45 protein-coding genes and 1 tRNA gene (1 of these 46 only partly in view) are annotated in these 57,671 nt (G+C 60.7%); 16 read left to right on the top strand and 30 right to left on the bottom strand.

The window, feature by feature from the left end:
* The 20 genes from E1K68_RS15695 to E1K68_RS15600 all read right to left on the bottom strand — a co-directional run.
* Positions 1 to 2,112: the 5' portion of a TonB-dependent siderophore receptor gene (locus tag E1K68_RS15695; protein ID WP_212614364.1), read on the bottom strand. Its footprint begins 42 nt before the window's first position; only the first 2,112 of its 2,154 coding nucleotides appear in the window; the start codon lies at positions 2,110 to 2,112; its stop codon lies beyond the left edge, outside the window.
* Positions 2,113 to 2,323: 211 nt separating this feature from the next.
* A complete protein-coding gene (locus tag E1K68_RS15690; protein ID WP_034135723.1) occupies positions 2,324 to 3,085 on the bottom strand; it encodes a PIG-L family deacetylase in 762 nt (253 codons plus the stop codon).
* Between the two features lie 393 nt (positions 3,086 to 3,478).
* On the bottom strand, positions 3,479 to 4,138 hold the full coding sequence (locus E1K68_RS15685) for a glycosyltransferase (protein ID WP_003191602.1): 660 nt from the start codon (positions 4,136 to 4,138) through the stop codon (positions 3,479 to 3,481).
* Positions 4,135 to 4,734, bottom strand: coding sequence for an SAM-dependent methyltransferase (locus tag E1K68_RS15680; RefSeq protein WP_003191601.1), 600 nt, complete (start codon positions 4,732 to 4,734; stop codon positions 4,135 to 4,137). Before E1K68_RS15680 ends, E1K68_RS15685 begins: the two co-directional genes overlap by 4 nt.
* Positions 4,731 to 5,489 (bottom strand): PIG-L family deacetylase, encoded by a 759-nt coding sequence (locus tag E1K68_RS15675; protein ID WP_094774678.1) that lies wholly within the window; start codon positions 5,487 to 5,489, stop codon positions 4,731 to 4,733. Before E1K68_RS15675 ends, E1K68_RS15680 begins: the two co-directional genes overlap by 4 nt.
* On the bottom strand, positions 5,486 to 6,484 hold the full coding sequence (locus E1K68_RS15670; RefSeq protein ID WP_212614363.1) for an acyl-CoA dehydrogenase family protein: 999 nt from the start codon (positions 6,482 to 6,484) through the stop codon (positions 5,486 to 5,488). Before E1K68_RS15670 ends, E1K68_RS15675 begins: the two co-directional genes overlap by 4 nt.
* Position 6,485: 1 nt before the next feature.
* Positions 6,486 to 8,645: a glycogen debranching protein GlgX gene (gene glgX / locus E1K68_RS15665; RefSeq protein ID WP_212614362.1), complete on the bottom strand. Its 2,160-nt coding sequence runs from the start codon at positions 8,643 to 8,645 to the stop codon at positions 6,486 to 6,488.
* 121 nt (positions 8,646 to 8,766) lie between these two features.
* Positions 8,767 to 9,036 carry a DUF2934 domain-containing protein gene (locus tag E1K68_RS15660; RefSeq protein WP_003191595.1) on the bottom strand — a complete coding sequence of 90 codons (270 nt, stop codon included), beginning with the start codon at positions 9,034 to 9,036 and terminating at the stop codon, positions 8,767 to 8,769.
* Between the two features lie 23 nt (positions 9,037 to 9,059).
* Entirely contained in the window at positions 9,060 to 11,810 is a 2,751-nt protein-coding gene (locus tag E1K68_RS15655; protein ID WP_212614361.1) for a malto-oligosyltrehalose synthase, read from the bottom strand.
* Positions 11,807 to 13,891: a 4-alpha-glucanotransferase gene (malQ, locus tag E1K68_RS15650; protein ID WP_212614360.1), complete on the bottom strand. Its 2,085-nt coding sequence runs from the start codon at positions 13,889 to 13,891 to the stop codon at positions 11,807 to 11,809. Before malQ ends, E1K68_RS15655 begins: the two co-directional genes overlap by 4 nt.
* Positions 13,888 to 15,633: a malto-oligosyltrehalose trehalohydrolase gene (treZ, locus tag E1K68_RS15645; protein WP_212614359.1), complete on the bottom strand. Its 1,746-nt coding sequence runs from the start codon at positions 15,631 to 15,633 to the stop codon at positions 13,888 to 13,890. Before treZ ends, malQ begins: the two co-directional genes overlap by 4 nt.
* Before the next feature lie 30 nt (positions 15,634 to 15,663).
* Positions 15,664 to 17,220 carry a glycogen synthase GlgA gene (gene glgA / locus E1K68_RS15640; protein ID WP_003191588.1) on the bottom strand — a complete coding sequence of 519 codons (1,557 nt, stop codon included), beginning with the start codon at positions 17,218 to 17,220 and terminating at the stop codon, positions 15,664 to 15,666.
* A 480-nt stretch (positions 17,221 to 17,700) separates the two neighbouring features.
* The gene (locus E1K68_RS15635) at positions 17,701 to 18,654 is read right to left on the bottom strand and encodes a D-2-hydroxyacid dehydrogenase family protein (protein ID WP_034135731.1); all 954 of its coding nucleotides are present in this window, start codon (positions 18,652 to 18,654) and stop codon (positions 17,701 to 17,703) included.
* 25 nt (positions 18,655 to 18,679) lie between these two features.
* Positions 18,680 to 19,693, bottom strand: coding sequence for an alpha/beta hydrolase (locus E1K68_RS15630; RefSeq protein WP_212614358.1), 1,014 nt, complete (start codon positions 19,691 to 19,693; stop codon positions 18,680 to 18,682).
* A 193-nt stretch (positions 19,694 to 19,886) separates the two neighbouring features.
* Positions 19,887 to 23,756: a hypothetical protein gene (locus E1K68_RS15625; protein WP_244858818.1), complete on the bottom strand. Its 3,870-nt coding sequence runs from the start codon at positions 23,754 to 23,756 to the stop codon at positions 19,887 to 19,889.
* 123 nt (positions 23,757 to 23,879) lie between these two features.
* Positions 23,880 to 24,305, bottom strand: a complete 426-nt coding sequence (locus tag E1K68_RS15620; RefSeq protein WP_057711810.1) for a YqaA family protein — start codon at positions 24,303 to 24,305, stop codon at positions 23,880 to 23,882.
* A gap of 3 nt (positions 24,306 to 24,308) precedes the next feature.
* The gene (locus tag E1K68_RS15615) at positions 24,309 to 24,755 is read right to left on the bottom strand and encodes a DUF411 domain-containing protein (protein WP_212614357.1); all 447 of its coding nucleotides are present in this window, start codon (positions 24,753 to 24,755) and stop codon (positions 24,309 to 24,311) included.
* A 93-nt stretch (positions 24,756 to 24,848) separates the two neighbouring features.
* The gene (locus E1K68_RS15610; RefSeq protein WP_192002381.1) at positions 24,849 to 25,307 is read right to left on the bottom strand and encodes an SRPBCC family protein; all 459 of its coding nucleotides are present in this window, start codon (positions 25,305 to 25,307) and stop codon (positions 24,849 to 24,851) included.
* Positions 25,308 to 25,396: 89 nt separating this feature from the next.
* The gene (locus E1K68_RS15605) at positions 25,397 to 26,299 is read right to left on the bottom strand and encodes a calcium-binding protein (protein ID WP_169855882.1); all 903 of its coding nucleotides are present in this window, start codon (positions 26,297 to 26,299) and stop codon (positions 25,397 to 25,399) included.
* Positions 26,300 to 26,444: 145 nt separating this feature from the next.
* Positions 26,445 to 27,440, bottom strand: coding sequence for an aldo/keto reductase (locus E1K68_RS15600; RefSeq protein WP_192002382.1), 996 nt, complete (start codon positions 27,438 to 27,440; stop codon positions 26,445 to 26,447).
* A 116-nt stretch (positions 27,441 to 27,556) separates the two neighbouring features.
* Between E1K68_RS15600 and E1K68_RS15595 the strand changes: the two genes are divergently transcribed.
* On the top strand, positions 27,557 to 28,468 hold the full coding sequence (locus E1K68_RS15595; RefSeq protein WP_003191581.1) for a LysR family transcriptional regulator: 912 nt from the start codon (positions 27,557 to 27,559) through the stop codon (positions 28,466 to 28,468).
* Here E1K68_RS15595 and E1K68_RS15590 read toward each other — a convergent pair.
* Positions 28,465 to 29,370, bottom strand: a complete 906-nt coding sequence (locus E1K68_RS15590) for an AraC family transcriptional regulator (RefSeq protein WP_003191579.1) — start codon at positions 29,368 to 29,370, stop codon at positions 28,465 to 28,467. The genes E1K68_RS15595 and E1K68_RS15590 overlap by 4 nt on opposite strands.
* Before the next feature lie 103 nt (positions 29,371 to 29,473).
* Here E1K68_RS15590 and E1K68_RS15585 point away from each other — a divergent pair, with 103 nt between their 5' ends.
* From E1K68_RS15585 to E1K68_RS15565, 5 genes are read left to right on the top strand one after another with little or no spacing between them, the layout of a single operon-like run.
* Positions 29,474 to 30,034: a carboxymuconolactone decarboxylase family protein gene (locus E1K68_RS15585; RefSeq protein ID WP_057711816.1), complete on the top strand. Its 561-nt coding sequence runs from the start codon at positions 29,474 to 29,476 to the stop codon at positions 30,032 to 30,034.
* A gap of 39 nt (positions 30,035 to 30,073) precedes the next feature.
* A complete protein-coding gene (locus E1K68_RS15580; protein WP_003191576.1) occupies positions 30,074 to 31,135 on the top strand; it encodes an acyl-CoA dehydrogenase family protein in 1,062 nt (353 codons plus the stop codon).
* Positions 31,132 to 31,935 carry an ABC transporter ATP-binding protein gene (locus E1K68_RS15575; RefSeq protein ID WP_212614356.1) on the top strand — a complete coding sequence of 268 codons (804 nt, stop codon included), beginning with the start codon at positions 31,132 to 31,134 and terminating at the stop codon, positions 31,933 to 31,935. The genes E1K68_RS15580 and E1K68_RS15575 overlap by 4 nt, the downstream gene beginning before the upstream one ends.
* Entirely contained in the window at positions 31,922 to 33,121 is a 1,200-nt protein-coding gene (locus E1K68_RS15570) for an ABC transporter substrate-binding protein (RefSeq protein WP_192002384.1), read from the top strand. Before E1K68_RS15575 ends, E1K68_RS15570 begins: the two co-directional genes overlap by 14 nt.
* Complete coding sequence (locus E1K68_RS15565; RefSeq protein ID WP_003191571.1) at positions 33,118 to 33,879, top strand: ABC transporter permease; 762 nt, start codon at positions 33,118 to 33,120, stop codon at positions 33,877 to 33,879. Before E1K68_RS15570 ends, E1K68_RS15565 begins: the two co-directional genes overlap by 4 nt.
* Positions 33,880 to 33,929: 50 nt before the next feature.
* Here E1K68_RS15565 and E1K68_RS27870 read toward each other — a convergent pair whose 3' ends face one another.
* Both E1K68_RS27870 and E1K68_RS27865 read right to left on the bottom strand, forming a co-directional pair.
* Positions 33,930 to 35,915 carry a membrane-targeted effector domain-containing toxin gene (locus tag E1K68_RS27870; protein ID WP_244858817.1) on the bottom strand — a complete coding sequence of 662 codons (1,986 nt, stop codon included), beginning with the start codon at positions 35,913 to 35,915 and terminating at the stop codon, positions 33,930 to 33,932.
* A 108-nt stretch (positions 35,916 to 36,023) separates the two neighbouring features.
* Complete coding sequence (locus E1K68_RS27865; RefSeq protein WP_244858816.1) at positions 36,024 to 38,837, bottom strand: hypothetical protein; 2,814 nt, start codon at positions 38,835 to 38,837, stop codon at positions 36,024 to 36,026.
* A gap of 288 nt (positions 38,838 to 39,125) precedes the next feature.
* On the opposite strand from E1K68_RS27865, the gene E1K68_RS15555 reads away from it, so the two are divergent.
* A complete protein-coding gene (locus E1K68_RS15555; protein ID WP_003191569.1) occupies positions 39,126 to 39,320 on the top strand; it encodes a hypothetical protein in 195 nt (64 codons plus the stop codon).
* A 10-nt stretch (positions 39,321 to 39,330) separates the two neighbouring features.
* On the opposite strand, the gene E1K68_RS15550 is transcribed toward E1K68_RS15555, so the two are convergent.
* Positions 39,331 to 39,711, bottom strand: coding sequence for a hypothetical protein (locus E1K68_RS15550; protein WP_003191568.1), 381 nt, complete (start codon positions 39,709 to 39,711; stop codon positions 39,331 to 39,333).
* Between the two features lie 238 nt (positions 39,712 to 39,949).
* Here E1K68_RS15550 and E1K68_RS15545 point away from each other — a divergent pair, with 238 nt between their 5' ends.
* From E1K68_RS15545 to E1K68_RS15530, 4 genes are all read left to right on the top strand, one after another.
* A complete protein-coding gene (locus E1K68_RS15545) occupies positions 39,950 to 42,229 on the top strand; it encodes an acylase (protein ID WP_212614355.1) in 2,280 nt (759 codons plus the stop codon).
* A gap of 214 nt (positions 42,230 to 42,443) precedes the next feature.
* A tRNA-Cys gene (locus E1K68_RS15540) sits at positions 42,444 to 42,517 on the top strand.
* A gap of 350 nt (positions 42,518 to 42,867) precedes the next feature.
* Positions 42,868 to 43,587 carry an META and DUF4377 domain-containing protein gene (locus E1K68_RS15535; RefSeq protein WP_244641738.1) on the top strand — a complete coding sequence of 240 codons (720 nt, stop codon included), beginning with the start codon at positions 42,868 to 42,870 and terminating at the stop codon, positions 43,585 to 43,587.
* Between the two features lie 216 nt (positions 43,588 to 43,803).
* On the top strand, positions 43,804 to 43,971 hold the full coding sequence (locus E1K68_RS15530) for a hypothetical protein (RefSeq protein ID WP_003191564.1): 168 nt from the start codon (positions 43,804 to 43,806) through the stop codon (positions 43,969 to 43,971).
* Between the two features lie 50 nt (positions 43,972 to 44,021).
* On the opposite strand, the gene E1K68_RS15525 is transcribed toward E1K68_RS15530, so the two are convergent.
* Positions 44,022 to 44,963: an aromatic alcohol reductase gene (locus E1K68_RS15525; protein ID WP_034135740.1), complete on the bottom strand. Its 942-nt coding sequence runs from the start codon at positions 44,961 to 44,963 to the stop codon at positions 44,022 to 44,024.
* A 96-nt stretch (positions 44,964 to 45,059) separates the two neighbouring features.
* On the opposite strand from E1K68_RS15525, the gene E1K68_RS15520 reads away from it, so the two are divergent.
* The 3 genes from E1K68_RS15520 to E1K68_RS15510 all read left to right on the top strand — a co-directional run bounded on the left by E1K68_RS15520 (position 45,060) and on the right by E1K68_RS15510 (position 48,091).
* Positions 45,060 to 45,509, top strand: coding sequence for a helix-turn-helix domain-containing protein (locus tag E1K68_RS15520; RefSeq protein ID WP_003191562.1), 450 nt, complete (start codon positions 45,060 to 45,062; stop codon positions 45,507 to 45,509).
* Between the two features lie 122 nt (positions 45,510 to 45,631).
* Positions 45,632 to 46,240 (top strand): LysE family translocator, encoded by a 609-nt coding sequence (locus tag E1K68_RS15515; RefSeq protein WP_169855868.1) that lies wholly within the window; start codon positions 45,632 to 45,634, stop codon positions 46,238 to 46,240.
* A gap of 867 nt (positions 46,241 to 47,107) precedes the next feature.
* Complete coding sequence (locus E1K68_RS15510; RefSeq protein WP_212614899.1) at positions 47,108 to 48,091, top strand: GlxA family transcriptional regulator; 984 nt, start codon at positions 47,108 to 47,110, stop codon at positions 48,089 to 48,091.
* 23 nt (positions 48,092 to 48,114) lie between these two features.
* Here E1K68_RS15510 and E1K68_RS15505 read toward each other — a convergent pair whose 3' ends face one another.
* The 5 genes from E1K68_RS15505 to E1K68_RS15485 all read right to left on the bottom strand — a co-directional run bounded on the left by E1K68_RS15505 (position 48,115) and on the right by E1K68_RS15485 (position 54,619).
* Entirely contained in the window at positions 48,115 to 49,362 is a 1,248-nt protein-coding gene (locus E1K68_RS15505; RefSeq protein ID WP_212614353.1) for an FAD-dependent oxidoreductase, read from the bottom strand.
* A 2-nt stretch (positions 49,363 to 49,364) separates the two neighbouring features.
* The gene (locus tag E1K68_RS15500; RefSeq protein WP_212614352.1) at positions 49,365 to 50,936 is read right to left on the bottom strand and encodes an aldehyde dehydrogenase (NADP(+)); all 1,572 of its coding nucleotides are present in this window, start codon (positions 50,934 to 50,936) and stop codon (positions 49,365 to 49,367) included.
* Between the two features lie 134 nt (positions 50,937 to 51,070).
* Complete coding sequence (locus E1K68_RS15495) at positions 51,071 to 52,018, bottom strand: dihydrodipicolinate synthase family protein (protein ID WP_212614351.1); 948 nt, start codon at positions 52,016 to 52,018, stop codon at positions 51,071 to 51,073.
* Positions 52,019 to 52,055: 37 nt separating this feature from the next.
* On the bottom strand, positions 52,056 to 52,982 hold the full coding sequence (locus E1K68_RS15490; RefSeq protein WP_120248097.1) for a 4-hydroxyproline epimerase: 927 nt from the start codon (positions 52,980 to 52,982) through the stop codon (positions 52,056 to 52,058).
* Positions 52,983 to 52,993: 11 nt separating this feature from the next.
* Positions 52,994 to 54,619 (bottom strand): APC family permease, encoded by a 1,626-nt coding sequence (locus E1K68_RS15485; protein ID WP_003191553.1) that lies wholly within the window; start codon positions 54,617 to 54,619, stop codon positions 52,994 to 52,996.
* Positions 54,620 to 54,805: 186 nt separating this feature from the next.
* On the opposite strand from E1K68_RS15485, the gene E1K68_RS15480 reads away from it, so the two are divergent.
* Positions 54,806 to 55,594 carry an AraC family transcriptional regulator gene (locus E1K68_RS15480; RefSeq protein WP_212614350.1) on the top strand — a complete coding sequence of 263 codons (789 nt, stop codon included), beginning with the start codon at positions 54,806 to 54,808 and terminating at the stop codon, positions 55,592 to 55,594.
* Between the two features lie 185 nt (positions 55,595 to 55,779).
* The coding region (gene treS / locus E1K68_RS15475; RefSeq protein WP_212614898.1) for a maltose alpha-D-glucosyltransferase at positions 55,780 to 57,671 on the top strand (1,892 nt) is incomplete at its 3' end.

Raw genomic sequence — 57,671 nt, 5'->3', positions numbered from 1 at the left:
GCCATAGGAGTCGCCGCCATAAGTCACTGAGTCGGAGATGGACTGGTAGTAGTGGCGATCGAAAATGTTGTTGGCGTTGAGCTGCAGGTCCAGGTGTTGATTGACCCGATAGCCTGCCATCAAGTCGGTGACGGCGTAGCCGCCTTGCTTGAGCCGATAGTAGCTGCCATCGGCCAGCTTGATGTCGTTGTACATGCGGCTCTGCCAGGAAATATTGCCGCCGACCCGGAGTTTTTCCAATGGGCCCTGAAAGTTATAGCGGGTGGTCACTTTGAACAGGTGTTCCGGCGTGTCGGTGTCAAATTGCTTGTTGACCTTCTGCGGATTGGCGTCGTCCTTGATGGTGTGGGTGCGCGCATAGGTATAGCCGCCGCCGACCTGCCAGTTTTCGGTCAAGGCGCCTTGCAGTTCGAAGTCGATACCCTGGCTGCGGATTTCACCCGAGGCCACAGAGCAAGACGCCTGCGGGCAGTTGGGCACCACCACCGGCACGGCGCGGTTTTCCTGGTCGACGCGGAACAGCGCCACGCTGGCATTCAGCGCGCCACCAAAATATTCGCCTTTGACGCCAACCTCATAATTTTTACCGACGATGGGCTTGAGTGGGGTGCCGGCTGTGCTCTTTTCTTTTTGCGGCGTGAAGATGTCGCTGTAGCTCACGTATACCGAATGCTGGTCGTCCAGGTCGTAGATCAAGCCGGCGTAGCGGGTGAGGTTGCGGGTGACCTTGTAGTCGCCGGCGGCATCACGGTTGTCGTAGTCGTACCAGTCCAGGCGAGCGCCGAGGATCAGCTTCAGCGGGTCGGCCAGGCTCAGGCGACTGGTGAGGTAGAAACCATCCTGGGTGGTGACTTCGCGCACATTGTTGGTGTGGGTGAAGTTCGGTTTGCCGGCATTGATCGGCCAGTTGAGGTCGTACGGGCTGTAGTTATGGGTGGTCATGTCGTAGATGCGCTTGCTGGCGCCCACCACCAGTTCATGGCTACGGCCGAACGCCTCGAACGGGCCGCTGGCAAAGGCGTCGAGCCCGGCCTGGTTTTCATCATAGCTGGCCTGGTACACCGTGCGGGCCAGGGTGTTGTTGGTCCAGCGCGATTGGTAGGAGCCGGAGAACAAGGCGTTCTGTTCGGCATAGTTGGCGTTGACCTGCAGGCTCCAGTCGTTGGCCAGGCGCTGGCGCAGCTCAGCGAACACGGTGTTGATTTCCTGGTCCTTGTTCTCCCAATCGGTGCCTGGGTTATAGGAGCGCGACAGGCCCAGGTGGCGCCCATCCAGGCCGACCATCGAAGCGCCCCAGAAGTAGTTGGTCTTGTCCTTCTGGTTCGAGTAACCGAGGGTCAGGGTGGTGTCTTCGCTCAGGTCGGCTTCGGTGACGGCATAGAAAAGGCCATGATCCTGCTCGGCCTTGTCGATAAAACTGTTGGCATCGCGGTAAGAGGTGACGACGCGGCCGCGCCAGGTGCCACTGTCATTGAGTGGGCTGGAGGCGTCGAGCTCGCCACGGTAGTCGTCCCAGCTGCCGACGGCGCCGGTGAGCGTGACTTTCTGCTCGTCCAGTGGCCGCTTGCGGATCAGGTTGATCGCGGCCGAAGGGTTGCCCGCGCCGGTCACCAGGCCGGTAGCGCCGCGCACCACTTCGACGCGGTCGAACATTGCCAGGTTCGGCTGCGCGCCTACCGATGCACCGTTGTAGCCGCTGGGTATACCGTCATACATGAGGTTGTCGATGTCGAAACCGCGTGCGGTAAAGCCTTGTCGCCCAGGGCCGTTGGAGTAATTGAGGAACAGCCCCGGCGTGGCGTTGACCACGTCGTTGATGCTGGTCATGGCCTGGTCATCCATGCGCTGGCGCGTGATCACGGTGACGGCCTGCGGGGTTTCGCGCAGGGTCAGCGGCAGTTTGGTTGCGGTCTTCATCGAGCCGGTGGTGTACGACTCGCTGCCTTCGGTGGTTGCGCCAAGCTGTTGGCCCGAGACCTGGGTAGCACCCAGCTCGATGGTGGCCGGGGCTTCGGCGTCGGCGGCAATGGCCGCATTGGAGGTTGCTAGAGCGATAGTGATTGCCATCAGACTGGGTGTAAAAACGTTGCCGCCGCGTTGTTGCACAGACATGAAAGTAGGGCTCCCCAAGTGCCGTCCGTGGCGAATAGTAAATCTGTTGATAATTATTCGCATCAGTTTGGCAGATTGAGTCTGTAGGTAAAAGCCCCAACGCTGTAGGAGCGACCTCGCTCGCGAAAGACTCACAGGCGCCGCGTTTATTCAGGAAGCCCACGTATCGTTGAGGTTTTTCGCGAGCAAGCTCGCTCCTACAGGGTTGCTTTCAGGTGAACAGGATTTCGTAGGGCTCGCGCATGCGTTCCAGCAATATTTGCGCGAGCATCGGTGGTAAGCCGATCTGCGGGTCGCCCACCAATTGGCTGGCGTAGGCATGGGCGGCGTGCAGTTTGCGCGCGACGGTCCAGGTGTCCAGGCGGACCTTGCGCGCACGTTGCCAGGGCATTACCGCGCTTTCCCGTGCGGGCCAGTGCCAGGCCCAGACCGGCAGTTCATACAGTTGCGCACCCACCAAACTACATGCCTTGGCACTCGCGCGGCCGACGGCATCGTGGTCGTCATTGCCGTCGTTGCGCCAGGTGGTAAACACCACGTCGCCGGGTTGCAGGTAGCGCGCGATGAACTGGCTCATCGGCTGTTCACGGGCGGCCAGGGCGTCATCACAAAACCCGCCACGAATCCATTTCAGGCTGTGCAAGGGCATGCCCAATCGGCGCAGGGCTTCGGCGCTTTCCTGGGGGCGCACCACGCTCAAGCGGCTGGCCGGCCATACCTGAGAGCCGGGATGGCTGGCGCTGCCGTCGGTGATGGAGATCAGTTGCAGGGGATGCTCCTGGGTGCTGAGCAGTTGCAGCAAACCGCCGCACGCCAGCACTTCATCGCCCGGGTGCGGGGCGATCACCACCACGCGAGCGCCGCGCGGTACCAGGGTGTTCAGGGAGATGATGGGGATTTGCGCCAACTGCGGCGCACTGTTCCAGATTTGCGCGGGGCCGCGGCGGCCTTCGCTTAAGGAGGCAGGCTTCATGGGTGTCACATCCTTGTCGGTTGATACCGGGTCGTACCCCGTTGACGGGACGACGCTCTTGTCTTCACCCCAGGCTCCGCTGGGGTGAGTGCTGTGCGAGGCGTTAGGAGCATAGACAGGCATGGGTGTCCGCACAACTTTGGATGCGATGCCGCATAACCGTCGACGATTAGCCTGCCGCCCCACGATCCAACTATGGGAGCGGGCTTGCTCGCGAAAGCGGTCGGTCAGTCACCATCAATGTTGGCTGGGCCGACATCTTCGCAGGCAAGCCAGCTCCCACATAGGTCATGGGTTGCCCAAAAAATTAGCGCCTGGCACACAACCCTGTGGGAGCTGGCTTGCCTGCGATGACCGCGCTCCAGCCCCCTGCTGTTAAACGCTTTTTCGTTTTCACCCAGCCTGCATCAAGCTCTTCAAATAGTCCCCAAACCCACCCTCAGCCCGGCAATCCAGGCGCGCACTGGTCACCACTTGCGGTGCATGGCTCCAGGCGATGGAGGCGCCGCAACGCTCCAGATCACGCACCAGCTGTACATCTTCGTGGCATTCCAGCGGTTCAAACCCTCCGGCCTCTACATAGGCGCGGGCACTCACGCCCAGGTTGGCACCGTGGATATGCCGATGCCCGTCGCGGGCCTGGTAGGCCTGCTGATAGCGGATCTGCGCAGCCGGGTCGAAGCCTTCGCTCCAGGCGTCTACGGTGACTGTGCCGCACACCGCGTCACAGTCTTGGGCCAGTTGGGCCACCAGCCAGTCAGGGGCGACGCGGCTGTCGGCGTCGGTACAGGAAATCCACCGCGCGCCTTGCTCCAGCAAGTACGTTGCACCCACGCCACGGGCATGCCCCACATTGCGGGCCTGCACGTGCAGGCAGTGCACTTGGTGGGCCTGAGCTATCGCCGCGCTGGCATCGCTGCAACTGTCGAGCACCACCAGGATGTGTACCGCTTCACCCAGCAAGCCCGGGTGGTCGGCGGCGATCCGCGCAGCCCTCAGGCAATCATCCAACCAGGCTTCTTCGTTATGTGCCGGGATCAGAATACCGATCATCGTAAGCCCTCGTGACGAGCGACTGAGGTGCCGTCGAGGCTCCACAGGTCGAGTAGGAAATCCGCGTCCTGATATTGCACCAACGGTGCTACACCCAGACGCTGTTGGAGCACGGCGTGCGCCTGTTCGGCGGTTTGCGGGCAACCGTCAATGGGTGGTCGCCAATGGCAGGCCAGCAGTTGACCGTCAGCGGTCAAGGCGGCGAGGGCGCAATCGATCAGACGTTTCAAATCATCTGCATCCAGGTAGTAACAAAGCTCACTCAATACGATCAGTTCGAACTGCCCGCTGGGCCATTGCTCCGGCAGGCGGCGCTGCTCCACGCGGGCATGAGCAAAACGCTCCAGCCGCGCCTGTGCCAGTCGCACCGCAGCGCTGGCGGTGTCGCAGCACAGCAGGCGGTCGCAACGTGGCGCCAGCTCGGCACTCAGTTCGCCATTGGCACAGCCCGGCTCGAATATCGACGCATAGCGCGGCCGCGTCAGCATGGCCAAGGTCAGGGCGCGCTTGCGTTGTTCATACCAGCGCTGGCGAAAAGCCCAAGGGTCGTCATTGCCGGCAAACAATTGGTCGAAGTAGGGGGTTGCCACACTCATACGAATACCATTTCAAAAGGTTGCAGCAAGCGTTCCACCACATAGGGCGCCAGCACCGGAGGCAGGCCGATTTGCGGGTCGCCCTCCAACTGGCTGGCAAAGGCATGGATCGCATGGCGTTTGCGTGCCACTTGCTCGGCGGTCAGCGGGATCTTGCGCGCCCGATGCCAGGGCACCTTGTGGTCTTCGGCAGTGGCCCAGTGCCAGGTCCATACCGGCAGTTCACACAACGCTGCGCCGACGGCCTTGGCTGCGTTGGCGCTGGCGCGGCCCACGGCTTCATGGTCGCAATGCCCATCCTCGCACCACGTGGCAAACACCACGTCGTTGGGCTTGAGGTGGCGCTGGATAAACTCGCACAGCTGGGTTTCGCGCTCGGCCACATGGCTGTCGGCGAACCCGCCGCGCAGCCATTTCAAACTGTGCAGCGGCAAGCCAAGGCGGTGCAGGGCCTGGGCTGATTCCTGCGGGCGCACCACGCTCAGGCGCTCCACCGGCCAGCGCCTGGAGCCAGGGTGGCTGGCGCTGCCATCGGTGACGGAGATCAACTGGATGGGGCGATCCAGCGCCGCCAACCCTTGCAGCAAGCCGCCGCTGCCCAGCACTTCATCATCCGGGTGCGGGGCGACGATCACCGCTCGATGCCCTGGCGGCACCAACTGCGCCACACTGATGTGCGGCAACTCGGCCAATCGTGCGCTGTTTTGCCAGTGGCTCAGCGGTGTGCCCTGGCCAACAATCGGATTGGGCTTCATAGCGCCCATCTCCCTGTGGGCTCGCCGGCGACCTGTTCGCCGAGGGCGGCCAAGTCGCGTTCGGCATGGCTTTGCCGCACATACACCGGCAAATCCGCCATCAACTGGGCAAAGTGCGGGTCCTTGCAATACGGCCCGGCGCCGACCCCACGGCCCACATGCTGGATCACTTGCTCGACGGTGTCCTCGATACACGCACGCGTCTGTTGCGCCAGTTGCCGCGCATCGGCGCGTGGCTCGCGGTCGATCTGCGCGGCGCTGGCGCGCAACACGCAGGCGGCGCTGTTCAGGGCGCTGTCGACCGCGCCGAGGTGGGCCAGTGCATGGGGCTCCGCACGCGTGGCACATTGGGCGCGCAGCACTTCACCCAGGCGTTGCGCCGCGCCGTACCAGCACGCGGCGATGCCGATGCCGCCGTGCCAGAAGCCCGGGCGGGACAGATAGTCGCCCGGGCCACCCACGGCAATCCCCCTGGCGGCACTGAACAGGATGTCGACACTACCGGTCGCCGCCATGCCCACTGCCTTCCAGCCCTCATCCGTCACCGTGATGCCCGGTTGATCCATCGCCACGGCCACCAGTTGCTGGCGGTCCTCTTCGTCCCAGGCCGTCAGCAAGCCATGGCTGACCACCGCCGCACCGGAACACCAGGCTTTGCGCCCCTCGACCAGCAATCGCTGGCCGTCGTGGCGCACGCGCACCTTGGCGGCCGGCGGCTCGGCCGCCCACATGCCCCAGGTGCTGCCCAGCGGCGGCAAGGGGCTGTCGAGTTCGGCAATGATCGCCAGCGCATCGGTATGGCCTTCGAACAACTTGCACAGGCGCAGGTCATGCCCGGCCACCTGAGCCAATTGGCTCAAGCGGGCCAGGGTATCGCCGCTGCCCGGCAACGGCAGTTGGTCAAGGCCTTCCTCTTGAAGGGCCCTCAGCGCATTACCCAGGGCTTGCGTGTCGGCATAGCCCCGGTAGCCCTGAAGGAAACCGTGCAACGCCATTTCACACCTCGCCTTCGTGCTGCAGTTCAAACAGCAGCAGCGAGCGGCCGGTGACCGCGTACTCATGCTCGAAATCAAAGCGTTCCTGGCCACGCACAGCCGGGTCGTTGGTGTCGAGCAGGCAGGTCCAGAACTCACCCTCCGGCACCGGCGGCAGGCGGAAATTGACCATGTCGTGATGGGCGTTGACCACCAGCAGCAGCGTGGCATCGGCCCCGGCGCGGCGAATCCCGGTTTCCTGGGCGCGGCCATCCATCAGCATGCCCAGGCAACGGCCCTGGCTGTCTTCCCATTGCTCGGTGGTCATCTCGTTGCCATCCGGCGCCAGCCAAGTGACGTCCTTCACGCCGATGTCTTCGTTGTAGTCGCCCACCAGGAAACGCCCGCGCCGCAGGATCGGGTACGCCAGGCGCAGCTTGATCAGGCGCTTGACGAACTTGAGCAGGGCCTTGCCGTCATCGTCCAGGTCCCAGTTGACCCAGCCGATCTCGCTGTCCTGGCAATAGGCGTTGTTGTTGCCGTGCTGAGTGCGAGCGAACTCGTCCCCGGCGACGATCATTGGCGTGCCCTGGGCCAGCAGCAAAGTGGCGAAGAAGTTGCGCATCTGGCGCAGGCGCAGCGCGTTGATCTCCGGGTCGTCGGTAGGGCCTTCGACACCGTGGTTCCAGGACAGATTGTTATTGCTGCCGTCCTGGTTGTTCTCGTCGTTGGCCTCGTTGTGTTTGTCGTTGTACGACACCAGGTCGTGCAAGGTGAAACCGTCGTGGGCGGTGATGAAGTTCACCGAGCTGTACGGCCTGCGCCCACGGTGGTTGAACATCTCGCCCGAGGCAGTCATGCGCCCGGCGAAGTCGGCGAGTTGGCCGTCGTCGCCCTTCCAGAACGCACGCACGGTGTCGCGGAAACGGTCGTTCCATTCCACCCAGCCTGGCGGGAAGTTGCCGACTTGGTAGCCGCCGGGGCCGCAGTCCCAGGGTTCGGCGATGAGCTTCAACTGGCGCAGGATCGGGTCCTGGCGGCACGCCACGAGGAAACTGTGGCGCTCATCGAAGCCGTCGCGGTAGCGCCCGAGGATGGTCGCCAGGTCGAAGCGGAAGCCGTCCACGTGCATCTCGGTGGCCCAGTAACGCAGGGAGTCGGTGACCATCTGCAGCACGCACGGGTGGCTCAAATCCAGGGTGTTGCCGGTGCCGGAATCGTTGATGTAGAAACGTTTGTCGTCGGGCATCAGCCGGTAGTAAGAGGCATTGTCGATGCCACGCATGGACAGGGTCGGGCCGCGCTCGTTGCCTTCGGCGGTGTGGTTGTAGACCACGTCCAGAATCACTTCCAGCTTTTGCTCATGCAGGTGCGCGACCATCTCCTTGAACTCGGCGATCTTGCCGCTGGCCAGGTAGCGCGGGTCGGGGGCGAAGAACGCGATGCTGTTATAGCCCCAGTAGTTGGTCATGCCTTTTTCCAGCAGATGCTGGTCGTTGATGAAGGCGTGCACCGGTAGCAACTCGACCGAGGAGATACCCAACTGACGGATATGCTTGAGCACGTCATCTTCCATCAAGCCGGCGCAGGTGCCCCGCACCGACTCGCCCACCGAAGGGTGACGCATGCTGATGCCACGCAGGTGGGTTTCATAGATGATCGTGCGGTCCCATGGCACCCGTACCGGTTGGTCGTTGCCCCAGGTGTGCGCCGGGTCGATGACCTTGCACTTAGGCACAAAGGGCGCACTGTCGCGTTCATCGAAACTGAGGTCGTCGTCCGGGTGGCCGATGGTGTAGCCAAACAGCGCTTCGGACCATTTGAGTTCGCCCACCAGTTGCTTGGCGTAGGGGTCGATCAACAGCTTGTTGTGGTTGAAGCGATGACCATTGGCCGGGTCATAGGGGCCGTATACGCGATAACCGTAAATCAGCCCGGGGTGAGCATCGGGCAGGTAGCCATGAAAGATTTCGTCGGTGTATTCGGGCAGTTCGATGCGTTCCAGCTCAACCTCGCCGGTATCGTCGAACAGGCACAGCTCTACTTTGGTGGCGTTGGCGGAAAACAGCGCAAAGTTCACACCCAGGCCATCCCAGGTGGCGCCAAGGGGGAAGGGCAAACCTTCACGGATCCGCGACGGCTCATGAACCGGCGTCGCTGTGGTGTTGTCGGGTTTGCTCATCGAGTTGCTCCTGCAAGGGGTCTTTTTTCGGGCCGAACGCCGCCGTACTGACGGTGCTTCAGCGCATGGCATGGACGGAAAAGAGCCTGCAGCGCGCATTGCGTGCTGCAGGCCCGAGAAATCATGGGGCGGGCGGTTTGGGCTTCTTCGGGGCGGCGGGTTTCTTCGCCGCAGGTTTGGCGGCGGCAGGCGCAGCCGGCTTGGGCTTGGCCGCAGCCTTGGGCGCGGTTTTTGGCTTGGCGGCCGGTTTAGGCTTGCTCGGCGTCAGCGCCTCGGCTTCGGCCAGCTTGCGCGCCATCTCCCAGTGGCGATCATGGGCGCCATCGGGCTTGCCTTCAGACTCCCAGATCTGATGCGCCAGTTCGCGAATGCGTTTGTCTTCTTTACTCATCACAAACTCCTCACAGAAAATTTTCAGCTTTCTTGATTATCAGGATTGATAAAGACATTGACCGGGAGATCCCCCAGGGCAGCGCTGATCAACAGCTCCTTGTTGGGTGTGACTACGCCCGTTTGAAAAAGTCCCTTCCAGTTTTGTGCAGGGGCGGCGAACGGTAATTTCACCCGCGTATCGCCCCAAACCTGCGCATTGATCTGGGGAAACATCCCGTTTTCAAGCAGAGGATAAGACCAGCGCGGCACCACCACCAGCAACTGCCTGCCCTGATGTTCACGGTAGAACGCAACGACGCGTTCCGCGTGCTGGCCCAGCACTTCCAGCGGTGTGTAGCTGCCATGGCGCAGCAGTTCGGGGCAGGCTTTACGCAGGCCCAGCACCTGGGCGATCACTGCCTGTTTGATACGCCCGTCGCGCCAGTTGAACAACAGTTCGCCGATGTCCGGTGGTGCCTGCAATGCACGTTGCCGCGCAGCGAAGTCCACCGGGCGCCGGTTGTCCGGGTCGACCAGGCTGAAGTCCCAGAACTCATCGCCCTGGTAAATATCCGGCACACCCGGCACGGTCAGATGAAGCAAGGTTTGCGCCAGCCCATTCAGGGCGCCGGCGGGGGCGATGGCCTGCGCAGCGATGTCCAACGCACTGCGCAGCGGCGCACCGGCCTCACTGAGCAGCAGGCGCTTGAGGAACGCTTCCACCGCCTTTTCGTAAGCCTCGTTGGGCGCGCTCCAACTGCTCTGCAACTTGGCCTCGCGCAGGGCTTTTTGCTGCCACTGCCACAGGCGTTGCTGGTACGCCTCCAGATCGGGGTTGGGCTCCAGCGGCCAACTGCCCAGCAGCACCTGATAAAGAATCAGTTCATCACCCGCCGAGGGGCTCTCGGCGCTCTCGCGCAAAGGCTCGGCCAGGCGGCGCCAGTGCTCGACCTGTTCGGCATACCAGGGGGCGCACTCGCTGAGTACCGCCAGGCGCGCACGGGTGTCTTCGCCGCGTTTGTGGTCGTGGGTGGCGGTGGCCAGCAGGTTGCCGGGGAAGGTCTGCAGGCGCTGTTGATTGGCCGCATGGAAATCGGCCAACGGCGCACTGAATTGCTCGGTACTGAAACCCACATCGTTGCGCGACAACAACACCGCCGAGCGGTAGAACGCGGTGTCTTCCACGGCCTTGGCGGCAGCTGGCGAGGTCAGTTGCTGGAAGCGCACGCAGGCATGCTTGAGCATCTTGCGCGCGCGGCCCACCGGGCGATTGCGCCATGGCTGGCCACCGAGCCATTGCTCCAGGTGGTCGAGCACCGGCCAGTCGCCCTCGTTGAGGGTGCTGCGCGCACCCTCCATGGCCTGCTGGAACACCTTGTCATCGTCCGCACTGCGGCCCTTGGCGCTGATATAGGTGCGGTACACCGGGAAATGCACAATCAGTTCCTGCAAGGCACGGCGAATGGCGCCCAGGGTCAGATCGCGGGTCATTACGTCATCGCGGGCCACTTGCAGCAGGGCCTGGGCCACGCTTTCGAAGTCGCCGCCCAACGAACCATTGAGGATCTGCTGGCGCGCCAGCCGCGCCTCTTCGCCGAAGGCTGAAGGCCGTTCGCTGTAACGCGTCCACATCTGGGCCAGCGGCGCAAACCCCTCGGGTTGGTGTTGCAGCAATGACAACTGGTTCATGAACTCGTAGCCAGTGGTGCCATCCACCTGCCAGTCTTCGCGCAGGGTTTCGCCTTCGCCAAGGATCTTTTCGACAAAGATCGGCAAGTGGCGCTGGGGTGACAGCGCATCCACCCGCCGACGCAATTTGCGGCAATAGCCACGCGGGTCGGCGAGGCCGTCGATATGGTCGATGCGCAGGCCGTCGACCAGCCCCGCGCTGATCAGCTCGAAAATCTTGCCATGGGTGGCTTCGAACACCGCTGCACGCTCGACCCGCAGGCCGCCCAGCTCATTGACGTCGAAGAAGCGCCGCCAGTTGATGTCGTCTGCGGCGGTGCGCCAACTGGCCAGGCGATAGGTCTGTTGTTCAAGCAGGTGATGCAGGCGCTCGAAGCCCTCGGGCTGGCGACTGTCGAATGCAGCCAGGCGTTGTTCGATGGCTGGCAGCAGCTCGCTGGCGCGTTCGGCCAGGGCTTGTTTGAGCGTGGCGGCTTCGGCGTAGGCGTCGTGCTGATAGGCGAGGGCGGCGAAACGTTCGGCCAGCGGTTTGAGTAACTCATCGTTGCCCAGGATCAGGCCGTAGTCCCTGGGGCAAATCGGAAAACGGTGTTCGTAATGCTCGACGTAGAAACTCCCCTGTTCGGCATCGAACTTGAGCGGCAAGGTGCCATTCTGCAAGGCTTCGCCGTAATCGCTGCCGAGAAAGGGCATCAGCAACTGGCCCTTGAGCAACGGGTCGGGGGAATGCCACTGGATGTCGAAGAACTCGCTGTAGGGGCTCAGGCGGCCCCACTCCAGCAGGTCCAGCCACCAAGGGTTGTCCGCGCCGCCCACGGCCATATGGTTGGAGACGATATCGAGGATCAAGCCCATGTCGTGCTCACGCAGCGCGGCGACCAGGCGACGCAACGCCGCTTCGTCCCCCAGCTCCGGGTTGACGCGGGTCGGGTCGACCACATCGTAGCCGTGCATGGAGCCGGCGCGGGCGCTTAACAGCGGTGAGGCATACAGATGGCTGATGCCCAGTTGGGCGAAATACGGCACCAGCGGCACCGCGTCATCGAGGGTAAAGCCTTTATGAAATTGCAGGCGCTGGGTGGCGCGCAGGGGCAGTGCGTTCATCGGTCACGCTCATAGGCTTGGTTGCGCGCTACGGCCAGCAGTTCGAGGCGACGCGCGGCGCTGTCATTGTCGAGCAGGCTGGCGGCTTCGCCGGGCAAGCGGCGGCGCCAATTGGGGTGGGTGTCGAGGGTGCCCGGCAGGTTGGCTTGCTCCTCGATGCCCAAAGCATCTTCCAGGGGCAACAACACGAGGGGCGCGCGGGTATGGCCCAGGTAGCGCACGCTGGCGTCGATCATATGGTCGGTGTCGTTGCGGATTTCATCGATGAAGTTCTGCGGGTCCTGGCTCAAGGCTTGGCGCAGTGCCTGGCGTTCGCGCAGGCGGTGTTCGCTCCATTGGTCCACAGTAGGCGCGTCGATCAGGCCCAGCTGGATGTTCCATTCGATATCGCGGCTGTGCCACCAGCCATTAAGGGTGGGCAAGTCGTGGGTACTGGTGGTGGCCAAGGCGTTGTCGGGCCAATCGAGTATGGGCTTGAACTGGCCGTCATGGTGCTGTTCGAACAGCAGCACACGCATGCCCAGGATCGAGCGGGCACTGAGCTTTTCGCGCAGGCCGTCGGGCACGGTGCCCAGGTCTTCACCGAGGACGATGGCCTGGTGGCGGTGCGATTCCAGGGCGAGCAAACGCAGCAGGTCGTCCACCGGGTAATACAAGTAGGCCCCTTCGCGGGGTGATGCGCCCAGGGGGATCACCCACAGGCGTTGCAAGCCCATCACGTGGTCGATGCGCAAGCCGCCGGCATGGGCGAAGTTGGCCCGCAGCATTTCGATAAAGGCGCGATAGCCATTGCGCTTGAGGCCCTCAGGCGAAAAGGCAGAGATGCCCCAGCCTTGGCCTGCGCGGTTGAGAATGTCCGGCGGCGCGCCCACAGTGAGGTCGGCCAGCAGTTCATCCTGGCGGCTCCAGGCCTGGCTGCCGCCACCGTCGGCACCCACCGCCAGGTCGGCGATCAGGCCGATGCCCATGCCGCTGCCACGGGCGGCTTGTTGGGCGCGCTCAAGGCTGCGGGCGATCAGCCATTGGGTGAAGGCGTAATAACCGATTTCATCGCGGTTGTCTTCGGCGAACTGCGCCAGGGCCGGGCTTTGTGGCGTACGCCAGGCTTCGGGCCATTGGCGCCAGTCCAGGTCCTCACCGGCGGCAGCACGCTGGGCCTGGATGGCTTCGAAGCGGCAGTGGTTTTCCAGGGCTTCGCCACCGGCCTGGCGGAAGCTTTGAAAGTCGGCATGCTGGGGATGCGCGCCGTGGCGGAAGTCTTCATACAGCGTGCGCAGCAGGCGTTGCTTGGCCTTGGCGGCGGCAGGCCAGTCGATCAGCGTGAGCTGTTCCAGGGCATGCAGCTCATCGGCCAAGCCGGCAGCCTCGATGGCGTTACGCACCTCACGTTCACCGAGGATGCACGCCGGCGAAGCATACAGGCTGTTGAGAAACAGGCGGCTGGAGGGTGAATAAGGGCTGAAGCGCTCCGTGTCGGCACTGAACATCGCGTGCATCGGGCTGATTGCCACGGCGTCGGCGCCGCGCTCGGCGGCTGAACGCACCAGGTGTTCCAGAGCCAGGGTGTCGCCAAAACCGCCATCGCCGAGGCGGCGCAAGGCATACAGCTGGGCGCTCAGGCCCCAGGCGCGAGCGGGTTGGCTGTCGACCGCGTCGGCCACGCTATAGCAATGGCTGGGCGCGACGGCCAGGGTGAAGGTTTGCCCGTCGATATGCACCTGGTGGTAGCCGAGGGCAATGACGCCGGGCAGCACGGCCTCGCCGTCCAGGCGCAGCTCCAGGGTTTCGCCGCCTTCCAGGCTGACGCGACACGGGGTGTCCGGGGCGAAATAGCGCGCCAGGTCCAGGCCCGCGCCGCTGTCGGTGGTCATCAAGGGCGGCAGGTGGGTGTCTTGCTGTGCCTGCTCAAGTTGCTGCAGGCTGGCGTCGATCTCGTCGTCGTTGTCGGCCGGATGCCCAAGGCCTTTGAGCACGGCGCGCAGGGCGTCAGGCTTTACATGCTGCGGGCGACCGTTGGCATCGATCCAATCGACGGCCAGGCCTGCGCGGCTGGCGAGAATTTCCAGGTTCGCTTCGCTCAAAGAATGTCTCCAACAGGGGATAAGCAAACGCGTGCGCTCAAGGGCGGTAAGTGCGCACCTTGCTGGGCAGGCGTTTGGAAAATAATCGGGTGGGGTGCCGGATGATCCAGGGGCTGTTCACTCAGGTTCAGGTCGATCTGCAGCACACGGCCGTTGCCCAGACGCCAGCGCGCGGTGACGGCATGGTCAGCCAGCACCTGCGCGCCCAGGGCCACCGTACCGGGCAAGTGCGGCACCACGTGTGTGTGACGCAGGCTCAGCAGGTGACGGTAGAGCTGGGTGTGGTCGTTCTCGACGAAGGAGGGCACCGACTGTAAAAAGGTTTGCAGCGCGTTGGGGTCGGGGATGCGCTGGCGTTGCTCGGGGTCGTGAAACGCCGCGAAGTCGGCAAATTCATTGCGCCGCCCCTCACGCACCGCCTCGGCCAATTGGCCATGATGGTCGGTAAAAAACAGGAAGGGCTCGGCGGCACTTACCTCGTCGCCCATGAACAGCATCGGGATCATGGGGCACAGCAACAGCAGGGCAGTCGCCGCTTTCAGCGCCTCGGGCGAACACAGCTGGTGCAGGCGTTCTCCCAAGGCGCGGTTGCCGACCTGGTCGTGGTTTTGCAGGAACGCCACGAAGGCGCTGGGGGGCAAATCCGCACTGGGCTCGCCGCGGGCATGCCCATGGCGTGTGGTCTCGCCCTGGTAGATGAACCCCTCGGCCAGGCAGCGCGCCAGCTTGGCGGTGGGCTGTTCGGCAAAGTCGCTGTAGTAGGCGTCGGTTTCACCGGTGAGCAGCACGTGCAGCACATTATGAAAGTCGTCATTCCATTGCGCGTCGAAATCGTGCTGCAACAGGCTGGCCTGGTTCAGTTCGTTTTCCAGCATCAGCCACACGTGGCGCCCGCCGTCCACCTGCTGGCGTACCCGTTGTGCCAGTTCCTGCAGAAACCCAGGGTTGTCGATGGCGTGCACGGCATCCAGGCGAAGGCCGTCGAAGCGGTATTCGAGCAGCCACATCAAGGCGTTATCGAGGAAGAAATCCCGCACCTCGCGGCGCTCGAAATCAATGCCGGCGCCCCAGGGCGTGTGCACGTCTTCCTGGAAGAAACCCTGGGCGTACTGGCCCAGGTAATTGCCGTCGGGGCCGAAGTGGTTGTAGACCACATCGAGGATCACGGCCAAGCCATGGCCGTGGGCACTGTCGATCAGTTGCTTGAGTTGCTCGGGCGTGCCGTAGGTGGCGTGGGGCGCGTAGGGCAGTACGCCGTCATAGCCCCAATTGCGCTCGCCGGGGAATTGCGCCAGAGGCATTAACTCAATGGCGGTGACGCCCAGCTCAGCCAGGCGCGGCAAGTGTTTCTCGACGCCAGCGTAGCCGCCCATGGCGCCAACGTGAAGCTCGTAGATCACCGCCGTGTGCCAGGGGCGGCCTTGCCACTGGCTGTGGCGCCATTCATAGGCGAGGGGGTCGACTACTCGGCTCCAGCCATGCACATCCAGCGCCTGGGCCCTGGAGGCGGGGTCAGGCACCGTGTTTTCGCCATCGATATTAAAGCGGTAAAGCGTGCCGGCAGGGCACGCGACTTCGACTTCGAACCAACCACCGGCCTGGGGCAGCATGACGATGGTTTTACCCTGTTCCAATTCAACGCTGACATAAAATGCGTCTGGCGCCCATAACGCAAAGCGCGTGCGGTGCGCGTCCAGCATGATTGCGCCGTGGGGCCAGGTTTCAAGAGTCCGTAACGGCATCTATGAAGACCTCCCTTGTTGTTCCAATCGCTATTTGTTCGATTTCCCCAGGGCCTTGGCCACCAGTTGTTCGTAGAGTTCGGCGTAGGGTTCCACCGCCTGGCACCAGTTGAACGGCTGGGTCATGGCACGGCTGCGCATGGCATTGAGCAGACCGGGGAAGGCGAACACCTTGAAGGCGCGGCGCAGCGCCTCTTCGTAGCTTTGCACCGTTGACTCATTGAACAGGAACCCGGTGACGCCATCCTCAATGGTGTCCGCCAGCCCGCCGGTGTTACGCGCCACCGGCAACGAGCCGAAGCGTTGCGCATACATCTGGCTCAGGCCGCAGGGCTCATAGCGTGACGGCATCAGCAGAAAATCGCTGCCGGCGAACATGCGGCGTGCATCGGTCTCGTTGAAGCCGATGCGCACGCCTACCTGGCCAGGGAAGCGCAGTGCCAATTCGCGCATGGCCTGTTCTTCTTCAGGCTCGCCACGGCCGATGATCGCAATCTGGCCGCCGTTCTCAACGATGAAACTGGCGACGGCTTCGGTGAGGTCCAGGCCTTTCTGGTAGACCAGGCGCGAGACCACCGCGAACAGCGGGCCACTGGATGGCTGCAGCTCAAACAGCTCGCGCACATGGGCGGCGTTGATGGCCTTGCCTTCCCAGTCGCCGATATTGAAGTTGTGGATCAGGTGCGTGTCGGTGGAGGTTTCCCAGCTTTCGTCGATACCGTTGGGAATGCCGCTGAGCAGCCCCTGTTGAGTCTTGCTGGCAAGGAAACCGTCCAGGCCACACCCGAATTCCGGGGTGGTGATCTCCTGGGCGTAAGTGGCGCTCACGGTGGTGATATGGCTGGAATACGCCATCCCCGCCTTGAGAAACGACATCTTGCCGTAGAACTCCATGCCTTCCTGTTGCAGGGCGTGGGGCGGAATGCCCAGCTCTGGCGTCGAGGCCAGGCTGACCACGCCCTGGTAGGCCAGGTTATGAATGGTGAACAGGGTGGGCGTACGTGACCCACGCCAGTGCATATACGCCGGAGCCAGGCCCGCAGGCCAGTCATGGGCGTGCACCAGGTCTGGGCACCAGTGGATTTGCGCGAGGTTGGCGGCCATGTCGGCGGCAGCAAGGCCCAGGCGGGCGAAGCGGATATGGTTGTCTGGCCAGTCGCGACCATTGTTGGCGCCGTAGGGCGTGCCTTCACGCTCATACAGTTCGGGGCAGATCAGTACGTAGATGACCAGGCCATCCTTGAGGTCCATGCGCCCGATCTTGCACGGTGGCAACGCAGCGTGGCCGCCCAGTTCACCGACGATATGAATCGGGTTGTCGCTTTCCATCACTTGCGGGTAACCCGGGATCAGCACCCGCACATCATGTAGGTGCGCCATGGCGCGGGGCAGGGCCGCGGAGACGTCGCCCAGGCCGCCGGTTTTCACCAGGTCCGCGAACTCGGAAGTGACAAACAAGACTTTCTTTCGATTCGGATTCTGACTCACGACCGGCCGCACAGTGTTGGGCAGGTCGGCCAAAGACTTTGGCCCTCCTGCCGGCTGACTAAAACGCTCTCCCTGAGTATCTACTGCGGCACTGATCATAATGCACTCCCATCTGTTGGTTGGCTAATGGCCCGCTGCCATCGGCTCCGAGTGACCGCATCCTGCGGCCAGACACACAAGCGCTATACAAGCTGGCAAGGCGTATGCCAGTTGTAACGTCGGCTTAAAAAGATTGGATGAGCGGGCATTCGGCCTGAAGCGCGCGTGCTCGCCCTTACCTAAAACTTGACCAGCGGCAGGTTTCGAAAGTTTAGATTTTTTGCGGGGTTTTTGTTTTGGAACGGACCCATCGGTCATGAGTCTAGGACAGATCCCAGCGCCTGCTGGGTTTTCATGCGGATTTTGTAGGACAAAAAACTTTTAACGATATACCGCCCTGCCTCTGTAGGAGCGAGCTTGCTCGCGAAAAACCAAAGGCCGCCGAGTAAAACCAGAATGACCGCGTTATCGTTGGCGTTTTTCGCGAGCAAGCTCGCTCCTACCTGAATACAGGGTGAAATAACGCACTAAAGTGGTGCGTCAGGCGAGCCCGCGAATGGGCACACCCTCGGCCCAGGCTTGGATATCTTCGATCATCTGCTGATAGAACTGCCGGTAATTCTGCTCGCTCACATACCCCACGTGTGGCGTAGCCAGCACATTGGGCAGGCTGCGAAACGGATGGTCAGCCGGCAGGGGTTCCTCGGCATACACGTCCAGCGCCGCCCCGGCCAGGCGACCGCGGCTCAAGGCTTGCACCAGTGCCTGCTCATCCACAATCGGCCCGCGTGCGGTGTTCACCAGCCGCGCGCTGGGTTTCATCCAACCCAAGGCTTGCGCATCCACCAGGCCACGGCTGCGCTCGCTGAGCACCAGATGGATGGTCAGGATATCCGCCTGCTCAAACAGCTCGCGCTTGCTGACCCAGGTCACCCCCGACTCCGCCGCACGCTCGGGTGTGAGGTTTTCACTCCAGGCAATCACCCGCATGCCAAACACCTGGGCGAACCTTGCGACTTTCTGGCCAATGCTGCCCAGCCCCAGGATGCCCAAGGTCTTGCCATGCAGATCGCCGCCCAGGCCAACCTGCCATCCACCTGCGCGCAGCGAGTTGGCTTCGGCGAGCAGGTTGCGCGTAGAGGCCATGATCAAGGCCCAGGTGAGTTCCGGTGCGGCGTGTTTATAGCTGTCGGTGCCGCACACCTGGATGCCCAGGGCCTTGGCGGCGGGAATGTCGATGGCGGCATTGCGCATGCCGCCGGTCACCAGCAATTTGAGCTGGGGCAGCCCTTGCAGCAGGGCTTTGTCAAAGGTTGAGCGTTCGCGCATCAGGCAAATCACCTCGAACCCTTTCAAGCGCTCGACCATGGTGGCGGTATCGGCGGGGTAGTCGTGGAGAAAATGCACCTTGCCTACGCTGTCCAGCGTCGACCAATCCACCACCTCGCTGGCCACGTTTTGCCAATCATCCAACACTGCGATCTGTATCGACATGCACGCGGGCCTCGAAAAGTTGGAATTAAAGGGCCTTCAACCCCTGCAACAGGGCTTTATGAAACTGTTCAGGTTCTTCCATTTGGGGCGCATGCCCCAGGCCTGGAAACTCCACTAGCGTAGCGCGGGGAATCAGCTTGGCCACCTGCTTGCCCAGTACCTCGTAATGACCGATTTTGGCCTTCACCGCCGGCGGCGCCACATCTTTGCCGATAGCGGTGGTGTCGCTGGTGCCGATCAGCAGCAGGGTAGGTACCTGCAAGTCCTTGAACTCGTAGTACACCGGCTGGGTGAAGATCATGTCGTAAATCAACGCCGAGTTCCAGGCAACCTGCAGATGCCCCGGGCCTTTGTTCAGGCCGGCGAGCATGTCTACCCAGCGCTCGTACTCGGGTTTCCAGCGCCCAACGTAATAGGTGTTTCGCTCATAGTTGCGTACACCGTCGGCGCTCAGCTTCAGCTCGCGCTGGTACCACTGGTCGACGCTCTGGTAAGGCACGCCGAGGGCTTTCCAGTCTTCCAGGCCGATGGGGTTCACGAGGCCAAGCTGTTCGGTTTGCTGGGGGTACATCAGCGCATAGCGCGTGGCGAGCATGCCGCCGGTGGAATGGCCGATCACCGTGGCCTTTTGAATGCCGAGCTTTTCCAGCAGTTGATGGGTGTTGGTCGCCAGTTGCTGGAAGCTGTATTGGTAATGGTCGGGCTTGCTGGAGGTGCAAAAACCAATCTGGTCCGGGGCGATGACGCGGTAACCGGCGTCACTCAGCGCCTTGATCGAACCCTCCCAGGTGGCGCCGCAGAAGTTCTTGCCGTGCATCAGCACCACGCTGCGACCATTTGGAGTACCAGTGGCGGGGACGTCCATGTAGCCCATTTGCAGGTTTTTGCCTTGGGATTGGAAGCTGAAATGTTGGAGGGGGTGGGGGTATTGGAAGCCTTGGAGTTCAGGGCCATACGTGGCGCCTTCGGTGGCAGCGATCACGTGGGCGGCGGGGGCGCTAAGCAGGATGGCGGCGCAGAAAACGCGGAATAAGGGCATAGGTCGGGCTCCGAGTGGGATGTTCGGATGCTGTGGGGAGGGGATTAAGTGAAAATTAATAGTTGCCGTGAGGCGAGGGTGCCTTCAGGTCAAGGTATTCCTTGAATAAGTGAAATCGAGGGCCGCCCCGGTTTTTTCAACGGGGCGGCCTCGACGTACCTTCGTATCTTTTATATTGCAGCCAGATATATCCTCAGGACGCCTGCGAAGGAACCACGCACAAAGCGTGCCTGATGTTTTCGTTGACGCTTACAGATTGGGTCGCGCCTGTATTGCCGTTATAGCTTTTCGATCTGCCACCCTCGACCACCGATGTTATCCAAGCAAGCTGAGTGACCCCGCTCCATCGGATAGGTACTCTGCCGTACGCAGTGTAGATAGACGACCAGCGGGATTCCGGAATTTGCTCATACGGCGGCTGAACGCTCTCAAGAAAGTTATGGTGGCCGAAGGGATACACGTCACCGGCCAAGATATACAGATCCCAGCAGTTTGAGACGGTCACTGGGTAGCTGACTTGGGCGCCTGCACTGTCGCTTACGGTGACTCGCGTCGAACCGTTTCTACGACTTCTGACATTTCCACTGTTATCTATGACTGCGGCCGGGTAACTTTGAGGTTGAATTGAATAATAATAAGGCGCAACGCCTCCCTTAGGCTGTCGGGCAAATGCGGCCCCAGGAAAATCAGCAATCTGATTTGCACCGGTGGAGTTAAAGTGCCATCCATTTAGTACCAAGGTTGAGGTGTCGATGCTCAAGGGTTCATAAGCGATACTGTACGTTGTCGTTGGAAACTCAACCGCTCGGCTCTTATCGTTAATACGGTTATAGGCCACCCAAAAACTAACCGTGATCTGGCTGTTATTCAGTACCCTGGCCAACCAACTACGCAGCACCGCTTGATCTTTCAACCCATTCGCGGCCTCCGTGGCACTAATCGCCTTGGCCTCGAACACCGGTAGATCTTCAATTCCCTCAGCGCTCAACACCATCCACGTGAGTTGATCTTTATCGCTCAAAGGCCATTTACTTACTGACCCCTTGGCGTCGCCGGTAAAACTTCCCAGGTCCAGCGTGCCCCCGTCGATGACATTGTTGATGAGTGGCTGCGGTAAGTCCGCGGCCGGAATCGCATTGACCCACACCGTCTGCACCTGTGACGGGATCGGGTCAGGCACGCCTGTGCGCGCCACGGAATATTTCAGGCATACCGTGCTGTACACGCTGCGATGCAAGACTTTATCGGCGGTGAGATTGAACACCACGGTGCCGCCATCCAGCCCAGGCAGGCCGACCGAATGACTGCTGCCGTCGGCAAAAGTCCATACAAGCGTGATGAAATCTCGGCCACTCATACCGGTATAGCGAACGGTCACCGTCGTATTGTGTTCAATCGGCAGTGGATCGACCGCCACATTTGGCCCGGTATCGGTGGTGCCGTTGATAAACGGGTGTGGTAATACGCCGGGCAATGCCTGAATTATGTACGTCCGTTGACGAAACAGCACAGCATTGGCCTTGTTGGAACTACGATCAAAGCTGACCCAGAAACTGATGGTCAGCGTCGATCCGTCCTTGAGCTTACGCAACTCGTCTACGGGGGGCGGCGGCAGGATTCCGTTGTTCACGCCATCTGGGGTTACCAGGTTGTTAGTGTAAGTGGCCTCGAAGAACTCGCTTTCAGGATCGGTTGCATAGGTGCCTCGGTATTCCATCCATATACGCTCGTCCTTATGGATGAAGTGCCAGGTGTTAATGGCGGTGCGCTCGGTACCATTGAGCCTGGAAAGATCGAGTAGCGGCGCATCCCCGATACCTTCGATGGTTGGGATCGGCAAGGTGGTGAGGTTGAGCAGCAACAGGTCCAGAATGGGGGAGGCTTTTTCTCGCCCGCTGCGTATCAGGAAGTATTGCACCGTAACCTGCTGGCCAAATGGCGCAATATTGGCGCCCACGACTTCAGGCGGGACGGTGAAGTCCACCGTCTTACGGATGTCGCCGTCTTTGGTTTCACAGTGGCTGCCGATGTCGGGAATACCTGTCCAGCACGCCCGAATACGGTCGCTGGGCAGCATTTGCGGGAAGGTGACTCGAATGTTGGCACCGGCTGTCGCCGCTTCCGGGGCTAATTGGTCGGGAGCTTTCGATGCTTCAAGCACTTCCGGGCGAGGCAGATCACCCACCGCCTTGCCGACGGTCACTTCGAGTATTTCAGAGCGCAGGGTGCGCCCGCCATTCGCGGGGATCAGCGAGTAACTCAGGCGAATGATGCCGCCCTGATTGGTGTCGGCGTAGTGTCGGTCCAGCGAGAATGAAACCGGGCTACCCGCAGTGGCCCTATTCAGAACGATTCGATCGCTGGTGCTGCCATCTGCGGCGGTGCCGATCAGGCGCCATTCAAAGATGTCGTCCGGGTTTGTCCTGTCGTAAGGCAGCGTAATATCGAGTTGGCCAAACAAATCGTTCGGGTCAAGGTTATCGTCCTCATCGACTCGGTCGATTTCCGGCCGTGGCATTTCGGCTAAACGGGGACCAAATTGCACAAAGGTCGAATCGGATTCGCGGATCGCTTCTGTGCCAGCGCCCAGTATCCTCATCAATCCATCGTTGACCTTGTAGAAAATCCGCACATCGCCCAGCCCGACAAACCGTGCGAAGTTAGCTTGGGTCACAGTCCGAAAACGTGTAGGCGGCGGCGGTGCGCCGGCTAAGTGCGGTTGTTCATACTCAACGATGCCGCCCCCCGGCAGTAAGGCTTCCATGCGCAACGTGACAAGGTTGTTCGGATCGTAGGGGCTATAGGCCGGGTTCGGATAGTCAATGGTGATGAAAGGTTCATTGGGGTCGACCAGACCTGCATCGGCCTGCCTCACCGTGACTGCCGGCATACTCGCAATCGTGCCGGAGATCAGGATTGTCAGTGATTGGGACGAGGCCAGTACAGTGCCCAGTGGGAACTCCAGCCGCCAGGTGATTACCATTGTGCCTTTGATCAATTGTTTGATGATGTCGTCATCGACATTAAAAAAAGATGAGAGTCCTGGATTGGCGGCAGCGTCGGGCAGATCTTGGGTCAGCACCGGTACACCATCGACAGTACCGCTCAATGTCACCAAAACACGAGCGTTTGTCGGCGTTGAGCTTCCGTTTGGAAGCCGGCGTGGTGCAACCACCTCGATACGGAAATTACTCCCCGCGTCCTCGTCGTAATTGACCGAGGTTGCATCGACAAAATTGATTTGGAAGTACGCCCGTTCAAGCAAGTTGGGATCAAGCTCGGCTTGCACATGTACGGCCTGGGAAAAGTGCTCGACATGCCCGGAGCGGTTTTGAACTTCATCGAACACTTGGTAGCGTATAGGAATCAGGCCGCTACCCGTGCCAATGGTATTTGGCGGGACAGTCACTTCAATTGGCTTTGCCCCGGAGGCATGGTCCTCATCGAGTTCAAAAACTACCACCTGCGCGATCGTGTCCCAATACAGAGAAACCTTATCGCGCACACGCTTACCGGGGTAATCGAGCGTAATTAAAACACCCAGGGCAGCGCGCTCCGGCGTCAACACTGCTCCGGGCATTGCCAAGTCAGCGGGCAAGCTCAGCAGTAATCTGTTGTGATAGCCCAACCCAGGCTGCTCGTCCAGGCCAGGCCGTGTTTCCTTGACGAAGACCGTCAAGTCATCTGATGTTCTGGATGTGCCAGGGCCATTTCGCACAACCCGCACGAACACCGGAAAGGAGGAGTCTTGCGGGACGCGCTCTTGTTCGATAGCCAGCCGAAAAAAGCTGTTGCCTGTTTCACCGGGTCTGACGAAGTCTGAAGCCAGAGCCACTGTTCGACTGCCGTGGTAGTACTCGTACGTATCGCCTTCTTGCAAACCGGTCCAGCGAGAAAGCGTGACCAGCAGGTAAGGGTCGACATGCCGCAGGCCCAGGCCTCTGTCAGCTCCCACTACGTCGAGTATCGGGTTGGAATAGATCGGCGGGTCGAGATCGTTGATAAACGCTGATGGTTTGCAAGCAACGGGAAAGTGGTCATCGGGCGATGGTAGCTTGGACATGGATGAACTCCTCGAATAGGGCCTCGACAGCCGCGGTTCAAGGAAATCAGACGCTTGAAGGGGGGGGGTCTAGCTGTCAGAATTGACAGTGGCGACAAACGGTGCGGCCTGATGCTTCGAGTCTCACATCAGAGTCAACAGGACCAGCGCAAAATAACGCGCGCCTTTGGCCATACTCACGACCAATAAGAACCGCCACAACGGCTCGCGCATCACCCCAGCCACTAACGTCAGCGGGTCACCAATAATCGGCACCCAACTGAGCAACAATGTCCAATGCCCCCAGCGCGCATAATGGCTGCGAGCCTTGTCCAGTTGCCTGGCGCTGACAGGGAACCAGCGCCGTTCCTTGAAGCGCTCCACCGAGCGCCCCAGCAGCCAATTGACCAGCGAGCCCAGCACGTTACCCAGGGTGGCGATACCCAGCAGCAGCCAAAGGTTGTAATGCCCGCTGAGCAGCAGGCCCACCAACACGGCTTCCGATTGCAGGGGCAATAACGTAGCGGCGCCAAATGCCGCGACGAACAGCCCGAGGTACCCCATCAACACCGATCAGTGAGCCGGGTAGTCCGCTACCACCACGTCTTCGCCGTCGCGGGTCAGGCCAATGATTTGATACGCCTCGCTGCGTCCGTCTACTTCCATGCCTGGCGAGCCCAATGGCATGCCCGGTGCGGCAAGTCCCAGCAGGTCGTTGCGCTTGCGCAGAGCCAGGACCTGCTCGGCGGGTATGTGGCCTTCGACGAACTTGCCGTCGATCACCGCGGTGTGGCAGGAGCCAAGGCGTGGCGCCACGCCCAGGCGTTGTTTCACCGCGCTCATGTCGGCTTCAATGTGGTCGTTGACCTTGAAACCGTTGCTCTCCAAGTGGCTGATCCACTTCTTGCAGCAGCCGCAGTTGGCGTCGCGGTGTACATCGATGGGGATCAGTTCGGCGGCCTGGGCCAGGGTGGTGGTAAACAGGGCACTGAGCAGGGCCAATCGCAATGGGGTTTTCATCGTGGGTCTCACTGAAGGCGCGGCAATAAGCCGGGCATTCTCCCTGCTTTTGCAGGCATGTTTGCAATCTGACGTCGTGGTAATGTTTCTAAATTATACGAAACCCTGATTTTCCAGCCGCTGCTTGAGCCGGTCCAGCGCGATCGCGGACAGTTCGACCATGCGCTCGTGCAAAGACGCCAGTTGCAGTTCGGTCTCGTAAGTCAGCACCCGCTTGAACAGGGTGCCGTCCTGATGAGCGCGCAAGTAGTAATGAATGGAACCATCAACCGCCAGGGAGGTGAACACGGCTTTGAACTCGCTGGGGCGGCGGGCGATTTGTACGCGGTAACTCATGGGGACGCGTATGCCCAGCAGGTCGATGATTTCGGTAAAGCGCGTGCCGACCGGCAATGAGCCGGTGGTGCCGGTGTCGGCGCTAAGGGAGGTGGGGTGCCACTCGTGCCAGCGGTCGGGTTGGGTGACATAGTCGTAAACCGCCTCGATCGGCGCCTGGATGAAGCGCTCCTGACTGATCTGCTCCAAGCGGACCGAATGCTCAGTCGCGTGCATGACACACCTCCTGTGTGGCGGTTTTTACACTAGGAGCTGTGAGAATAGTCTGACTCCCGCGCTTTGCACGGGAGCATTGCGACCGTTGGTTAACTTGGCTGCTCGCCGGCTTTGCCCGGTTTCGCCTCATTCAAGACCGTGCCTTGGGCGAGCGTCCAATGATCATTGACGCGTGTGTGAATGCTGTCTGTGGGCTGATGATTGGCGATGCGGTCGTTATCTTCGCCGGTGTAGAAGGACGTACGGTCATGCCCTGTCAGCAGGTCATCGCCCTTGCCGCCTTTCAGATAGTTGTTCCCGCTTCCGGCATACAGTTTGTCGTCGCCGTCGCCACCGTCGAGCAGGTTCTGTTTATGTGCGTTGCCAAACCCTGCATAGAGTCGGTCGTTGCCCGCGTTACCAAACATAAGGGTGTTGCCGCTTGCGCCGATGATCAGGTCGTCTCCGTCGTTGCCTTCGGCATAGCCAGAGTTGCTACCCAAGAGCAGGGTATCGTGGCCACCGCCGCCAAAGAGTCCGGACATGCCACCGCCGGCCTGGATGAAGTCGTTTCCGGCGCCACCCTCTACTTCCAGGAGGTGCTTGACGTCATCATCGACTATGACTCTGTCATCGCCGCCATTGGTTTTGATCAAAAGGCTCTGATCCGGGCCTTGTAGTGCTTTGGCGTCAAGCACATACGGTCTGCCGTTGATGATGAACTGCAGCTTGTCGCCCGGCCAACCGCGCACGTGGATTTCGTCGGCGCCATTACCGGTTTCTACTATGAGCCGATTAGTTGCGATCTTCGGTTTTTCGGGGTTCCAGGTGCTCCAGGTGATTTCCCGACTGAAGGTCACATCACTTTTTTCAAGCAGCAGATGCGTCCTGATATTCGGCACGCCCAGCTGCAAGTCTGAGGGTGGGTCATAGGGTGTCGGCTTGGACTGCTGCGGTTCGGTAGAAACCGTGGAGTGATGGGGGACTGCTGCATGAGTGAGGGGTAATAGCATCAGGTGTCCTTCGGGTTGATCATAAAAGTCTGACAGTGCGTCATGACTACTCTTGCGTGGAGGATCGGCCCAAAGGGTTCCTGCGGGCGGGGGCGCATTTGCGTCAAGGTATTTGTGCCAACCTTTAATGCGCCCCTCGGGGCAATCAGATATCCAGCATGGTCATCACTTCCTTGGGGTAGCGCAAACCGGCGGTTGCATCGGCCGGGAAGATCGCATCCAGCCCAGCTAGTTCGTCCTTGCTGAGAGTGATCGATACCGCCGCGACATTCTCTTGCAGATACGCACGCCGCTTGGTCCCGGGGATAGGAATGATGTAGTCACCCTGGGCCAATACCCAGGCCAGTGCCAGTTGCCCGGCCGTCACACCTTTTTCTGCCGCCAGGGCCTGCACCTGTTCTACCAGCCGCAGGTTTTTTGCAAAGTTTTCACCCTGAAAGCGCGGGCTGTGGCGCCTGTAGTCGTCTGCGCCGAAATCATCCGGGCTTTTCAAGGCACCGGTGAGAAAACCTCGGCCCAACGGGCTGTACGGCACAAACGCGATGCCCAGGCGCTGGCAGGCAGCGAGGCAGCCGTTGTCTTGCTGGTCACGGCTCCACAGCGAATATTCACTTTGCAGGGCGCTGATGGGATGGACCTTATGCGCACGCTCCAGGGTAGCGGCGGATGCCTCGCTCAGGCCCAGATAGCGCACCTTGCCCTGTTTCACCAGGTCGGCCATGGCGCCGACGGTTTCTTCGATGGCCACGTCGGGGTCGATGCGGTGCTGGTAGTACAGGTCCAGCGTATCCACCCCCAGGCGTTGCAAGGTGCCGTCGATGGCATTGCGGATATAGTCGGGCCGGCCATTCACCCCGCGCACTACGGGGTTGGCAGGGTCGCGCACGATCCCGAATTTGCTGGCCAGGAACACCTGGTCGCGCTTGCCGGCAATGGCCTTGCCGATCAGTTGCTCATTGGTGTGCGGGCCGTACATGTCAGCGGTATCGAGGAAGTTGACGCCCAGCTCCAGGGCGCGGTGCAAGGTTGCGGTGGCTTCGGTGGTATCGGCGACGGGCGTGTAGAAATCGGTCATGCCCATGCAGCCAAGGCCAATGGCAGACACATGCGGGCCGTTTTTACCGAGTTGTCGAGTGTGCATAGGGAAGCTCCTTGTGATGAGGGGCCCATTGTTACCCTTGAAAAAATGCAGATAAACCCGCTAAAAGTGCTATCACTGTTCGTAATATCTAAACAATCTCCCGCAGGAGCATTCTTTTGGACCGTTTTAACGCCATGCGCGTGTTCACTCGGATTGTTGAATTGGGCGGGTTTGCCAAGGCCGCCGACAGCCTGCAATTGCCACGCGCCTCCGTGACAATTCTGATCAAGCAACTGGAGGCCCATCTCGGCGTGCAACTGCTGCAGCGCACCACGCGCCACGTCAGCCCGACCCTGGATGGCGCGGCGTACTACCAACGTTGCGTGCAATTGCTGACTGATCTTGAGGAAACCGAGGCGGTGTTCTCCACGCGGCGCCAGAACCCCCGTGGCACATTGAGCATCGATATGCCCTCAGGCATTGGGAGCTTGATTGTGATTCCGGCTTTGCCAACGTTCACCGCGTTGTACCCACAGATCGAGTTGGAGATCGGCCTCAATGATCGGCCAGTGGATTTGATTCGCGAAGGCGTCGATTGTGTGTTGCGCGGTGGTCCGGCCTTGGATGAATCGCTGGTGGCACGACCCTTGGCAATGATGGAACAACTGACGCTGGCCAGCCCCGCGTACCTTGAACGCATGGGCACGCCCAGCAGCCTGGAACAGCTGGCTGGTCACCAAATGGTCGAGTACATTTCCAGTGCCAGCGGCAAACGGTTTGGCCTGGAATTTGTGCTGGGCAGCGAGTTGCGCCCGGTCAACCTGTCGAAGGTGGTTGCCGTGAACAGTTCCGCCGGTTACTTCGCTGCGTGCGAAGCCGGATATGGGCTGATCCAGGCGCCTCGATATCACGCCCTGCGTCAACTGGCCGAGGGCACGCTAGTGCAGGTACTGGCCGATGTGGCAGTGCCGGAAATGGCGCTGACCGCGTTATACCCACCCCATCGGCAGTTGTCGCAGCGGGTGCGGGTGTTCGTCGATTGGCTGGTGCAATTATGCGCGCGGCCCGGCACGGGTTTACAACGCTAGGCTTGCGCCCTGCGATAGGCCCCTGGCTGTTGCCCGGTGACCTTGTGGAAGGCTCGGGTAAACGCCGCCACCGATTGATACCCGGCTGCGAGGGACACCTCGGCCACGGTCTGGTCCGCCTTGAGCAGTTCACAGGCGTGACGCATACGGATCATCAGCAGCACTTGCCCAGGTGACTGCCCGCACAATTCACTGAACCGTTTAAAAAATGCCGAGCGCGACAACCCGGTACGGGCCGCCATGCTTTCCAGGCTCCAGGGCTCGGCCGGGTGTGCGATCAATTGCTCCAGCAAAGGCGCGAACGCCGGTGCCCGACCCAATGCGGCCAGGCCGCCAAGCTCGGTATTGTCGATCACTTGCTGGCGCAACACGTATAGGAACAACAGGTGGCAAAGGCGTTCAAGCAGCGCGGAAGAGGGCGCTGGCGTACGTGCGCATTCTTGCAGGATCAACTCGAAAAGATTGCGTGCAGCCGCAAGCGACGGGTCGCCAGCGCGCAGGATGATCCAGCTGGGCAGGGTGTCGACAATCAGCGTCGACAAGCCGGATTGGAAGTGAAAGAAACCGCAGACTAATCCCACACCGTCCGTGGCCGTGCTGTCGAGGGGCAGCATCTGCCGGCGTGGGCACTCTTGGGCGCCTGCCGCCGTGGCGTGCCCGGACAGCCGAAAGGCAAAATCACGCAGCAGAAACACCGCGTCACCATTATTCAGGTGTTGGGGCGTTGGATCGCCGTCGATATGCAGCCAGCATTCGCCCTGCACGATCAAGTGGAAGCTCGCCTGTGCCAGGCCATGGGTGCTCGCGTGCCAGTCACCGCAATAGCGGCCGACGTGAAACAAACTGGTGTTGAGTTCGAGGCTATCTAATAACCAATCGACAAGAACATCGGACGAATTCATCTAATGGAAAGACTCAAGAGCAAGTAATCGCTACTTTAGCCTATTGAGCGCTTTTTTTAGAACCAACAGACTGGGGCATTCAAACCCAACAGGAGACCACTCCATGTCCCGTGTACCGTTGCTCACGCCTGAAACCGCCCCGCAAGCGGCCAAACCCTTCCTGGAAAACGCGCTCAAAGGCTCGGGTTTTATTCCTAACCTGCTGGGGGTACTGGCCAACGCACCCGCCGCGCTGGAAACCTACATCACCGTCTCCGGCTTGAATGCCAAGGCAGAACTGAGCCTGGCCGACCGTGAAGTGGTGCAATTGATTGCCGCCACCAGCCACGGGTGTGATTTCTGCGTCGCCGGCCACACGGCGGTTGCCCGCAATAAAGCCAAGTTGCCAGAGGAGGTGATCGAGGCCTTGCGCCGCCGCGGTGAGTTGCCCGACGCGCGCTATGAGACACTCGCTGCCTTTACCCGTGAAGTGATTGCCACCCGTGGGGATGTGAGTGACGCGGGCTTTGAGGCATTCCGCGCTGCCGGCTACACCGACGGCCACGCGTTGGAAGTCATCCTGGGTGTCAGCCTGGCAACCCTGTGCAACTTCGCTAACGTGTTTGCCCGCACCCCGCTGAACCCGGAACTGGCGCAATACCGTTGGGAAAAACCGGTCAACTGATTCGGCGTTGGCCCACCTGCTGTAAAAGGAGAGACATGAATGCTTGACCCAATCTTGAGCCGTTGGCTCGATGTTCAAGCGCAGGCCCTGGACGTGGGCAGTTGCGATCCACAGGAAGTGCTGCCGCGGCTGGCAGAAGCCAATATTCTGAAAATCGGTGTGCCCACTCAATTGGGCGGCCTGGGCGGTGATGTGGCGGGGGCGGTCGAGGCCATCGCCAATGTGGCCAGCCATTCCCTGGCGGCGGCGTTTGTGTGCTGGGGCCAGCGCTCGTTTATCGAGTACTTGCTGCAGAGCCCCAATCAGCGCCTGCGCGAGCAACTGATGCCAGACCTGCTCAGCGGCAAGTTGGCCGGCGCCACCGGGCTGTCGAATGCGATGAAGTTTCTGTCGGGTATCGAGACGTTGCAGATCAGCGCCGAGCCCAACGACCACGGTTGGACACTTAACGGTCGCCTGCATTGGGTGACCAACTTGCGCAAGAATGGCTTTGTCGCTGCAGCGGCCATCGAGCATGCGGGCGGCGGCGCGCCGTTTATCCTGGCGATTCCGGATTCGGTGGCCGGGTTACAGCGTTCACGCGACCTGGAGCTGCTCGGGCTGCAATCGAGCAACACCGCAGCGCTTGGCCTGGAAGGCGTGGAGCTGAGTCGCGAGTGGTTGCTGCACGAGGATGCGCGCAAGTTTTTACCGGCGGTACGCCCGGCGTTCCTGGGCTTGCAGTGCGGCATGTCGATTGGCTTGGCCCGGCGTTCGCTAGCCGAAGTGGCTCACCATTTGGGTGCCAGTCGCACTGTGCTGCGCGAAGAGTTGGAAGCCCTGCGCGTGACCCTGGATCATCTGGTCAGCGAGCTTAAAAACGGGCTGTTGGCCGGGCGTTTTACCGCCGAGCCCATACCGCTGTTCAAGCTGCGCATCGCCTTGGCTGAAACCGCCGCCAGCGCCGTGCAGCTTGAACTGCAAGCCAGCGGTGGCAAGGCCTATTTGACCGCCCACGGCAGCGGCTTTGCCCGGCGCTGGCGCGAGTCGGCCTTTGTGCCGATCGTAACGCCCAGCCTGGTGCAACTGCGTACCGAGCTGCATCGCCAGGCCAATCTATGAGCCTGCCGGTATTGACGGCCCAGGGTATTTGCCTGGGGTATGGCAGCGGGCCGGTGCTGCAAGGCTTCGACTTGCACTTGCAACCGGGTGAAGTGGTGTCGATCCTGGGCCCCAGCGGCGTGGGCAAATCCAGCCTGCTGCGGGTGCTGGCCGGCTTGCAGGCACCTCAGGCTGGCCGCGTGCAGGTGTTGGGCGAACCATTGAGCGGCCCGCATCCGCGCGTGGTGGTGGCCTTTCAAGACCCGAGCCTGCTGCCTTGGCTGACCCTGGAAAAGAACGTTGCCTTCGGCCTGGATTTCGCCCGCCAACCGCACTTGAGTGTTGAAGAGCGCCGCCGGCGTGTCGACCACGCCATTGCGGCGGTAGGGCTGGAACCTGCGCGCCAGCAGTTCCCGGCGCAATTGTCCGGTGGTATGGCCCAGCGCACGGCATTGGCTCGCTGCCTGGCGCGTCAGCCGCAAGTGTTGCTGCTCGACGAACCCTTCGGCGCGCTGGATGAAGTGACTCGCGCCGATATGCAGCACCTGTTGCTCAAGGTCAATCGTGAGCAAGGCTCGGCGGCCGTCTTGATCACCCACGACATCGACGAAGCGCTGTTATTGTCGGACCGCATCCTGCTACTGGGTAACCGCCCGGCGCGGACGTTGGGTGAGTGGGTTATCGACTTGCCACACCCTCGGGAAGAACAGGTCGAGGCCATCGGCGCACTGCGTATCGATATTCTGAAAACCTTACGGCAGGCGAGCCGCCCTCAACCCAACCCCCTTGAACAACAGGAGATTAACTATGTGTCTGGATGACTTGACCCACTCGCGCCGTGACTTTCTCAAGCTGTCGGCGGTGCTCAGTGCCGCCGGCGCCTTGCCGTTGTTGAGCAGCCTGCAAGCCCGTGCCGCCAACGAGCCCGATGCGCCGGTACGCATCGGCTATTTGCCTATCACTGACGCCACGCCACTGCTGGTGGCCCACAACAACGGCCTGTTCGAAGCCGAAGGCATCAAGGCCGAGCGCCCGGTGTTGTTGCGCAGCTGGGCCCAGGTGATCGAGGCGTTTATCTCCGGCCAGGTCAACGTGATACACCTGCTGTCACCCATGACCGTATGGGCGCGCTACGGCAGTAAGGTGCCGGCTAAAGTCGTGGCGTGGAACCATGTGGGCGGTTCGGGCTTGACCGTATCCCCAGGCATTACCGACGTGAAGCAACTGGGCGGCAAGTCAGTGGCGATTCCGTTCTGGTACTCGATCCATAACGTGGTGGTGCAGCAACTGTTTCGTGACAACGGCCTCACGCCTGTCACTCGTGCCACCGGCAGTTCGATTGCCGCCAATGAGGTCAACCTGATCGTGTTGCCGCCCTCGGACATGCCTCCGGCCCTGGCCAGCAAACGCATCGACGGCTACATCGTCGCCGAACCGTTCAACGCCTTGGCAGAAAACCTCAACGTCGGTCGCGTGCAGCGCTTTACCGGCGACGTGTGGCGCAACCATGCCTGCTGCGTGGTGTTCATGCACGAACACGACCTGACCAACCGTCCGCAGTGGTCGCAAAAGGTCGTGAACGCCATCGTCAAGGCCCAGGTGTGGACCCGCGACAACCGCGAAGAGGCGGTAAAGCTGCTGTCCAAGGATGGCCCGAACCGCTACACGCCCCATGCCGAGCCGGTGTTGAGCAAAGTCCTGGCGCCTGCGGCCAGCGACCGCGCCGGCTATGTTGCCGACGGAGCAATCCAGCACGCCAACTGGGACGAGCATCGCATCGACTTCCAACCGTACCCGTTCCCCAGCTACACCGAAGAACTGGTGCGGCGCTTGAAGGACACCTTGATCGAAGGCGATAAAAAGTTTCTCGCAGACCTGGACCCAGCCTTCGTCGCCAAGGACCTGGTGGACGACCGTTTCGTGCGCAAGGCGATCGAAGCCGTGGGCGGCATGCAGACCTTCGGTTTGCCGGACGGCTATGAGCGGCACGAGGAGATCGGCGTTTGAACAACAGCAGAATCCCCGGCTGGTGGCTGGGGCTGAGTGGCTTGGCGGGGTTGTTGGTGCTGTGGTGGCTGGGCGTGAAAGTCTTTGGCGAGGCCGATGGCCTGTCGGCGCGCTTTTCCCTGGCGGCCACCGCGAGCAGCCTGTGGGAATTGCTCGGACGCAGTGAGTTGTACCTGCACATCGCCGTCAGCTTGAAGCGTATTTTTGTCGGGTTGTTTCTCGCGTTGTTAGTGGGAGTACCCCTCGGGTTGCTGGTGGGCAGTTCGCGTAACCTGGAGGCGGCGACAACGCCGGCGTTCCAGTTTCTGCGGATGATTTCGCCACTGTCGTGGATGCCTATCGTGGTGATGCTCATGGGCGTGGGCGACCAGCCTATCTACTTCCTGCTGGCCTTCGCGGCTGTCTGGCCGATCATGCTCAACACCGCAGCCGGCGTGCGTCAGCTCGACCCGCGCTGGTTGCAACTGAGCAAGAGCTTGAGCGCCACGCGTTGGGAAACATTGCGTCGGGTGGTCATTCCTGGCGTGGTGGGGCATGTGCTGACCGGCGTGCGCCTGGCCATCGGTATTCTGTGGATCGTGCTGGTGCCCTGCGAAATGCTCGGGGTCAGCGCGGGCCTGGGGTATTACATCCTTGATACCCGCGATCGTCTGGCGTACTCGGAGTTGATGGCGATGGTAGTGGTCATCGGGTTGCTGGGGTTTGCACTGGATGCGTTTGCGCGTTGGGTGCACCAGCGGTGGGTGCATGGCGGCTGATGATTTTGATCGTTGCCTGCGTGCTGCGCAGGCAACTATTTAACGTGTTGTCAGGTTGCTGGCGAATAGATTTGCAGGTCTCCCGCCAGATCGTTGTCAGCGTTCAGGGTGCCCATCGGCCCCGGTTTAATATCCTTGGAGTTCGTGCCGTAGCCCACCTTCATGCCTGTTCGTTCGTAAACACCGATACCGATCCCTCCGGTCGCCTCAGCCAGGCCGGTGACGCCTTGAGTGGTGTTGATGTGCTGGCGTCCTACCAGGGCGACCACTTTGCCTTTGTGTTTGTGTTGTTCAATGACGCGTGCCGCGTAGTAGTTAAACTCCTTGAGTCTTTTCAGGTTTCGTTGGGTTGTGCTTAGCTTCGTGTAAGCATTCCGGTCATGTCGGTGACGCGTCAGATAAAAGTGATCGAGTGGTACGACTTCTATTCCGGCGTCCTGGAATTTTTTGATCAGCGTTTGCAGATTGTATTGAGGGTGAGCCGGTCTCAGGTTGGGGCCTGTATGGCCCATGCCATCGTCCTTGAGTAATCCACGGTTGTCATAGACGACACCCTCAATGCCGACCACCTTCACATTTTTGCGTTTGAACAGCTCTATGCTCGCGTCAATTTCGCGGAACATGGCCAGATGCTGGTGGCTCTCCCCAAATATCACCACATCCGAATTGTCCAAGGCTTTTTCAATCAGGTCGGGCACTTTCTCGTAGGGTTTCGTTTCCGGAATCGTGGGGCGGTTCGGTGGGTCTAAAGGGTCCAGTTTTTGATGGAAGTCATTCATTTCTGCTTCGAATCGTTGTTCTGTCGGTTTCCTCCGGCTCGGTGTGAAATGGCCTTCGTTGGGACGGCCTTTAATGTGTACGACGTATTCTTCTTTGATGGAGTCCAGATGATCGGTTTTGTTTACGATCACTGGTGTTGTTGGCGTTCTTGCATCGATGTTCGGCGTTTTTTCGATGGATTTTTTGTAGGGGTGAAATCGGCTGTTTTGACGAGCGCTCACTTGCCCACGGGGGGAGAAGTCCGCGCGGGGTGAGGGTGGCATCAGTGTATGCACCGGATCGAAATCCTGAGGTGCACCGAAAGCTTTCTGTTTATGCGCATCGTATGCATACCAACGCCCATCCCGCTTGACCGCCATGCCCTCGACACTGTTCCCGCTGACTTTAAAAGTGCCCGTTGCGGCCGCCTCATAGCGGCTTGCGGCGCTGATCAGCGCTTCGCGGTTTGCGGTACCCTTGAGGGAGCCCACCAGGCCGGCTATCGCTTCTGTGCCTTCGTAAATGGTTTTGCCCGCGCCTTTTAGCAGATCGCCCACGCCGTTTAACGGGTTCAGCTCCTTGAGCAGAGACGGCACCATGATTTTCGTGACCTTGAGCGCCTTGCTGACCGCAGATCCAGCAGTACCCAGCACTTTGCCAATCTTGGCCGCCATGCCTACGCCAGCAGTGACAAAACCGAAAACGTCAAAGGCGACGTCCGTGATGCCTTCCCCATAGTTGCCCTCCATGAAGTTGACGATTGCAGAACGGAAGGGAATAAGGTTGAGGAAAAACTCTGTGACGTGGGTCAGTATTTCTTGGTTGCTTTCAAAGGTCGTGGTTCCCGCGGCGGCTTTCTTGATGGCTGGGTTATCCAGTTCCAATGCCTTGATCACCGAGTCGGCAATATGATGACTGCGGGGGTTGATGAGCATATAAGGCTGCTCAGCGGTGGAGGGCTGTTCGCGATCAAGTTCACTTTCCTTGAAATCACTGAGGTCGATTCGCGAAACCGGCACGGGTTTGTTCGGGAGAAAATCGAGCAGTGTTTGCCAGCCGTCAACGCGTTTGGCATTGGCTCTGTCTGGATAGAATGGCTCCTCCCTGATCAACTCATTGGCAAACGCTTCGGGGGCTTTCGGTGTTTTTCTCTTGCCCAGACTTCGGACAACGCCGTTTACGGTGTCGAACTCATAGGTGGTTGTTTGCCCGTTGTGTTGCGCGGTCACCAGTATGGTCGGGCTGGTATGAAACAAGGTTTCCCCTTTGAAGGGCATCCAGCTGACCCTGTAGCTTTTTTCTTGAAAGTAATTGAGTTTGCCTTGGGTGAGGTTTTTTCTATCTTCGGGCGGCAGATTGCTGAGTGCGTTGAGGATGGACGTTTTCTAGACGGTCTTATGGTTGTCCAAGGCGGTTGAAAAGGCATCCTCAAACGCGCGCTGAATATTGAATGACGCACCTTTGGTGAAGGCAATTATCGCATTGAGATCCACACCGGTATTTTCTTTGGTGAGTTCCCAGCGACCGTCCATGACCCGTTCTTCCATGACGATTTCCAGCAGTGATCGCGGATTGGAGGGTGTATCGCCATTGTATTTGGAAAAAATCTTGAGCTCGAAGTCCATGCCGGGGCCGAATGTCTTCAGCAGCAGGTCCAGCGCCATCTGTTTACGGCTTGGGAAACTCCCGCCGATTAGCGACGAGGCTTCCATCAGTTTATCGAGTTGAGCTTTGAACAACGTCTGGGCTTTATCCAGGTCGGCTGGCTGGTACAGCGCATCGTCCTTGGCCGGGAGAATGTCATTGGCCACTGCCCAGTCCAACATCGTTGCGGCTTGCGCAGAGGCGGGGGCGGCGCCTGCTGTGTCGGCGGTGATCATCACTTCGGCAAACGACATAGTGGCAACCCGGCCTGGGGTTTTGGCTTCAATGGCTGCCGCCGCCATGCACAGGTTTGCCCACGCGGTGCTGCCGTACACCACGGAGTCAGGGATGTTCTTGACCAGCAAATGCGGGGCTGCGCGGCTGAGTAACAGGTGTGCAGCCGCCCCTGCCAATTCCGGTGATTCGCGCCCTGTATCAATCAGGTGTTGGCGCAGGCTGTAGACGATAGTCGACAGCCGTTGGCCCCAATGTTTTTTGTCTGCCAGGTCGAAACCCGCCACATGGTTTCGTTGGGGCGCTGTCAAGGATTCGGGGTCTAGCAGCAATTGAATTGCCGCCAGTGCGTAGTCGTTTGCGCTGGAGTCCGTGGCAATGCCATTCATTTTGGTTTGCATGGCCTGGCCCAGCGCCTGGCCATCCTTGGAGCTGATCAGGGTTTCGAGCACCTTGACCGGGTCCTCCAGTGTCTGCTCGGAGAGATGCAGGTTTCTGCCCAGATGTTCCAGTATGCCGCGCTTGGGGATCTCCTGTGGTAACTCAGGATCGCTGTGCACATGCTCGACGGCGGCCATGCGCAGCGTCTGTTGTTGGCCGGCGTCCAGCGGGATCGGCCAGGACAAGCCTCCACTGAAATTGCCCAAGGGGTGTTGCTGTGCTCGCGCTTTTGCGGTTTGCGCCAATGCCAGCAGTTCATCCCTGGTCTTGGGCAATGGCAAGCCATGTTCAGTGATGAAGGCTTCAAGGCTTACGGACAGGCCAGGTACCCTTATATAGGCTTGGTAATGGGCGGAGTCTGGCGCGATATTCATCGGTGTTTTTTTCAGAATGGCCGACACGTCGCGCTCTGTGGGGGTGTCTGACAAGGCCTGGGCGGACTCGTTGAGTTTTTGCGCCAGGTAGCGCCAGTTTTTTTGATTCCCCAGGTTTTGATCCAGCGCCTGGCGTGCGTCAATGCTGCGTGATGGGCTGTCCAGCCATTGCTCACGAGCCTCCAGAGCGCTGCTGCCGTCGAAATGCGGCCCCAGGTCAGCGGCGTGATGCACGTCCGCCTCAGTCAATAGGTGTCGCCAGGGGTCGACCAGTTCCGGTTCGACGCTTTGCCGGTCATACAGCGCTTGCAGTGCGCTGACCACCTGTTGGCGCTGACGCGCCAGCAACTGCGGCACGCCTGCGGCGATAACGTCGGCCTCTACCGGGGAGAGGTTCTGGCTCAATTGATTTTTCCAGTCACCCTTCAGGCCTTGTTGAACCTCTATTGGCAGGCTCAGTAACAATTGCTCTGCGGCATCGGGATCGTCGTTGATACGTTGACGCAGCGCCGCAAGTGCCTTGGTCGGGCTTTCGAATGTTTCATAGCCATCGCGGGGGGTGTAGAGCACTGTCAGCCCGTGCTGTTGGCCAGGTGACAAGGTGCGGTCGGTTTGCGCGCTATTGAATGGGCGTGCCGCTGACGCCCCGTCGCTGCTGGTGATCAGGAAGGCGCCCGCCAGCAGGCTGCCGGCGGGGCTTGGTACCTCGAGCTTGAGCGGGTACACACCAGGCCGTTCTCCATCTCTCATCGCGCTTTCCCGAGCCTCCAGGGTCGGATACTCGAGCGCCTTGTCGATCAACGATTTGGCGGCAGGCGTCAAAGCGCCGTCCTCCACTCCCAAGGCTGCCAGGGTGGAAAGCATCTCGCGGTGGATACCCAACAACTCGTTTTGGGGTGACTCAGGGTTGGGGTCGCCCGTGCGTGGCTCGGTCCAGAATCGGGCGAGGCTCAGGGGCAGTTCTTTTTCGATGGCTTGTGCAATTGAAAGCAGGGTGTCGCGAGTCTGCAATTGCTGGGTGCTTTCGCTTGGCGAGTCGCTGCGGTAAAAGCCGACTTCCATGCCGACGATACTGGTCGAGGGCTCAGCGTCCGGAGATGTCTTGAGTTGGCGCAACGCATTGAATAGCGCCTCGGTGATGCCTTCTACCGAGACCAACTTGCGCTGGCCCTGCTCATCGGTGTGATAGCGGTGTACATACAGCGACGAGACGTCCACGGGCGGCGCAATGCCTAAACTGCGGGCGAGTTGCTGCTCGATAACGCTGCTGAGCGTCGGCTGGCGTAGCAGCAGTGCCTGGATGTCCTGATTGAGTTGCTGGTATTGATTGAGCAACAGGCGTTGATCAGTTATTTGCAGGCCCTTGATCAGGTCAGAGCGATTCGCGCTGACTGGTGCAATGGCCTCCACCTCAGGAAGGGAAGGGCCGTGGACCTCAGATGCATGAGCGGTTTCTTCGGTGGAGACGTCACGACGCGGGCGAGGGTGAGTGATACCTATAATCAAGTGGGCTAGTCCAATGGCTTTGGCCCACGCGTCCTGATGATAGTTCGAGGGATGATTCTTCCTTAGTTGGGCCTCGAATAATTGGTTTGAAGGTGTCGGAAGGTTCCGAATCCAGCCCGAGCGATGCTGTAAATGAATATGTACGACCGATGTCGCAGGACAAGCCAAAAATTTTCATCGCCTGTAACATACGATGCTGCCGACCTCGCGCCATCCCCGTACGCGGGTATGTGCCTGGCCTGTACGGCGATACACCGTGGTTACATTCTTAAGGTTCAGGAACTTGTCATGACCCAAAAGCAACGCTTGAAATATTCGCTTCTGATTGCCCTGGCGGTACTGGGCGCGATGTTTGGCCTGTCTTATCTGCAAAACATAGGCGTGATCAGCGAAAAAACCTTCCAGTACCTGGCGATCGCGATTGCCGTGGTCGTCGTGGTGATCAACGGCATCATGCGCCGCAAGGTCAAGCCTAACTTCTGACGGGCATCAGTCAGGCACGGCTTTCAAGGACCTTGGCAGCCTCTTCATGGAGGCTGTAGCTCTTGTCAGCGTTCAGGGTGATCACGCCCTCGCTGCACAGACGCTTGAGCACCTCGCGCACGCTGAGAAACGACAACGGAATGCCCAGCTCCAGCAAGTGGCTGTGCACGCCGCGGACCCCTAGGGTGCGCTGGTTGTCGGCGGCGGTGAGGAGGGCGTCGATGACCTTCAGCCGGATGAGGCTGGTGCGCAAACCGAAACACTTGAGCAAATGGCGGATGCGCTGGTTGCCCTGCTGTTCGGGCGCGTTGCCGAACGCCTGTGTGCCTTTGCCAAAGTGAGTATCTGTGGCCTTTGAATGTCCATCCGTGGGCACTTGAGGGTTATACATGCAAAAACTCCTTTTCAGAGCCTGATCAGGAAAAAGATGGTGCTCTTGAGTAATAAGACGAACGAGTGACGCAAATCATGAAACGGCGGATGTAGAAAATTTGTCGGTATCGGGTTTGTCACTTTTCAAGCGCTGACGATATACAGCCGTGTGCGGCTAAATTATTCCGGTCGATGTGCGTTCTTACGGTGGGGTAACCATCCCTTGTGAGGGTGTTCAATTTGACTGTGGAGTCGGCGTGATTATTTCCAACGGGTTGTCCAGAGTGGGCGTGGCAGGGCTGTTGCTGGGGCTGAGCCTGGCCGCATCGGCACGGGAACAAATGACGCAGGCGTCGGCGGATATCCGCCGTACCAGTTATGGCGTGCCGCATATTCGCGCCGTTGATGAGCGTGGCCTGGGGGTGGGTATGGGCTACGCCTATGCCCAGGACAACCTGTGCCTGTTGGCCAATGAGGTGATCACGGTCAATGGTCAGCGCGCCAGGTTTTTCGGGCCGGACCAAGCGACCCTGGAGGAGCGCAACAACCTCGCCAGCGATGTGTTCTTCAACTGGCTGAATACACCCGAGGCCGTGGCGGCCTTCTGGAAAGCCCAGACGCCAGCGATGCAGCAGCGCATCGAAGGGTACGTGGCTGGCTACAATCGTTATCTAAAGGAGCAGGGCGCCCCCGCGCAGTGCCAGGCCGCGTGGGTACGGCCCTTGGTGAAGGAAGACCTGGTCAAGTTGACCCGTAGGCTATTGGTGGAAGGGGGCGTCGGCCAATTCGCCGAAGCCTTGGCCGGGGCAGCACCACCCCAAGCCACCGCCGGCATGCAATCCAGCGCCAAAGCCTTTGCACTGGCCGCAGCCAACCAGCAACGCTTTACCCTGGACCGAGGCAGCAATGCCGTTGCCGTGGGCCGTGACCGCTCCTTCAATGGCCGTGGCATGCTGCTGGCCAACCCGCATTTCCCTTGGGTGGGCGGCATGCGTTTTTACCAGATGCACCTGACCATCCCTGGCCAGTTGGATGTAATGGGCGCCGCACTGCCAGGGTTGCCCGTGGTGAACATCGGCTTCAACCAGCATGTGGCGTGGACCCATACCGTGGACACGTCCAAACATTTCACCCTGTACCGCCTGACCCTCGACCCCAAGGACGCCACCCGTTACCTGCTGGACGGCAAGTCCATCCCCCTGGATAAAACGGCGGTAACGGTACAGGTCAAGCAAGCCGACGGCAGCCTCAAGGCCGTGACCCACACCGTCTACAGTTCACAGTTCGGCCCCGTGGTGCAATGGCCCGGCAAGCTCGACTGGGACCGCCGCTACGCCTTCAGCCTGCGCGACGCCAACCTGGGCAACGACCGGGTGCTGCAACAGTGGTACGCCATGAACCGCGCCGGCAGCCTCAAGGAATTGCAAACCTCGGTGCACACCCTGCAAGGCATCCCCTGGGTCAACACCCTGGCCGCCGATGACCAGGGCCAGAGCCTGTACATGAACCTGTCGGTGGTGCCCAACGTCAGTGCCGCCAAGCTGGCAACCTGCAGCGACCCACGGGCCGGGTTGCAAATGATCGTGCTCGACGGCGCCCATAGCGCCTGCGCCTGGGACATCGACCCGCGCGCGGCCCAGCCCGGTATCTTTCCGGCCGACCAGTTGCCCCAACTGCAACGCACCGACTACGTGCAGCACTCCAACGACTCGGCATGGATGGCCAACCCCAAGGCGCCCCTGAGCGGCTTCTCTCCGGTGATCAGCCAGGACAACATCGGCCTCGGCCCGCGTGCGCGCTTCGCGCTCCAGCGCCTGCAAACCCTTGAGAAACAGCCGATCAGCGTCACCGACCTGCAACACATGGTCATGGACAACGAGGTGTACCTGGCGGGCCAAGTCATGCCCGATCTGCTGACGTTCTGCGCCAAACACCTCGGGGCCGACGCCGCTGCACTGCAACCACTTTGCACCAGCCTGAAAAACTGGGACCAGCGCGCCAACCTCGACAGCGGCGTGGGCCTGGTACACTTCATCAACCTGATGCAACACCTGCAGCAAATCCCCGACGCCTGGCGCGTGGCCTTCGACCCGGCCCACCCCCTGACCACCCCAAGTGGCCTCGCCATCGACCGTGCCCCGGTCGCCAAAGCCCTGCGCGAAGCCATGCTGGCCTCCAGCGCAGAGGTCGGCAAACTGGGCCAGACCCGCTGGGGCGACATCCAAGTTTCCGGCCAAACCCCCATCCACGGCGGCCCGCAAGAGCTCGGCATCTACAACGCCATGCAAACCGTGCCCCGCGCCGACGGCAAACGCGAAGTCGTCAGCGGCACCAGCTACCTGCAAATCGTCACCTTCGACGACAAAGGCCCCAACGCAGTCGGCGTACTCGCTTTCTCCGAGTCCAGCAACCCGGCGTCCGCCTACTCAAAGGACCAGACCCAAGCCTTCTCCGAGAAAAAACTGCGCCCATTGCCCTTCACCGAGGCCCAGATCAAGGCCGACCCGCACTACCAAATCCACACGGTGAAGGAGTAGGGCAGACGCGCAACCCATTGATGCCAAGGCAGAATATTTTTTGAAATCAAGGGGTTGCAGGCCTAGGCAAATGAGTACATAATGGCGCCCATCGAACGCAACGAAGCATTAAAAACTTCAATGTATTCAATGAGTTAGAGTAGAGGCACGCTTCACATAGCCCACTCATGTTTGTATGCGGTGAATGTCAGCAACAAGGGCATTGATCGTTTGAGGCCGAGTAGCAAAATGGTTATGCAGCGGATTGCAAATCCGCCTACGCCGGTTCGATTCCGACCTCGGCCTCCACTCTTAGAAACCCCGTAGGTTAACGTCTACGGGGTTTTTTATTGCCTGGGATTTAGCAATACCGCCACCGACCTCATTGCGTGAAACTGATCGAAGCAAATGATGTCCGATTGCTATCGGCCAAGGACGAGGTCCGCCAAGCGCGCATTGGGTCTACGCTCATTAAAGCCTCAAACGACCTCCTCACGCCGTTTTAGCCGCGCGCTTATCCTGCCAGCGCAGAATAACGCCCGCACTCATCAAAGCTGACAGAGTGAACCATGAAACAAAAAATTCTTCTTGTAGCCGTGTGTGCTGCACTCATCCAAGGCTGTGCCGCCCCTTCCAAAAGCCATGAAGAATCACCTTCGATGCCAACTACCTCAGCCGCTGTAGCCCAGCCAACCTTATCTGCTTACGACTGGAACCTGGTCTCGGCAACGGATGCGTCGGGCAAGCCTCTCATGGCGATGAACAAAGGCATCGAGCGCAAGTTGCGTGTCGCCTTCGGTGACAAGAACCTGAGCATCAGCGGCGGCTGCAATCGTCAGTTCGGCGGCTATCACTATCAGGACGGGGTTCTGAAGGTTCAGCCACTGGCCTCTACGCTGATGGCCTGTGACAAGAGCCTGATGGACCTTGACGCCCAGGTAGGGCGGCTGTTCAAGGGCGATCTGCGCGCTGTGATCACCGGCGATAACAGGGCGCCGATGCTGCAACTGACGACAGCAGACGGCTCGGTGCTCAAGTTGCAAGGCGAGGCCACCCCGCAGACCCGCTATGGCAGCGAGGGTGAGGTCAAGTTTCTGGAAGTGGCGGCCAAGACGGTCAAGTGCAGCCATCCTTTGATTCCAGATTATCAGTGCCTGCAAGTGCGTGAGCGTCGCTATGACGACGCGGGCCTGCAACTGGCGACCCAAGACACCTGGCATCCGCTGTACCAGCCTATCGAAGGCTTTGTGCATCATGACGGCTTGCGCACTGTGTTGCGGGTCAAGCAGTACGAATGGAAGAATCCGCCAGCGGATGCCCCTTCGACTGTCTACGTGCTGGATATGGTGGTCGAGCAGGACGCTTCTGGCAGCAAGTAAGCTCGCGCAAACCCCGTAGATTAGCGTCTACGGGGTTTTTTATTGGCTGTGATTTACCCGTTTTTCGACGAGTGACACGTCTAGATCAAGGGTTATAGCCCGATCGGGGTTGTCACCTGAGGATTTGCCGACTACCCTGAAAATGTTTGAATTATTACAAACAATTTCGGTGTGGCTGTTTTTTCGGTCATACGGCTTCAGGACGAGGAACGAAAAATGTTTTCACATGAAGGTACTGCGCTAGAGCTGTTGGTCTTGGTTTTTGGCGTCACTGGGTTGTTGTTGATCGCCTGGTTTATTCACCATCAATACGAGCTCAGGTCGCGCAAGAATGTAAAAAAACAACATGCCTCTGGCCAGCAGCGTGAAGCTCAAAGCCGCTAACCGTCCCTTCACCTGTGCCAGCCTTTACGGCTGGCCTCAGAATCCGGCTTTCAAAGGTCTGCAAGGTTTTCCCGAGCCCACTGCTCGGCAGTGGTGACCGGAATCGACTGTTGCTCGTTGAAGGTGGCCGCCTTAGGCCAGGCCACACCTTTGCCTTGTGCGAATACGGCACGGTACTTCTTGATGTGGTGTGTGGGGTCTTGCTCCAGTGCCTGCATGAGGTAGTCAACCGTCCACACGTTGCGCTTGAACGAACGATCCAGAACACGCTCCAGCATGCTCGCAACCTGCCCATACGTCACGGTGTCGCCGGCCAGGTAGACAATCTGATTGCGCAGGCGCGGTTCGAAGAACACGATTTGCGCTGTCAGCGTGCCGATGTCGTCTGGCGTGGTGAGCGTCACGCTATTCTCCAGACTGCCCAGGGCGTTGACTGTGTTGTTGTCGAAGTCGACGACCTCGAACACCGGCTCGAACAGGAAGCTGGTGAACATGCCTGTCGAGATGATGACCCATTCAGTGTTGTCCTGGGCGCGCAGCAACTCGCGCACATCGAGCTGAGCATCGAACAGATCCTGGGGGCTGCCCCGGCCAATCACTTCGAAATCCACGCCGAACTGCCACGGGAAGTAGCGCTTCACGCCGGACTTGAGCGCGGCGGTCGCCAGCTTCATCGGGGTTTCGCGGCCCGCGACCATGCCCGCGCAGCCGATCACGGTATCGAAGCGTGCGAAGACCTTGGCAAGTTGATCGATTGAGTCGTTCACCAGGTCTGCGGCGACCATCTGAATGCCCAGGCCGCGCAGCTCATCGATCTCTACCTTTTTTTCGGGCACTTGCGTGTTGATGGTCGACTCCCTTAGCAACACGCTGAGGGTGGAGCCGGGCGCGCGTTTGGCCTCACGCGCCAGATTGCGCAAAACCGGCAGGCCGAGCTCGCCGGCGCCTAGAACAAGGATCGATTGAGAGGGAAGTGGGGTCATTTCAGGCATGATTTCTCCGCAGACCTGTTGGCGATAAGATGAGTTCATGCTGGCACGATTCGGCAGCGCTCATAAGAAGGCACACGGGTGATACCAGGGGTAGAAATGACCGATCATGAAACGCTCAGCCAGGCAGAAGTTATCTGCCAGTCGCTCAGGGAAGAAGACGATGGCGTCAGGCGTGAAGTCCTGGCTCACGCCGGTAGCCGCTGGTCACTGGGCATTTTGCATGCCTTGGGTGTGTACGGTGCGATGCGTCATGCCGAGATAAAACGGCAGATGACAGGTGTGACTCAGCGCATGTTGACCAAAACTCTACGCGCCATGGAGCGCGATGGTTTGTTGGTTCGGCGCGAGTTCGGTGAGATTCCGCCCCGCGTCGAGTACGAGCTGACGCCCCTGGGCCGAGAGCTTTTGATTCGCATGTCGCCTATCTGGACCTGGGTGGTGGAAAACGTGGAGGACTTTCGCAAGGCTCGGCGTATTTTCGACAGTCAGGAGGGCAAAAAACCGGCGTGGCAGGTTCCCACACCGATTCCCGATGCGCCTCGGTAAGCGCAACTTCTCGATGAAGGCTGTGCAAGTGTATGCCTCGATCCACCCCTAGCTGTACGGGGCGCAGCGCGCCATAACCCACTACTGTCGCAGGCACATCACCACCGCTTGGATGCCGCGCCATGATCATGTCTACCAGCCTGTTATCAGCCTTCGTGCTGTTCGCTTTTGTTTCTTCGATCACCCCAGGGCCCAACAACACCATGTTGCTGGCCTCAGGCGTGAATTTCGGCTTTCGCCGTTCGATGCCCCATGCGCTGGGGATCAGCATTGGCTTTATGCTGTTGGTGATTTGTGTGGGGCTGGGCTTGGGCGAGGTGTTCAAGGTGTTCCCGTGGGCCTACACGCTGTTGCGGTATGTCGGCGCCGCGTATTTGTTATACCTGGCGTGGAAGATTGCCAATGCGGGCGGCATGTCTGATAACCCGGATGAACATGGCAAGCCGATGACCTTCCTCGGTGCGGCGGCCTTCCAGTGGGTCAACCCCAAAGCGTGGATTATGGCGCTGGGGGCGATCACTACCTACACGCCGGCCGAGGGTTATGTGACTAATGTACTGGTGATCGCCCTGGTATTTGCAGTGGTCAACCTGCCGAGTGTGTGCGTGTGGGTGGGGTGTGGCAGCGGCTTGCGCAACTTGCTGCGTGAGCCGCGCTGGTTGCGGATGTTCAACTGGTCCATGGCCGGGCTGTTGGTGCTGTCGCTGTATCCGATGCTGTTTGTGGGCTGAGGTGGCATAGGTAACCACGATGCGAAGCGAGTCGCTCTTGATCTTGCTCTGCTTGTGATCTTGATCTCAGGCGCCCCGTTAAACCCCGCTGGCCGGAATTCGACAGGGATTTGGGGGGTAAACCGGCAGGGATGCCGGTTTAGCCGCCCCGCGCCATGGATGGCGCGTGGCGGCGGCCCCCCAAATCACTGGCGGATTACGGGCACACCGAGCCCAAGCGAGGTGCCGAGGGGTGGGGCAAGAGCCCTTTGGTTACTTTGGGCTGGGCCGGCATTCCGGCTTTTCCAAAGTGACCCGCTGTCAGAGCGGAACCCCAAGTAGCCGTTACCGCTGGAATGGATATGTACTCGGTATAACAGTGTCGCCTGCCAGGCCGCCTTCGCGAGCAAGCCAGCTCCCACAGTTGGATCGTGGGGCGTCAGGTAGATAAGCGTCGGGTATGAGGCCGTCATGGGAGCAAGCTCCCTCGCCACAGGGGAAGTAGCGCGGGCTTAGACCGGTGAGATGGTCGCCAACATACCGATACCAATGGTCAACACCAAAAAGCCAAACAGGAAAATCGCCATCTTGGTCATAAGGCCTCCGAGGGGAAGGGGACGACAGGAGTGTCGGGATGGGGCTATTGTCCGCCTCAAGCGGTTTTCAATACAGGCGCAGATCGAAAAGAAAAAACCGTATCAGATCACCGCGCAGCGCCTGGGCCGTGGCTTTTGAAGCGAACAGTTTTTATCAAGATCAGTGCAATGGCCGCTGCCCGCCTTGAGCGTCACCTGAGACAGGCACTGCATTTGCCCCTAAGATAGCCCCCACTGCACAACAATAAGCGTGGGCCGACCCTCGATGGAAAGACGCCAGTTCAGCGGTGGCATGCAAGGCAAGAACCTGCGCTACCTCAGTGATAACCCCCAGCAATCAACCTCGGTCACCCGTGTCGGTTTTTTGCTGCTCGAACACTTCTCCTTGCCGGCCTTCACCCAGACCCTCGACACGCTGGTGACCGCCAACCTGTTGCGCCCTGATCTGTTCGCTACGCGCACTTTCGGGTGGGGCGAGGGCGAAGTCATCAGCGACTTGGGCCTGATCATTCGCCCGGATGCGAACCTGATGCTGGCGAGCTTGCAGGACTTGGACCTGTTGGTGATCTGCGGTGGTTTTCGCACCGAACTCAAGGCCAGCGAGCCATTTGTCCAATGGCTGCGCAGTGCGGGTGAAGCGGGCGTGCGCCTCGCCGGTTTGTGGAACGGCTCGTGGTTCCTCGGGCGTGCGGGGCTGCTGCAGGGTTATCGCTGTGCCATCCATCCCGAGCATCGGCCGGCACTGGCCGAAGTGTCCAAGGCGGCGCAGGTCACCAGCGAACCCTACGTCATCGACCGCGACCGCCTCACTGCGTCCAGCCCCTCGGGGGCTTTCCATATGGCCTTGGACTGGATCAAGAGCCTGCATGGCAAAGCCTTGGTTGAAGGCATCGAAGATATCCTGGCGTTCGAAGAGTCGCGCTACCGCCGCATCAAACCCACCGAAAACATGTGTGTCAGCGCGCCGTTGCGCGAGGTGGTGAAGTTGATGGACGCCAACCTCGAAGAGCCTCTGGAACTCGATCAACTCGCCGTCTACGCCGGCCGTTCCCGCCGCCAGTTGGAACGCCTGTTCAAAGAACAGCTGGGCACCACGCCGCAACGCTACTACATGGAACTGCGCGTCACTGAAGCGCGACGCCTGTTGCAGCACACCGAGTTATCCCAGGTGGATGTGCTGGTGGCGTGCGGGTTTGTCTCGCCGAGCCATTTCAGCAAATGCTACAGCGCTTATTTCGGCTATCGCCCCTCCAAGGAGAAGCGGTTGGTCAAGTAGCCCACATTTGGTTTTCGGTGTTTTCAGAAACGATCCAGCCGATAAGGCTGTAATTCTGGCACACGCTCACCCGCCGCAAGCTGCCCAACCCTCTCGGCCGTCACCGCTGCTTGTGTCAGCCCCAGATGCTGGTGACCGAACGCAAGCAGTACCTTGCCCTCGCACACCCGGTCAATGATTGGCAGCGAGTCGGGCAGGGAAGGGCGAAACCCCATCCAGGGTGTGGCTTCGCTGTGGCTCAAGTCGTGTCGGAACAGCCCTTTGCTCAACCGGTGCAGCTGCCAGGCGCGTTGCATATTGGCCGGGCGGTCGAGGCCGGCGAATTCGACCGTGCCGGCCAGGCGCAGGCCACCGGTCATGGGCGTCATGATGAATTTGCGCTCCAGCGAAGTGACCGCGAAGGGCAGTCGCTGTTGTTCGTGGGGCAGCATCAGGTGGTAACCGCGTTCGGTGTCCAGTGGCACCTGTTTGCCGGTGAGTGCGGCGGTGAGTTTGGCCGAATGGGCGCCGCAGGCGATCAGCACTTGCTGCGCTGTCATTACGCCTTGGTCGGTCATCAGGGAAACGCCGCTGCCCTCCAGGCGCGCATCCAGAACCCGCTGCTGAAGAAATTGCACCCCCTCGGCCTTGGCTGCGTTCACCAGTTCGCCAACCACCGTGTACGGGTCCAGAAAGTGTCCGGTAGCCGGGAAGAACAAACCGCCTTGTATGGCGTCGCTCAGTTGCGGCGCAGCCTTGCGCACCGCATCGCCGCTCCAGGACTCCACGGCGACGCCTTGCTGCCTCATGCGTTGCTGCACTGCATCCAGTGCAGCGCGGGATTCGGCGCGCTCAAACACCAATAGCGAACCGTCTTCACGCAGCAATTGAGCTTGTCCAATCGATTGCAGCAAGCGTTGCCACGCGCCCAGGCTGCCTTCATTCAGCGCGCGAAGGCCGGCCACGGTGCGCTGATAACGCGCTGGCCGCAGGTTCAACAGCAGGCGGATAAACCAGGGCAGGGCGCGGGGCAGGTAGGCCCAGTCCAGGCGCAGTGGGCCCATGGGGTCCAGGAGCATGGCGGGCAAGCGCTTGAGGATTGACAGGTCGGCGATGGGGAAGACTTGCTCCGTCGCCAGGTGGCCCGCGTTGCCGTAGGAGGCGCCCATGCCGGGTGCCTGGGCGTCGACCACCACGACTTGGCGACCCTGGCGTGCCAACTGCAAGGCGCAGGCGACGCCGATAATGCCGGCGCCGACCACTACGATGTCTGCTTGATTGGGATCGGCCATGGTTATGCTTCTCGTTGGCCGTCGAGCAGGCGCCGCAACCGCAGCGGGTTGTCGTGCTGTAGGGCGGCGGGCAGCAAGGCGTCCGGGAAATCCTGATAACACACCGGGCGCAGGAACCGCAGAATAGCCGCCGTGCCCACCGAGGTGCTGCGTGCGTCCGAAGTCGCCGGAAAGGGACCGCCATGCACCATGGCGTCGCACACTTCTACACCAGTCGGCCAGCCGTTCACCAGCAGACGCCCAGCCTTGCGCTCCAGCACCGGCAGCAGTGCCCGTGCGTGTGGCAGGTCTGAGTCATCCATCTGCAGGGTGGCGGTGAGTTGGCCTTCCAGGTGTTCGGACACCTGGCGCATGTGCTCGACATCGCGGCATGCCACCACCAGCGAGGCGGCGCCGAATACTTCGGATTGCAGCTGTTCGTTGTTCAGGAACGCCTCGGCCTGGGTCACGAACAGATGGGCCTGGCCCAGGTTCGGCCCGGTCGCTGGCATGCCCTTGGCGGCGATGTTGGCGTGCTGGGCCAGGGCCTTCACGCCGGTTTCATAGGCGCTGAAAATACCCGGTGTGAGCATGGTCTGGGACGGGCAACGCGAGAGCCGCTCACTGGCGGACTGGATAAAATGGTCCAGAGCGGCGCCTTGCAGGGCGATCACCAGGCCAGGGTTGGTGCAGAACTGGCCGGCGCCTTGGGTCAGCGACGCCATGAACCCTTCGGCCAAGGCTTCGCACCTAGTTTCAAGTGCAGCAGGAAACAGGTATACCGGGTTGATCGAGCTCATTTCCGCGTACACCGGGATCGGCTCCGGGCGTGCCTGCGCCGCTTGGCAGAGGGCAATGCCGCCACTGCGCGAACCGGTAAAGCCCACAGCCTTGATGCGCGGGTCGCTCACCAGTGCGATACCCACCTCGTTACCCGCACCATAGAGCAGTGAAAACACACCCTCCGGCAAGCCGCAGTGTTTTACCGCTCTGGCGATGGCGCGGCCCACCAGTTCGCTGGTGCCGGGGTGGGCGTTATGGGCCTTGACGATCACCGGGCAACCGGCGGCAAGGGCCGACGCGGTATCGCCGCCCGCCACGGAGAACGCCAGAGGGAAGTTGCTGGCACCGAACACCGCCACCGGGCCCAGAGCGATATGGCGCTGGCGCAGGTCGGCGCGGGGCAGAGGTAGGCGCTGGGGCTGTGCGGTATCGACGCGCACGTCGAGCCATTCGCCCAGGCGCACGGTGCGCGCAAAAGCGCGCAGTTGCCCGCAGGTACGGCCGCGTTCACCTTCAATGCGTGCGCGAGGCAAGCCGGTTTCGGCGCAGGCGCGTTCGACCAGCTCATCACCCAAGGCTTCGATGTGGGTGGCGATCGTTTCAAGCAACGTGGCGCGATCTGCCAAGGGGGTTTCGCGGTAAGCGTCAAACGCGGCCCACGCGAGTGCGCAGGCCTGTTCTACGTGCTGCTCATCCCCGCCAGCGTAGGCGGGTTCCAGTGGGGCGTTGGTGGCGGGATTGATCGCGCGGATCGCATCGCGATGGCCGGATATGGATTGCTGACCGATCAGCAGCTTGCCTGTCAGAGTCATGGTGAAATCCTGGAAAACAAAAGAGGTGTTGTAGGAGCGAGCTTGCTCGCGAAAAACGTGCCTACAACGCGTTCGTTCAGGGTGAGCGCGTTATCGTTAACGTTCTTCGCGAGCAAGCTCGCTCCTACAAAGAATCAAGCGGCGTTCTGTTCTGCCGACCAGTTGGCATACCACTGGCGGAACAGCGCGTATTGCTGCTCGGCATAGCGGCGCTGGGCCGCGCTGAGCGCGTCGGTTTCGTTGAAGTGCAGGGCGTAACCCTGGTCGCCGTTGAGCACCATCAAATGCTTGTAATACAGCACCAGGTCGCAGCCCTCGTCGAACGATGACAACACCGCTAGCGCAGCTTCCAATTCGCGGGCCTGGCGACGCGCCTTGGCATCGCCCTTGGCTGCCTTTTTGCTCAGGGCTACCAGTTGCAGCACTTCGAGTGGTAGTGCATTGCCGATGCCGGTAATGGCGCCGGTGGCGTTGCAGTTGACGAAGCCGTGGACCACTTGGGTATCGACGCCGACCATCAGGGTCACATCATCATCCTGGGAGGTGATGTTTTCGGCGGCGTAGCGCAGGTCGGCGGCGCCGCCGAACTCCTTGAAGCCGATCAGGTTCGGGTGTTCGCGACGCAGTTCGAAGAACAGGTCGGCGCGGGTGGCGAAACCGTAGTAGGGGCTGTTGTAGATCACCGCCGGCAGGTTGGGGGCGGCGTTGAGGATCGCTGCAAAGTGGGCCTTTTGCGCAGTGACCGAAGCACCTCGGGACAGCACGCGGGGAATCACCATCAAACCATGGGCGCCGACTTTGGCGGCATGGGCTGCGTGGGATACGGCTTCACGGCTGTTCACCGCACCGGTGCCGACGATGGTTGGCACACCCGCCGCCACCAGGCGCGCCACGCCTTCCTGGCGCTGGGCCTCGGTGAGTAGCGGCCAGTCGCCCATGGAACCGCAATACACCACGGCACTCATGCCGATGTCGATCAGCTCGCGGCCCTTGGCGACGAGGGCGTCGAAGTCTGGTTGGCGCTCGGCGGTGCAAGGGGTCATCAGGGCGGGCATGCAGCCGGTGAAGATGTTGTCGCTCATGGTGCTAACTCCGGTTTCAGTTGAATTGATCAAGGGCTCAGATGCCCCAGGCAAACGGGTCTTGTTCGTCGATCAGCAGGGTGCCGTCGGCGGTCATGTAGGCGCGGCCGGTGATGAAGGGGCGTACGCGTTCGCCGTCCCACTCATAGCGGCCGAGGAATTGGCTGCCGGTGATGCTGGCTTGTACCCAGGGTTCTCCTGCGGCGAGTTTTGCGTCGGCGGCCAGGCAGGCGAGCTTGGCGCTGGTGCCGGTGCCGCAGGGGGAGCGGTCATAGGCTTTGCCAGGGCACATCACAAAGTTGCGGCTGTCGGCGTGGGCGTCGTCGGCGAACAGTTCGATATGGTCGATCAGCGCACCGTCTGCGCCACGGATGCCTTGGGCTTCGAGGGCCTTGAGCATCGCCCAGGTGTAGTCGGTCAGGGCCTCCACGTTATCCATCTGCAACTCATGGCCGTGGTCCGACACCAGGAAGAACCAGTTGCCGCCCCAAGCGATGTCGCCCAGCACCACGCCGTGCCCAGGCACCTCAACCGGCACCTGTTTGCGATAGCGGTAAGCGGGCACATTGCGCAGGGTCACGCTGCCGTCGTCGTGCAAGGTGGCCGCGACCGGGCCGACCGGCGTATCGAGGCTGTGCACGCCCGGTTGGATCAGCCCCAGGTGGTGCAGCGAGGCAACCAGGCCGATGGTGCCGTGGCCGCACATGCCCAGGTAGCCGGCGTTGTTGAAGAAGATCACCCCGCAGGTCGCCCCCGGCGTGACGGGCGCGCAGTACAGCGCGCCCACCAGTACATCGTTGCCCCGTGGCTCCAGCAGGCAGGCGCGGCGCCATTGATCGTGGTGGGTGCGCAGGTGTTCCAGTTGGCCGGCGATCGTGTCGCCAACCAGCGCGGGGAAACCGCTCATGACCAGGCGCGTAGGTTCACCGCCGGTGTGCGAGTCAATCACGTGCAGCCGTTTCATAAGGCGCTCCATCAGTGGGTGGTCGGGGACAGTGGGGCGCTGTAGTGCGCGTCGCTGACGGCTTCGCTTTCATCCTCTTCCTGCTCCAGGCGCACCAAATGGGCGGGCACGCCGGTGGCGGCGCCCCAGTAGTAGATGCCCAGGGCGCAGGCCGCCACCACCAGGGTGTCAAACGGGTGGCTGATCACACCGATGCCGCCAAAGCTGCCGAGTTTGGAGAGCAGGATGGTCACGGCGTAGAAGCCGATCAGCCAGGCCGAAGAGCGCACTTGTTGCTTGAGGTTCAGGTGCGCGGTCGGCACCCAGCGTGCACACAACAGGTACACCACAAACATCAGGATTTGCAGGCCCAGCAGCCAGGACACCGTGCTCCAGCCCGACCAGTACACGATCAGCGCAGCGATGATGAAGGACAGCGGGCCCAGCACCGCCATGCCCTTGACCCGAAACGGGCGCGCCATGTCGGGTGCATTGCGGCGCAGGGCGGCGACCGTCACCGGGGCCACGGCATAACTGAGGATTAGGGCTGCGGACACCACGTTGATCAGCGCTTCCCAGGACGGGAACGGCAAGGTCCAGAACACCGACAGCCCAAAGGTCAGCCACAGCGCCGGGCGCGGGATGCCGGACTTTTCATCGATGCGCGTGAAGACCTTGAAGAAGGTGCCGGTCTGCGCCCAGCCATACACCACGCGCGGGGTGGCGTTCATGTAGATATTGCCGCAGCCGCTGGGGGAGATCACCGCATCGGCCACCACCAGGTAGGCCAGCCAGCCCACGCCCAGCGCCAGGGCGATATCGCGATAGGGCAGGGCCAGTTCCTTGCTGATGCCGGCCCAGCCATTGGCGAGCATTTCGGTAGGCACGCCGCCGAGGAACGCGGTTTGCAGCAGCACATAAATGGCGGTCGACAGCAGGACCGAGAGGATCAGGGCGATGGGGATGGTGCGCTGTGGATTTTTCACTTCGCTGGCCACCGAAATGATCGGCGTGAGCCCCAGATAGGCAAAGATCACCCCGCCTGCGGACACGGCCATCTCGATGCCCGACAAGCCGAACGGTGCAAAGCCATGCACCTGGAAGTTCGCAGGCTTGAAGAAGGTGAACAGCACGCCGATCACCAGCAACGGCACGATGAACTTGAACACGCTCACCAGGTTATTGGCGATGGCAAAGGTCTTCACGCTGCGGTAATTGAGCACAAAGAACAGGCACAGCAAGGCAAATTGCACCAGCCAGCCCAGGGTGGTCGGGTCGCTGGAGCCGGCCTTGGTCAGCTGGGGAAACCAGGCTGCCGCATACTGGCGCGAGGCGACCACTTCAATCGCCACCAGGCTGGAAAACGCGATCAGCGTGATAAAGCCCATCAGGTAGCCCAGCAGCGGGCCATGGGAGTACACCGGGTAGCGCACCACGCCACCGGCGCGGGGCAGGGCGGCGCCGAGTTCGCAGTAGACAATGCCCAGCAGCAGCACGGCGAAACCACCGAGCAACCAGGAAAAAATTCCCGCCGGGCCTGCGATGGCAGACACGTGGCTGGCGGCGAACAACCAACCCGAACCGAAGATGGCCCCCAACCCGATAAAGGTGAGGTCCATCAGTGACAGCTGTTTCTTGAACTTGCCTTGGCCTGACATAGCGGCGCCTTCTTGTGAGTTATTGGATAGGCATGCAGTGGCGCTATCCTGAACCCACAGGCCTGGCTGAGGATTGATGTTTTATGCGGCGATGGATGACGAATTCAGCACAATTTGCCGCGCTCGACAGCGCTCGCCCCATGGCGCAATCTGCTGGCTGTCGACGATAAAAGGGCAGATAAAGTCATGTTGCAGAGCGCGTTCGCGAGCCTTTTCCAGGGCAGCCGACCCCACAGCATCGAGCAGTTATTGAGTGGGGTAGAGCAGTTGCTGCCGATGCTTGATGTACTGCCCAATGCCGCGATTTTCATCAAGGACATCGACGCCCGCTACGTGCTCGCCAACCGTACCCTGGTGCAACGCTGCGGCCTCAAGCAGCTGCAACCGCTGCTGGGCAAGACCAGCGCCGAAGTGTTTCCCGCCCAATTGGGCCCCGGCTATACCGAACAGGACCGTCGTGTGCTGAGGCAGGGCCTGGTGTTGGAAGACCAACTCGAATTGCACCTCTACGGCACCCGCGAACCCGGCTGGTGCCTGACCCACAAGTGGCCGCTGTACAACCGGCTCGGTGCGATCATCGGCCTGGCCGGGATCTCGGTAGACCTGCAATCAGCCAGCGAAACCCACCCGGCCTATCAGCGCCTGGCGGCGGTGGACGAACACATCCGCAGCCACTTCAACCGCCGCGTCACCCTGGGTGAATTGACCCGCATCGCCGGGATTTCCGTGGCGCAACTGGAACGCTACTGCAAGCGCGTGTTCCACCTCACGCCCCGGCAAATGATCCAGAAAGTCCGGCTGGAACATGCCCGGCGGTTGCTGCATACCGAGTTTCCGATTACCGAGGTGGCGCTGCAATGCGGGTATACCGACCACAGTGCGTTTACCCGGCAGTTCAAGTCTTCTACCGGGTTCACCCCGAGGCAGTACCGGCAAGCCACGCAAGGCGGCAGCGCAGGTGAATGTCTTCTGTAGGAGCGAGCTTGCTCGCGAAAAACCTCAACGATAACGCGGGCGTCCTGAATCAACGCGGCGCCTGTGGGTTTTTCGCGAGCAAGCGCGCTCCTACAGGGTAAGCGTTCTATTGCGATGCAACGAATGGCGCCCACGCCCCTCATATGCTTACACCGACCCTTTTCACCACGACAGGTACCGAGCTTATGACCGCGGCGAATAACGATCATGTGAACTGGCTGGTGCAACATTCCATGCTCCACGCAGCGCGGCAGCGGGCCAAGCTCTATTCGGGGCAAGGGCGCTTGTGGCAGCAGCCCTATGCACAGACCCGGCCGCGTGACGCTTCAGCCTTGTCGTCCGTGTGGTTCACTGCCTACCCCGCGTCGATTATCACCCGCGAAGGCGGCACCGTGCTGGAAGCGTTGGGGGACGAAACCCTGTGGCATACCCTGTCCAAAATCGGTATCCAGGGCATTCACAATGGCCCGTTGAAGAAGTCCGGTGGCTTGTCTGGTACCGAGCACACGCCGACCATCGACGGCAATTTCGACCGCATCAGCTTCGACATCGACCCGCAACTGGGCACCGAGGCGCAGTTACAGGCATTGACGCGCATGGCCGCCGCGCACAATGCGGTGATCATCGACGACGTGATCCCGTCCCATACCGGCAAGGGCGCGGACTTTCGCCTGGCTGAGATGGCCTATGAGGACTATCCGGGGCTCTACCATATGGTGGAAATCCGTGAGGAAGACTGGTCGTTGCTGCCGGATGTCGCCGAAGGCCGCGATGCACAGAACCTCAGCCCGCAAGAGGTGGATGCGCTGCGCGACAAGCACTACATCGTCGGCCAGTTGCAGCGGGTGATCTTCTTCGAGCCGGGGGTAAAGGAAACTGACTGGAGCGCCACGCCGCAAGTGGTCGGCGTAGACGGCAAACCACGGCGTTGGGTGTACCTGCATTACTTCAAGGAAGGCCAGCCGTCGCTCAATTGGCTGGATCCCTCGTTCGCGGCTCAGCAGATGATCATCGGCGACGCGCTGCACGCCATTGATGTGATGGGCGCGAAGATCCTGCGCCTGGACGCCAACGGGTTTCTCGGTGTAGAGCGCAAGTTGGACGGTACGGCCTGGTCGGAAAGCCACCCGCTGTCGATCACCGGCAACCAGTTGCTCGGCGGGGCGATTCGCAAGGCCGGTGGTTTCAGTTTCCAGGAACTCAACCTGACTGTGGACGACATCGCCTCCATGTCCCATGGCGGCGCCGACCTGTCCTATGATTTCATCACCCGGCCTGCCTACCAGCACGCGTTGTTGATGGGCGACACAGAATTTCTGCGCCTGATGCTGCGCCAGATGCACACGCTGGGTATCGACCCAGGATCGCTGATCCACGCGCTACAGAACCACGATGAACTGACCCTGGAACTGGTGCACTTCTGGACGCTGCACGCCCACGACAGCTTCATGTTCCAGGGGCAGACCTTCCCCGGCAACATCCTGCGCGAGCATATCCGCGAGCAGATGTACGAACGCCTGACCGGCGAACATGCGCCCTATAACCTCAAGTTCGTGACCAACGGCGTGTCCTGCACCACCGCCAGTATCATCACCGCAGCTCTGGGTATTCGTGACCTGGAGGCGATCACCCCGGCGGATATCCAGCAGATTCGCCAGATCCACTTGCTGCTGGTGATGTACAACGCCATGCAACCTGGGGTGTTTGCCTTGTCCGGCTGGGACCTGGTGGGCGCACTGCCGTTGGCGGCCGAAGACGTGGCGCACCTGATGGCCGATGGCGACACGCGCTGGATCCACCGTGGCGCCTATGATCTGGTGGACCTGAACCCCGACGCCGAGCTGTCGGCGGGGCAAATGCCGCGCTCCAAAAGCCTGTATGGCAGCCTGAACAGCCAACTGCAGGATCCAGAGTCCTTTGCCTCCCAACTGCAAAAAATCCTCGCCGTGCGCCGCGCCTACGACATCGCCGCCAGCCGGCAGATCCTGGTGCCGGATGTCGAGCATCCCGGCTTGTTGATCATGGTTCACGAACTGCCGGCGGGTAAGGGCACGCAAATCACTGCGTTGAACTTCGG

Source organism: Pseudomonas sp. B2021, assembly GCF_018135665.1.
Taxonomy (GTDB): Bacteria; Pseudomonadota; Gammaproteobacteria; order Pseudomonadales; family Pseudomonadaceae; genus Aquipseudomonas; species Aquipseudomonas lactis.
The sequence above is the reverse complement of the archived record's forward strand: the minus strand, read 5'-3'. Positions and strand labels throughout refer to the sequence as shown.

Bases quoted from the DNA above. Each gene is read 5' to 3' on its own strand.
- E1K68_RS15530 (WP_003191564.1), top strand. From the start codon at position 43,804: ATGTTTTCACATGAAGGTACTGCGCTAGAGCTGTTGGTCTTGGTTTTT.
- E1K68_RS15585 (WP_057711816.1), top strand. From the start codon at position 29,474: ATGTCCCGTGTACCGTTGCTCACGCCTGAAACCGCCCCGCAAGCGGCC.
- E1K68_RS15660 (WP_003191595.1), bottom strand. From the start codon at position 9,036: ATGAGTAAAGAAGACAAACGCATTCGCGAACTGGCGCATCAGATCTGG.
- E1K68_RS15615 (WP_212614357.1), bottom strand. From the start codon at position 24,755: ATGAAAACCCCATTGCGATTGGCCCTGCTCAGTGCCCTGTTTACCACC.
- E1K68_RS15630 (WP_212614358.1), bottom strand. From the start codon at position 19,693: ATGCCCTTATTCCGCGTTTTCTGCGCCGCCATCCTGCTTAGCGCCCCC.
- E1K68_RS15535 (WP_244641738.1), top strand. From the start codon at position 42,868: ATGCCAACTACCTCAGCCGCTGTAGCCCAGCCAACCTTATCTGCTTAC.
- E1K68_RS15675 (WP_094774678.1), bottom strand. From the start codon at position 5,489: ATGAAGCCCAATCCGATTGTTGGCCAGGGCACACCGCTGAGCCACTGG.
- E1K68_RS15570 (WP_192002384.1), top strand. From the start codon at position 31,922: ATGTGTCTGGATGACTTGACCCACTCGCGCCGTGACTTTCTCAAGCTG.
- E1K68_RS27870 (WP_244858817.1), bottom strand. From the start codon at position 35,915: ATGCCCTTCAAAGGGGAAACCTTGTTTCATACCAGCCCGACCATACTG.
- E1K68_RS15515 (WP_169855868.1), top strand. From the start codon at position 45,632: ATGATCATGTCTACCAGCCTGTTATCAGCCTTCGTGCTGTTCGCTTTT.
- E1K68_RS15635 (WP_034135731.1), bottom strand. From the start codon at position 18,654: ATGTCGATACAGATCGCAGTGTTGGATGATTGGCAAAACGTGGCCAGC.
- E1K68_RS15480 (WP_212614350.1), top strand. From the start codon at position 54,806: ATGTTGCAGAGCGCGTTCGCGAGCCTTTTCCAGGGCAGCCGACCCCAC.
- E1K68_RS15525 (WP_034135740.1), bottom strand. From the start codon at position 44,963: ATGCCTGAAATGACCCCACTTCCCTCTCAATCGATCCTTGTTCTAGGC.
- E1K68_RS15590 (WP_003191579.1), bottom strand. From the start codon at position 29,370: ATGAATTCGTCCGATGTTCTTGTCGATTGGTTATTAGATAGCCTCGAA.
- E1K68_RS15520 (WP_003191562.1), top strand. From the start codon at position 45,060: ATGACCGATCATGAAACGCTCAGCCAGGCAGAAGTTATCTGCCAGTCG.
- treZ (WP_212614359.1), bottom strand. From the start codon at position 15,633: ATGCCGTTACGGACTCTTGAAACCTGGCCCCACGGCGCAATCATGCTG.
- E1K68_RS15485 (WP_003191553.1), bottom strand. From the start codon at position 54,619: ATGTCAGGCCAAGGCAAGTTCAAGAAACAGCTGTCACTGATGGACCTC.
- E1K68_RS15625 (WP_244858818.1), bottom strand. From the start codon at position 23,756: ATGTCCAAGCTACCATCGCCCGATGACCACTTTCCCGTTGCTTGCAAA.
- E1K68_RS15600 (WP_192002382.1), bottom strand. From the start codon at position 27,440: ATGCACACTCGACAACTCGGTAAAAACGGCCCGCATGTGTCTGCCATT.
- E1K68_RS15610 (WP_192002381.1), bottom strand. From the start codon at position 25,307: ATGCACGCGACTGAGCATTCGGTCCGCTTGGAGCAGATCAGTCAGGAG.
- E1K68_RS15500 (WP_212614352.1), bottom strand. From the start codon at position 50,936: ATGACTCTGACAGGCAAGCTGCTGATCGGTCAGCAATCCATATCCGGC.
- E1K68_RS15495 (WP_212614351.1), bottom strand. From the start codon at position 52,018: ATGAGCGACAACATCTTCACCGGCTGCATGCCCGCCCTGATGACCCCT.
- E1K68_RS15580 (WP_003191576.1), top strand. From the start codon at position 30,074: ATGCTTGACCCAATCTTGAGCCGTTGGCTCGATGTTCAAGCGCAGGCC.
- E1K68_RS15490 (WP_120248097.1), bottom strand. From the start codon at position 52,982: ATGAAACGGCTGCACGTGATTGACTCGCACACCGGCGGTGAACCTACG.
- E1K68_RS15505 (WP_212614353.1), bottom strand. From the start codon at position 49,362: ATGGCCGATCCCAATCAAGCAGACATCGTAGTGGTCGGCGCCGGCATT.
- glgA (WP_003191588.1), bottom strand. From the start codon at position 17,220: ATGATCAGTGCCGCAGTAGATACTCAGGGAGAGCGTTTTAGTCAGCCG.
- E1K68_RS15605 (WP_169855882.1), bottom strand. From the start codon at position 26,299: ATGCTATTACCCCTCACTCATGCAGCAGTCCCCCATCACTCCACGGTT.
- glgX (WP_212614362.1), bottom strand. From the start codon at position 8,645: ATGAGCAAACCCGACAACACCACAGCGACGCCGGTTCATGAGCCGTCG.
- E1K68_RS15685 (WP_003191602.1), bottom strand. From the start codon at position 4,138: ATGATCGGTATTCTGATCCCGGCACATAACGAAGAAGCCTGGTTGGAT.
- E1K68_RS15555 (WP_003191569.1), top strand. From the start codon at position 39,126: ATGACCCAAAAGCAACGCTTGAAATATTCGCTTCTGATTGCCCTGGCG.
- E1K68_RS15575 (WP_212614356.1), top strand. From the start codon at position 31,132: ATGAGCCTGCCGGTATTGACGGCCCAGGGTATTTGCCTGGGGTATGGC.
- E1K68_RS15670 (WP_212614363.1), bottom strand. From the start codon at position 6,484: ATGGCGTTGCACGGTTTCCTTCAGGGCTACCGGGGCTATGCCGACACG.
- E1K68_RS15690 (WP_034135723.1), bottom strand. From the start codon at position 3,085: ATGAAGCCTGCCTCCTTAAGCGAAGGCCGCCGCGGCCCCGCGCAAATC.
- E1K68_RS15680 (WP_003191601.1), bottom strand. From the start codon at position 4,734: ATGAGTGTGGCAACCCCCTACTTCGACCAATTGTTTGCCGGCAATGAC.
- E1K68_RS15510 (WP_212614899.1), top strand. From the start codon at position 47,108: ATGCAAGGCAAGAACCTGCGCTACCTCAGTGATAACCCCCAGCAATCA.
- E1K68_RS15655 (WP_212614361.1), bottom strand. From the start codon at position 11,810: ATGAACGCACTGCCCCTGCGCGCCACCCAGCGCCTGCAATTTCATAAA.
- E1K68_RS15550 (WP_003191568.1), bottom strand. From the start codon at position 39,711: ATGTATAACCCTCAAGTGCCCACGGATGGACATTCAAAGGCCACAGAT.